53 protein-coding genes and 2 tRNA genes (2 of these 55 cut by a window edge) are annotated in these 55,614 nt (G+C 70.2%); 14 read left to right on the forward strand and 41 right to left on the reverse strand.

All coding sequences use genetic code 11. The annotated features are described in order from the left end of the window. Positions 1-488, forward strand: partial view of a winged helix-turn-helix domain-containing protein gene (locus ACFXP5_RS04830; protein WP_394543733.1) — the end only. 808 nt of this gene lie to the left of the window's left edge; the window shows 488 of its 1,296 coding nt (coding positions 809-1,296); its start codon lies beyond the left edge, outside the window; it ends in the stop codon at positions 486-488. A 7-nt stretch (positions 489-495) separates the two neighbouring features. Here the strand turns inward: ACFXP5_RS04830 and ACFXP5_RS04835 are convergent, their stop codons facing one another. From ACFXP5_RS04835 to ACFXP5_RS04845, 3 genes are all read right to left on the reverse strand, one after another. Beyond that, the gene (locus tag ACFXP5_RS04835) at positions 496-1,065 is read right to left on the reverse strand and encodes a LemA family protein (RefSeq protein ID WP_394527337.1); all 570 of its coding nucleotides are present in this window, start codon (positions 1,063-1,065) and stop codon (positions 496-498) included. A gap of 82 nt (positions 1,066-1,147) precedes the next feature. Next, positions 1,148-2,461: a D-arabinono-1,4-lactone oxidase gene (locus ACFXP5_RS04840; RefSeq protein ID WP_394543734.1), complete on the reverse strand. Its 1,314-nt coding sequence runs from the start codon at positions 2,459-2,461 to the stop codon at positions 1,148-1,150. Next, on the reverse strand, positions 2,458-3,678 hold the full coding sequence (locus ACFXP5_RS04845; RefSeq protein WP_394543736.1) for a type III PLP-dependent enzyme domain-containing protein: 1,221 nt from the start codon (positions 3,676-3,678) through the stop codon (positions 2,458-2,460). The genes ACFXP5_RS04840 and ACFXP5_RS04845 overlap by 4 nt, the downstream gene beginning before the upstream one ends. 258 nt (positions 3,679-3,936) lie before the next feature. Here ACFXP5_RS04845 and ACFXP5_RS04850 point away from each other — a divergent pair, with 258 nt between their 5' ends. Genes ACFXP5_RS04850 through ACFXP5_RS04860 form a run of 3 tightly spaced genes read left to right on the forward strand, consistent with a single transcriptional unit; the run spans position 3,937 to position 5,539 of the window. Continuing rightward, positions 3,937-4,530, forward strand: coding sequence for a molybdopterin-dependent oxidoreductase (locus ACFXP5_RS04850; RefSeq protein WP_394527342.1), 594 nt, complete (start codon positions 3,937-3,939; stop codon positions 4,528-4,530). After that, entirely contained in the window at positions 4,527-5,243 is a 717-nt protein-coding gene (locus tag ACFXP5_RS04855) for an FAD-binding oxidoreductase (protein WP_394543737.1), read from the forward strand. The genes ACFXP5_RS04850 and ACFXP5_RS04855 overlap by 4 nt, the downstream gene beginning before the upstream one ends. 2 nt (positions 5,244-5,245) lie before the next feature. Next, positions 5,246-5,539: a DUF6510 family protein gene (locus ACFXP5_RS04860; protein WP_394527345.1), complete on the forward strand. Its 294-nt coding sequence runs from the start codon at positions 5,246-5,248 to the stop codon at positions 5,537-5,539. A gap of 88 nt (positions 5,540-5,627) precedes the next feature. Here the strand turns inward: ACFXP5_RS04860 and ACFXP5_RS04865 are convergent. The 13 genes from ACFXP5_RS04865 to ACFXP5_RS04925 all read right to left on the reverse strand — a co-directional run bounded on the left by ACFXP5_RS04865 (position 5,628) and on the right by ACFXP5_RS04925 (position 16,054). Next, positions 5,628-5,700: transfer RNA gene (locus ACFXP5_RS04865), tRNA-Leu, on the reverse strand. Positions 5,701-5,726: 26 nt separating this feature from the next. Then, entirely contained in the window at positions 5,727-7,133 is a 1,407-nt protein-coding gene (locus ACFXP5_RS04870) for an NAD(P)/FAD-dependent oxidoreductase (protein WP_394543738.1), read from the reverse strand. Positions 7,134-7,147: 14 nt separating this feature from the next. Further along, entirely contained in the window at positions 7,148-8,431 is a 1,284-nt protein-coding gene (locus tag ACFXP5_RS04875; protein WP_394543739.1) for a S8 family serine peptidase, read from the reverse strand. Next, positions 8,428-8,946 carry a DUF501 domain-containing protein gene (locus ACFXP5_RS04880; RefSeq protein WP_394527350.1) on the reverse strand — a complete coding sequence of 173 codons (519 nt, stop codon included), beginning with the start codon at positions 8,944-8,946 and terminating at the stop codon, positions 8,428-8,430. Before ACFXP5_RS04880 ends, ACFXP5_RS04875 begins: the two co-directional genes overlap by 4 nt. Positions 8,947-9,005: 59 nt before the next feature. After that, the gene (locus ACFXP5_RS04885; RefSeq protein WP_394527351.1) at positions 9,006-9,500 is read right to left on the reverse strand and encodes an FtsB family cell division protein; all 495 of its coding nucleotides are present in this window, start codon (positions 9,498-9,500) and stop codon (positions 9,006-9,008) included. A gap of 33 nt (positions 9,501-9,533) precedes the next feature. Next, positions 9,534-10,814 carry a phosphopyruvate hydratase gene (eno, locus tag ACFXP5_RS04890; protein WP_394543740.1) on the reverse strand — a complete coding sequence of 427 codons (1,281 nt, stop codon included), beginning with the start codon at positions 10,812-10,814 and terminating at the stop codon, positions 9,534-9,536. Between the two features lie 103 nt (positions 10,815-10,917). Next, complete coding sequence (locus ACFXP5_RS04895; protein WP_394543741.1) at positions 10,918-11,901, reverse strand: DUF1648 domain-containing protein; 984 nt, start codon at positions 11,899-11,901, stop codon at positions 10,918-10,920. Then, positions 11,901-12,248 (reverse strand): GntR family transcriptional regulator, encoded by a 348-nt coding sequence (locus ACFXP5_RS04900; protein ID WP_394543742.1) that lies wholly within the window; start codon positions 12,246-12,248, stop codon positions 11,901-11,903. The genes ACFXP5_RS04895 and ACFXP5_RS04900 overlap by 1 nt, the downstream gene beginning before the upstream one ends. 31 nt (positions 12,249-12,279) lie before the next feature. Next, positions 12,280-13,086, reverse strand: a complete 807-nt coding sequence (locus ACFXP5_RS04905; protein ID WP_394543743.1) for an SGNH/GDSL hydrolase family protein — start codon at positions 13,084-13,086, stop codon at positions 12,280-12,282. 57 nt (positions 13,087-13,143) lie between these two features. Then, the gene (locus ACFXP5_RS04910; RefSeq protein ID WP_394527360.1) at positions 13,144-13,674 is read right to left on the reverse strand and encodes a hypothetical protein; all 531 of its coding nucleotides are present in this window, start codon (positions 13,672-13,674) and stop codon (positions 13,144-13,146) included. Continuing rightward, positions 13,671-13,925 carry a hypothetical protein gene (locus ACFXP5_RS04915; RefSeq protein WP_394543744.1) on the reverse strand — a complete coding sequence of 85 codons (255 nt, stop codon included), beginning with the start codon at positions 13,923-13,925 and terminating at the stop codon, positions 13,671-13,673. Before ACFXP5_RS04915 ends, ACFXP5_RS04910 begins: the two co-directional genes overlap by 4 nt. A gap of 49 nt (positions 13,926-13,974) precedes the next feature. Next, positions 13,975-15,231 (reverse strand): histidine--tRNA ligase, encoded by a 1,257-nt coding sequence (gene hisS / locus ACFXP5_RS04920; RefSeq protein WP_394544180.1) that lies wholly within the window; start codon positions 15,229-15,231, stop codon positions 13,975-13,977. A gap of 103 nt (positions 15,232-15,334) precedes the next feature. Next, positions 15,335-16,054, reverse strand: a complete 720-nt coding sequence (locus ACFXP5_RS04925) for a nucleoside triphosphate pyrophosphohydrolase (protein WP_394527363.1) — start codon at positions 16,052-16,054, stop codon at positions 15,335-15,337. A gap of 118 nt (positions 16,055-16,172) precedes the next feature. Here ACFXP5_RS04925 and ACFXP5_RS04930 point away from each other — a divergent pair, with 118 nt between their 5' ends. Further along, positions 16,173-18,842, forward strand: coding sequence for a phosphoenolpyruvate carboxylase (locus ACFXP5_RS04930; RefSeq protein ID WP_394543745.1), 2,670 nt, complete (start codon positions 16,173-16,175; stop codon positions 18,840-18,842). Between the two features lie 91 nt (positions 18,843-18,933). Here the strand turns inward: ACFXP5_RS04930 and mfd are convergent, their stop codons facing one another. Next, positions 18,934-22,530 (reverse strand): transcription-repair coupling factor, encoded by a 3,597-nt coding sequence (mfd, locus tag ACFXP5_RS04935; RefSeq protein WP_394543746.1) that lies wholly within the window; start codon positions 22,528-22,530, stop codon positions 18,934-18,936. A gap of 171 nt (positions 22,531-22,701) precedes the next feature. Here mfd and ACFXP5_RS04940 point away from each other — a divergent pair, with 171 nt between their 5' ends. Beyond that, positions 22,702-23,238 carry a hypothetical protein gene (locus ACFXP5_RS04940; protein ID WP_394543747.1) on the forward strand — a complete coding sequence of 179 codons (537 nt, stop codon included), beginning with the start codon at positions 22,702-22,704 and terminating at the stop codon, positions 23,236-23,238. A gap of 70 nt (positions 23,239-23,308) precedes the next feature. On the opposite strand, the gene pth is transcribed toward ACFXP5_RS04940, so the two are convergent. Both pth and ACFXP5_RS04950 read right to left on the reverse strand, forming a co-directional pair. Continuing rightward, positions 23,309-23,893 carry an aminoacyl-tRNA hydrolase gene (pth, locus tag ACFXP5_RS04945; protein WP_394543748.1) on the reverse strand — a complete coding sequence of 195 codons (585 nt, stop codon included), beginning with the start codon at positions 23,891-23,893 and terminating at the stop codon, positions 23,309-23,311. A 63-nt stretch (positions 23,894-23,956) separates the two neighbouring features. Next, positions 23,957-24,595, reverse strand: coding sequence for a 50S ribosomal protein L25/general stress protein Ctc (locus ACFXP5_RS04950; RefSeq protein WP_394527372.1), 639 nt, complete (start codon positions 24,593-24,595; stop codon positions 23,957-23,959). Between the two features lie 243 nt (positions 24,596-24,838). Here ACFXP5_RS04950 and ACFXP5_RS04955 point away from each other — a divergent pair, with 243 nt between their 5' ends. Further along, positions 24,839-24,964, forward strand: a complete 126-nt coding sequence (locus ACFXP5_RS04955; RefSeq protein WP_394527373.1) for a hypothetical protein — start codon at positions 24,839-24,841, stop codon at positions 24,962-24,964. 3 nt (positions 24,965-24,967) lie between these two features. On the opposite strand, the gene ACFXP5_RS04960 is transcribed toward ACFXP5_RS04955, so the two are convergent. Genes ACFXP5_RS04960 through ACFXP5_RS04975 form a run of 4 tightly spaced genes read right to left on the reverse strand, consistent with a single transcriptional unit; the run spans position 24,968 to position 29,749 of the window. Next, the gene (locus ACFXP5_RS04960; protein WP_394543749.1) at positions 24,968-26,506 is read right to left on the reverse strand and encodes a gluconokinase; all 1,539 of its coding nucleotides are present in this window, start codon (positions 26,504-26,506) and stop codon (positions 24,968-24,970) included. Positions 26,507-26,518: 12 nt separating this feature from the next. Beyond that, a complete protein-coding gene (locus tag ACFXP5_RS04965) occupies positions 26,519-27,544 on the reverse strand; it encodes an L-idonate 5-dehydrogenase (RefSeq protein WP_394543750.1) in 1,026 nt (341 codons plus the stop codon). A 32-nt stretch (positions 27,545-27,576) separates the two neighbouring features. Continuing rightward, a complete protein-coding gene (locus tag ACFXP5_RS04970; protein ID WP_394527378.1) occupies positions 27,577-28,344 on the reverse strand; it encodes an SDR family oxidoreductase in 768 nt (255 codons plus the stop codon). A 13-nt stretch (positions 28,345-28,357) separates the two neighbouring features. Beyond that, the gene (locus tag ACFXP5_RS04975) at positions 28,358-29,749 is read right to left on the reverse strand and encodes a GntP family permease (protein WP_394527380.1); all 1,392 of its coding nucleotides are present in this window, start codon (positions 29,747-29,749) and stop codon (positions 28,358-28,360) included. A 151-nt stretch (positions 29,750-29,900) separates the two neighbouring features. Between ACFXP5_RS04975 and ACFXP5_RS04980 the strand changes: the two genes are divergently transcribed. Together ACFXP5_RS04980 and gndA are read left to right on the forward strand one after the other, a co-directional pair. After that, the gene (locus tag ACFXP5_RS04980) at positions 29,901-30,605 is read left to right on the forward strand and encodes a FadR/GntR family transcriptional regulator (protein ID WP_394527381.1); all 705 of its coding nucleotides are present in this window, start codon (positions 29,901-29,903) and stop codon (positions 30,603-30,605) included. 234 nt (positions 30,606-30,839) lie between these two features. Then, on the forward strand, positions 30,840-32,273 hold the full coding sequence (gene gndA, locus ACFXP5_RS04985) for an NADP-dependent phosphogluconate dehydrogenase (RefSeq protein WP_394527583.1): 1,434 nt from the start codon (positions 30,840-30,842) through the stop codon (positions 32,271-32,273). A gap of 57 nt (positions 32,274-32,330) precedes the next feature. Here the strand turns inward: gndA and ACFXP5_RS04990 are convergent, their stop codons facing one another. The 3 genes from ACFXP5_RS04990 to ACFXP5_RS05000 form a co-directional block, all read right to left on the reverse strand. Continuing rightward, positions 32,331-33,650 carry an FAD-binding oxidoreductase gene (locus ACFXP5_RS04990; protein WP_394543751.1) on the reverse strand — a complete coding sequence of 440 codons (1,320 nt, stop codon included), beginning with the start codon at positions 33,648-33,650 and terminating at the stop codon, positions 32,331-32,333. 70 nt (positions 33,651-33,720) lie between these two features. Next, positions 33,721-34,449, reverse strand: a complete 729-nt coding sequence (locus ACFXP5_RS04995) for an ABC transporter ATP-binding protein (RefSeq protein ID WP_394543752.1) — start codon at positions 34,447-34,449, stop codon at positions 33,721-33,723. A gap of 41 nt (positions 34,450-34,490) precedes the next feature. Continuing rightward, positions 34,491-35,957 (reverse strand): ABC transporter permease, encoded by a 1,467-nt coding sequence (locus tag ACFXP5_RS05000; RefSeq protein WP_394543753.1) that lies wholly within the window; start codon positions 35,955-35,957, stop codon positions 34,491-34,493. A gap of 162 nt (positions 35,958-36,119) precedes the next feature. On the opposite strand from ACFXP5_RS05000, the gene ACFXP5_RS05005 reads away from it, so the two are divergent. Together ACFXP5_RS05005 and ACFXP5_RS05010 are read left to right on the forward strand one after the other, a co-directional pair. Continuing rightward, complete coding sequence (locus ACFXP5_RS05005; protein WP_394527388.1) at positions 36,120-36,854, forward strand: response regulator transcription factor; 735 nt, start codon at positions 36,120-36,122, stop codon at positions 36,852-36,854. Further along, complete coding sequence (locus tag ACFXP5_RS05010; RefSeq protein ID WP_394543754.1) at positions 36,851-38,311, forward strand: sensor histidine kinase; 1,461 nt, start codon at positions 36,851-36,853, stop codon at positions 38,309-38,311. The genes ACFXP5_RS05005 and ACFXP5_RS05010 overlap by 4 nt, the downstream gene beginning before the upstream one ends. Before the next feature lie 212 nt (positions 38,312-38,523). Here the strand turns inward: ACFXP5_RS05010 and ACFXP5_RS05015 are convergent, their stop codons facing one another. The 6 genes from ACFXP5_RS05015 to ACFXP5_RS05040 form a co-directional block, all read right to left on the reverse strand. Further along, positions 38,524-40,080, reverse strand: a complete 1,557-nt coding sequence (locus ACFXP5_RS05015; protein ID WP_394543755.1) for an FAD-dependent oxidoreductase — start codon at positions 40,078-40,080, stop codon at positions 38,524-38,526. Further along, entirely contained in the window at positions 40,077-40,940 is an 864-nt protein-coding gene (locus ACFXP5_RS05020) for an FAD:protein FMN transferase (RefSeq protein WP_394544181.1), read from the reverse strand. Before ACFXP5_RS05020 ends, ACFXP5_RS05015 begins: the two co-directional genes overlap by 4 nt. A gap of 20 nt (positions 40,941-40,960) precedes the next feature. Beyond that, positions 40,961-41,458 carry an FMN-binding protein gene (locus ACFXP5_RS05025; RefSeq protein WP_394527391.1) on the reverse strand — a complete coding sequence of 166 codons (498 nt, stop codon included), beginning with the start codon at positions 41,456-41,458 and terminating at the stop codon, positions 40,961-40,963. A 112-nt stretch (positions 41,459-41,570) separates the two neighbouring features. Next, complete coding sequence (locus ACFXP5_RS05030; RefSeq protein ID WP_394527392.1) at positions 41,571-42,605, reverse strand: ribose-phosphate diphosphokinase; 1,035 nt, start codon at positions 42,603-42,605, stop codon at positions 41,571-41,573. Next, entirely contained in the window at positions 42,589-44,043 is a 1,455-nt protein-coding gene (gene glmU / locus ACFXP5_RS05035; protein ID WP_394543756.1) for a bifunctional UDP-N-acetylglucosamine diphosphorylase/glucosamine-1-phosphate N-acetyltransferase GlmU, read from the reverse strand. The genes ACFXP5_RS05030 and glmU overlap by 17 nt, the downstream gene beginning before the upstream one ends. A 1-nt stretch (position 44,044) precedes the next feature. Beyond that, positions 44,045-44,116, reverse strand: a tRNA-Gln gene (locus tag ACFXP5_RS05040). Positions 44,117-44,321: 205 nt separating this feature from the next. Here ACFXP5_RS05040 and ACFXP5_RS05045 point away from each other — a divergent pair. Together ACFXP5_RS05045 and ACFXP5_RS05050 are read left to right on the forward strand one after the other, a co-directional pair. Further along, the gene (locus ACFXP5_RS05045; RefSeq protein WP_394527395.1) at positions 44,322-44,819 is read left to right on the forward strand and encodes a MarR family winged helix-turn-helix transcriptional regulator; all 498 of its coding nucleotides are present in this window, start codon (positions 44,322-44,324) and stop codon (positions 44,817-44,819) included. Beyond that, entirely contained in the window at positions 44,816-45,322 is a 507-nt protein-coding gene (locus ACFXP5_RS05050; protein WP_394543758.1) for a hypothetical protein, read from the forward strand. The genes ACFXP5_RS05045 and ACFXP5_RS05050 overlap by 4 nt, the downstream gene beginning before the upstream one ends. Positions 45,323-45,328: 6 nt before the next feature. On the opposite strand, the gene ACFXP5_RS05055 is transcribed toward ACFXP5_RS05050, so the two are convergent. The 8 genes from ACFXP5_RS05055 to mgrA all read right to left on the reverse strand — a co-directional run bounded on the left by ACFXP5_RS05055 (position 45,329) and on the right by mgrA (position 53,023). Further along, positions 45,329-47,131 carry an ABC-F family ATP-binding cassette domain-containing protein gene (locus tag ACFXP5_RS05055; protein ID WP_394543759.1) on the reverse strand — a complete coding sequence of 601 codons (1,803 nt, stop codon included), beginning with the start codon at positions 47,129-47,131 and terminating at the stop codon, positions 45,329-45,331. A gap of 222 nt (positions 47,132-47,353) precedes the next feature. After that, a complete protein-coding gene (locus tag ACFXP5_RS05060) occupies positions 47,354-48,271 on the reverse strand; it encodes an ABC transporter substrate-binding protein (protein ID WP_394527400.1) in 918 nt (305 codons plus the stop codon). Between the two features lie 49 nt (positions 48,272-48,320). Further along, positions 48,321-49,073, reverse strand: a complete 753-nt coding sequence (locus tag ACFXP5_RS05065; protein WP_394543760.1) for an ABC transporter permease — start codon at positions 49,071-49,073, stop codon at positions 48,321-48,323. Continuing rightward, positions 49,070-49,759 (reverse strand): ABC transporter permease, encoded by a 690-nt coding sequence (locus tag ACFXP5_RS05070; protein WP_394527403.1) that lies wholly within the window; start codon positions 49,757-49,759, stop codon positions 49,070-49,072. Before ACFXP5_RS05070 ends, ACFXP5_RS05065 begins: the two co-directional genes overlap by 4 nt. Then, entirely contained in the window at positions 49,756-50,580 is an 825-nt protein-coding gene (locus tag ACFXP5_RS05075; RefSeq protein WP_394527405.1) for an ABC transporter ATP-binding protein, read from the reverse strand. The genes ACFXP5_RS05070 and ACFXP5_RS05075 overlap by 4 nt, the downstream gene beginning before the upstream one ends. Positions 50,581-50,592: 12 nt before the next feature. Beyond that, positions 50,593-50,895, reverse strand: a complete 303-nt coding sequence (locus tag ACFXP5_RS05080) for a DUF427 domain-containing protein (RefSeq protein WP_394527407.1) — start codon at positions 50,893-50,895, stop codon at positions 50,593-50,595. A gap of 134 nt (positions 50,896-51,029) precedes the next feature. Then, on the reverse strand, positions 51,030-51,959 hold the full coding sequence (locus ACFXP5_RS05085; RefSeq protein WP_394527408.1) for a 4-(cytidine 5'-diphospho)-2-C-methyl-D-erythritol kinase: 930 nt from the start codon (positions 51,957-51,959) through the stop codon (positions 51,030-51,032). Further along, positions 51,956-53,023, reverse strand: coding sequence for an L-glyceraldehyde 3-phosphate reductase (gene mgrA / locus ACFXP5_RS05090; RefSeq protein WP_394527410.1), 1,068 nt, complete (start codon positions 53,021-53,023; stop codon positions 51,956-51,958). The genes ACFXP5_RS05085 and mgrA overlap by 4 nt, the downstream gene beginning before the upstream one ends. Positions 53,024-53,152: 129 nt before the next feature. On the opposite strand from mgrA, the gene ACFXP5_RS05095 reads away from it, so the two are divergent. Then, positions 53,153-54,742: a stealth conserved region 3 domain-containing protein gene (locus ACFXP5_RS05095; RefSeq protein WP_394543761.1), complete on the forward strand. Its 1,590-nt coding sequence runs from the start codon at positions 53,153-53,155 to the stop codon at positions 54,740-54,742. Here the strand turns inward: ACFXP5_RS05095 and ACFXP5_RS05100 are convergent. Beyond that, positions 54,693-55,614, reverse strand: the 3' portion of a protein-coding gene (locus tag ACFXP5_RS05100) for a phosphodiesterase (protein WP_394543762.1). Its footprint extends 11 nt past the window's final position; 922 of the gene's 933 nt are visible here — the last part of the coding sequence; its start codon lies off the right edge, out of view — the gene reads right to left on this strand; the stop codon is at positions 54,693-54,695. The genes ACFXP5_RS05095 and ACFXP5_RS05100 overlap by 50 nt on opposite strands.

Raw genomic sequence — 55,614 nt, forward strand, 5'->3', positions numbered from 1 at the left:
GGGCGTGGCTGCACCGCGACGCTGCCGTCCCCCGCCGGGTCGAGGCGGCCGCGGTGCTCACTCCGTTCGACCCGGTGGTGTGGTTCCGCGACCGCGCGGAGCGTCTGTTCGATTTCGAGTACCGCATCGAGATCTACACCCCGGCGATCCGGCGGCGCTTCGGGTACTACTCGCTGCCCGTGCTGGTCGGCGACGACATCGTGGGGCGGGTCGATCTCAAGGCCGACCGCGCCCGCAGCATCCTTCTCGTCCAGTCCGCCTGGTGGGAGCACGGCGCACCGGCCGACGCGGCGGAGCGCCTCGCGGGCGAACTGCGCCTCGCCGCGCGCTGGCAAGGGCTGGAAAGCGTGTCGATCTCACGCTGGGGTGATGCGACCGACGATCTGGCGCGCGTGATGCCCGACGCCGCGCGTCACGAGCGGGGCGCCTTCCTCGACGCCGTCGAGCTGGCACCCGAAGAACCGTCGACGGGCGCTGCGCTGCCCTAACGTCGCGTCAGAACTGCACGCGCGGCGGCTCGGAGATGGCCGCGCCGTCGACCACTTCGAAGAATTCGCGTTCGGAGAAGCCGAGGCGACGCGCGAAGAGGTTGTTCGGGAAGACCTTGATCTTCGTGTTCAGCTCGCGCACCCCACCGTTGTAGAACCGGCGCGAGGCCTGGATCTTGTCTTCGGTGTCGACGATCGACTGCTGCAACTGCAGGAAGTTCTGACTGGCCTGCAGCTGCGGGTACGCCTCGGCGACCGCGAAGATCGACTTCAACGCCTGCTGCATGTGACCTTCGGCGACGCCCGCCTCGGCGGGGCCGTCGGCCGAGAGGGTCTCTGCCCGGGCCCGGGTGACGTTCTCGAAGACCGCCTTCTCGTGGCTGGCATACCCCTTGACCGTCTCGATCAGATTCGGCAGCAGGTCGGCGCGCCGTTTGAGCTGCACCGTGATGTCGCTCCACGCTTCGTCGACACGGACGGCGAGGCCGACGAGCGAGTTATAGGTGGCCCAGAGGTAGATGCCGATGATCAGCAGCAGTGCCACCACGACCAGGACGGGGATCAGCCATTCCCACATTGACGTGTTCTCCGTTCATCGATTTTTCTCATCCTAGTCGGGCGTCCTGTCGCGGCCAGGGGGCCTTGCTCCTTCCCAGGCGTTACCCACCGAGCACGCGTGCGAGATACGGATTGATGAAGGAACGCCTCGGGTCGAAGCGCTCACGCACCGCCAGGAAATCGTCGAAACGGGGGTACAGCGCGCGGAGGTCCCGCTCGTCGAGGGAATGCTCCTTGCCCCAGTGGGGGCGACCGCCGAAGCCCCGGAGGATCTCCTCGACCGCACCGAAATACTCCGTCGGATCCTCCCGCCAGTAGCGGTGCACCGCGATGTACGCGCTGTCGCGGCCGGCGGCCGTGGACAGCCACAGATCATCCGACGCGGCGAAGCGCACCTCCAGGGGGAAGGAGATGCGCCAGCCGCTCGCGTCCACCAGCTCACGCACCGCTCGAAAGGCGGGCTCGAGTTCGATCGCCGGGATCGCGTACTCCATCTCGCGGAAGCGCACGGTGCGCGACTGCGTGAACACCCGGTGCGAGACGTCGGCGTAGGAGCGGTCGCCCATCAGGCGGCTGGCGATCCGCGACACCGGCGGCACGAGAGCGGGAACGACCGTTCCGGCCGCGCACGTGACGCGGAAGACACCGTTGGCCAGCAGGGTCTCATCGACCCACCGGCGGAGGGGAGGAAGCGGGGCGCGCGCCGCGGGCGTTCCACGCCGGCGGTTCGCCTTCGTCACGGCGTCGTCGGTGTGCGGGAACCAGTAGAACTCGAAGTGGTCGACCGCCGCCGCCCGGTCGTGCACGTCGGCGAGCACCTCCGCGAGCGGCTCGGGGCGTTCGACGGCCTCGAGCACGAAAGCGGGCTCGCATTGCAGCGTCACGTCCACGAGCACCCCGAGGGCGCCGAGGCCCAACGCGACCGCCGGGAGAAGTTCGGGCTCGTTGTGCTCGTCGATCGTGATGACCTCGCCGCCGCCGATCACGAGGGTGGCCGCCACGACCTGCGTCGAGATGCCGCCGTACGCCGCACCCGTGCCGTGGGTGCCGGTCGAGATCGCCCCGGCGATGGTCTGACGGTCGATGTCGCCGAGGTTCGTCATCGCGAGTCCGTACGGCGCCAGCAGGCCGGGGATCTCGTACAGCCGCGTGCCGGCGCGCAGTCGCACCCGGGAACGTTCGCGGTCGACCGAGACGAGTCCGCGCAGCTCCCGCAGGTCGAGCAGAACACCGGCCGCGACCGCGATCCCGGAGAAGCTATGCCCGGCGCCGACGGCCTTCACGGTGAGCGAGCGAGCGGATGCTGCCGCCACCGCGCGTCGCACCGCCTGCTCGTCCGCGGGGAACTCGACCTGGTACGGGCGCACCTTCTGCGACCGACCCCAGTTCTGCCACACTCCCCCGGGCCGGGTCACAGGAACGCCTGGCCCTCGCCGCGGTACGTCGGCGCTTCACCGACGACGCGCTCGCCCTCCACGAGCCGGTACGCCTCGACGTGCTCGGCCGCTTCGCCGCTCTTCGCGTGGCGGAACCACACGCGATCGCCGATGCTGAGGCGGCGCGCCGCCTCGCCCTGGAGTGGCGTCTGCACCTCTCCCGCGCCCTCGCGCGCCAGCATCCGCAGTCCTGCCGGCCACACCGGAAGCGGCTGGCGCGATGGCAGCGGTGGGCCGGACGCGATCCATCCCCCGCCGAGCACGGTGACGATGTCGGGGGTGGGCTTTCTGACGACCTCGAGAGCGAACGCCGTCGCGGGTGCCGGGTGGAAGGCCCGGTAGCCGTCGAAGAGATGGCCGGCGAACAGCCCGCTGCCGGCGGTGACCTCGGTGACGGCGGTGTCGGCGGCGGTCGTCTCGAGCGAACCGGTGCCGCCGCCGTTGACGAAGCGGAGCGGGGCGACGCTGCGCACTCCGCGCACGATCGCCGCGCGACGGTCGGCGAGCTCTGCCAGGGAGCGGCCCTGCATCCAGCGGATGAGCGCGTCGCCCGATCCGGTGCTGTCGCCCTGGCCGGCGATCTGAGCCTCGTACATCATGAGTCCGACCAGCGCGAAACCCCCGCGCGCCACGATCCGGTGCGCGAGGGTGATCGCCTGCGCGGGTTCGTGGACAGGCGAGCGACGGACGCCGATGTGCCCGAGCACTGCGGCCCGCCACGAAGCATCCGCGTCGATCGCGACGCGCAGGCGCGGGCGCCGCGACGGTGGCACGACCGCGTCGATGAGGTCCAGCTGCGCGAGATCGTCGACCATCAGGGTGACGCGGGAGGCTGCTTGCTCGTCGGCCGCGAGCCGGGCGATCGCCGCCCGATCGGCGGTCGGGTAACCGACGACTACGTCGTCGTGGTCGTGGGCGAGCCAGAGCGCCTCGGGGAGCGTGTACGCCAGGATGCCGCGATAACCCGGGAGACGCAGCACCGCATCGAGCACGGCGCGCACGCGCACCGACTTGCTCGCGACACGGATGGGCACCCCGCTCGCCCGCACCAGCAGGTCGGCCGCGTTGTAGCGGAGTCCTGGCAGGTGGATCGTCGCGAGCGGGCCGCTCCGTTCGGCCACCGCGCGGTCGAGTGCGGGCCAGAGCTGTGCGTCCGCGACGAGCGCCGCAGGTCCCTCGAGCAGGTCGATCGTCATTGTCCGGCACCCCGTTCCGCCATCGCCCCAGCCTAGGCCCGGGCACCTCTCCGCGCCCCGCAAGAAAGCCGCTCCCCTGTCACACCCTGCGGGTCGCACCCGCGTTTCGTGACAGGCGAGCAGCGTTGTGAGGGCTCGGGATCGGCCGCGCGATTCGACCACAGTCGGAAAAGCTCGGCGCCGCATGCACGCGGAGGCTGTCGGGCTCTACGCTGTTTCCGAGCGTGGCCGTCACGCCGTCGGATCGGGAGGAACCCCATGGCCGTCTTCTCCAGAGGCTTCGGATCGCACCGGCGGGAGTCGGACCCGCGACTGCCCCCCGGGCAGTACTTGACCGAGGACTTCCCCGTCCTCTCGGCCGGCCCCACGCCGCGCATCGACACCGCGGACTGGTCCTTCAGCATCCAGACCGAGAAGGGCGCCACCACGACCTGGTCGTGGGAGCAGTTCATGGCCCTGCCGATCGAGGACGTGCACACCGACATCCACTGCGTGACGCGCTGGTCCAAGCTCGACACCTCGTGGCGCGGTGTGTCGATCGACACCCTGTTCGCGAACATCGACACCGACGACGAGTACGTGATGGCCCACTCGTACGGCGGGTACACGACCAACGTGCCGATGGCCGACCTGCGCGGCGGCAAGGCGTGGGTCGCGTTCGAGTTCGGCGGTGAGCCGCTCGCTCCCGAGCACGGCGGACCCGCACGGCTGCTCGTGCCCCACCTGTACTTCTGGAAGAGCGCCAAGTGGGTGCGCGGTCTCACGATGCAGAAGCACGACGACGCGGGGTTCTGGGAGCAGAACGGCTACAACCTGCACGGTGACCCGTGGACCGAGGAACGCTATTGGTGACCGTCGGTTCCTGGCTCCCCGCGCGGATCGAGGCGGTCGAACCCTCGACCCCCACCGCGCGCGTGCTGCGATTGAATGCGCCCGGGTGGCCGGGCAACCTGCCGGGCCAGCACCTCGACCTCCGACTCACGGCCGAGGACGGCTACCAGGCCGTGCGCTCCTACTCGATCGCCTCTTACGGCCCGGGGGAACAGATCGAGTTGGGAGTCGACGAGGTTCCCGACGGCGAGGTGTCCCCCTACCTCGTCTCCGACGCCGCACCCGGCGATGCGCTCGAGGTCAAGGGTCCGCTCGGGGCGTATTTCGTCTGGCATGAAGACGCGCCAGGTCCGGTGCAGCTCATCGCCGGCGGCTCGGGCATCGTTCCCCTGGTCGCGATGGCCCGGGCGCGCGCGAAGTCGGCCTCCGCGGCGCCGTTCCGCCTGCTGTACTCGGTGCGACGGCCCGAGGATGCGATGTACCGGGACGAGATCGACGGCTTCGGCGCGAACGTCGACGTCACCTGGGCGTACACCCGCGAGGCGCCGTCGGGCTGGTCGGGCACCGTCGGGCGGGTCACCAGCGCGGTGCTCGCCTCCTCGACCTGGGCGCCCGAGGTCATGCCGGCCGTGTTCGTCTGCGGTCCGACCGGGTTCGTCGAAGCGGTCGCGACAGCGCTCGTCGGGTTGGGGCACGATCCCGCCCGCGTGCGCACGGAGAGGTTCGGAGGTTAGTCATGGTGCAGGTCACCCCCGGGGAGACGGTCGAAAGCGTGATCGTCGACGGCAATGCCGTCGCCGGCACGCTCGCGGAAGTGCTGCGCTCGGACGCCACCCTGCTGCAGCTCACCTGCGGACACTGCGGAACGCGCAGCGTGCTCGCCGAGACGGTCGTCGAGCGCGACGACGTCGGCGCCATCATCCGCTGCCGCAGCTGCACCCACACGATGCTCACGGTGCTGCGCCAGTCCGAGGGCGTCACCCTGCGGATCGGCCGCCTGGAGCTGACGTTCCCCGATACCGCGCAGTGACGCGCGGGAGGGCCCAGCATCCCTCCCCCTGGACGAGCAAGGCCCGCTGATCTGGGAGGATCAGCGGGCCTTCATGCTCAGGGTCGGGTACCCCCGGTGGGACTCGAACCCACACTTTGGCGATTTTAAGTCGCCTGCCTCTGCCATTGGGCTACGGGGGCGGGCGGTGCTTCCCCCACCGTAACGCTCAGCCGGCGGCGGCGACCTTCTCGGGCTCGGCCTTCTTCTCGGCCGGCTTGGCCGTGTCGACCGCGGCCTGCGGGGGCTTCGGGCGGGCGGCGAACTCCTCGAAGACCGCGCGCGGGTTCTGCACCGCCTCCAGGCCGACGATGTCGCGACCGAGGAAGAAGTTGTTGACCCATCCGGTGACGACGCGGACCTTGCGTTCCCACGACGGCATGGCCAGGCCGTGGTAGCCACGGTGCATGAACCAGGCGGGAAGCCCCTTGATCGCGAGCTTGCCGGACTGGAACACCCCGTCGTACAGGCCCAGGCCGGCGACGGCACCGAGGTTCTTGTGGAAGTAGTTCTTGGGGTCCTCCCCGCGCACCACGGCGAGGATGTTCTTGGCGAGCAGCTTGCCCTGACGCACGGCGTGCTGCGCGTTGGGAACGCAGAAGCCGCCGACGCCGCCACCCGAGAGGTCGGGAACGGCGGAGACGTCGCCAGCAGCCCAGGCGCCCTCGACGATCTCGTCGTCGGTGCCCACGCGCAGGTCGGGGCGGGTGCGGATGCGTCCGCGCTCCTCGACCGGCAGGTCACCGCCGCGGACGACGGTCGGGTTGGCCATGACGCCCGCGGTCCAGACGATGAGGTCGGCGGGGATGCTCTCCCCCGTCGACAACTGCACGATGCCGTCGACCGCGCTCTGCAGCTGCGTGTCGAGGTGCACGTACGCGCCGCGCTTGGCGAGGTCCTTGAGCACCCATTCACTCGTGGGCAGCGACACCTCGGGCATGATGCGGCCCATGGCCTCGACGAGGTGGAAGTGCGTCTCGTCGAAGGTGATCTGCGGGTAGTTCTTCACGAGGGCCGAAGCAAAGGAACGCAGTTCGGCGAAGACCTCGATGCCGGCAAACCCGCCGCCGACGACGACGACGGTGAGAAGGCGCTCGCGCTCCTCCCCGGGAGGCAGGACGGCTGCCCGGCCGAAGTTGTCGATCAGGCGGTCGCGGATCGCGACGGCTTCCTCGATGGTCTTGAGCCCGATCGCGTTGTCGGCGATTCCCGGGATGGGGAACGTGCGCGAGACGGCGCCGGCGGTGACGACGATCTGGTCGTACTCCTGCAGGTAGGGAACACCCTCGACGGGGGTGATGGTCGCGGTCTTGCTCGCGTGGTTGATGCCGGTCACCTTGGCGGCGACCACCTTCGTGCGCTTGAGGTGACGGCGGAGCGCGACGACCGCGTGCCGGGCCTCGATCGAGCCGGCCGCGACCTCGGGGAGGAAGGGCTGGTAGGTCATGTACGGCAGAGGGTCGACGACGGTGACGTCGACCTCGCCGCGGCGAGAGTGCTTCTCGAGGTGCCACGCGGTGTAGAAACCGGCGTATCCGCCACCGACGACGAGGATCCTGGGAACGGTGCTGGTCACAGTGGAACGAACTCCTAGATGGATTTCCGGCTCGGCTCGCGAGACGCGCGCGCTGATCTGATTCGCCGGGCAGCTGCGGTGACGCCGAGCGCAATCATTATAGCCGCGAGCGTAGCGGCCGTGAGCGGAACCGAGCCGTAGAGCAGGGTTTCGCGCGAGGGAAGCAGCGGCGAGGCGGCGGCGGTCGGCGGGTCGGCGTCGGGCAGCGGGGGCACGACGACGGGGGCGACAGTGGGCTCGGGGGCGGGGCCGGCCTCTGCGCGGCGGTTGATGCGGATCCACTCCGCGAGGCTGCCCATGGGGTTCTCATCGACCGTCGCCACGTCGGCCGTGACGGCGCCCGCCGCGTTGACCAGGCCATAGCCGTACAAGGGGTCGGGTTCGGCACCGGCGCCCGGGGGACGCGCGGTGCGGATGAGGCGGTTGATGACGTTGTTCGCGTCCATGTCCGGATGGGCCGAGCGCACCAGTGCCGCGATCCCGGCGACGATCGGCGCGGCACCGCTCGTACCGTTCCAGCTCACCATCTGCCCGTTGGCGGATACCCCGAGGAGCCGCTCGCTCGGGGCCGCCACCCCGATCACGATGCCCTGCGTGGACGCCTCCTGGCTCGCCACTCCCCCGGGGTCGACACCGCCGACGGTCAAGACGCCGGGGATCGTCGCGGGGGCGCCGACGCGGGTGGTGCCGCTGCCGCGGTTGCCTGCAGCCACGATCACGACCACGTCGTTCTGGAAGGCGTAGAGGAACGCGTCGTCCCAGCTCTGATCCCACTCGAGCGTGTTCGTGGTCAGCGAGAGGTTGATCACGTCGGCGCCGTTGTCGACCGACCAGCGCATCGCCTCGGCGATCTGCTCGGTGAACGGCACCGACGAGGTCGAACCGAACCCGAGCGAGACCGAGAGCAGCTCGGCTTCGGGGGCGACCCCGATCATTCCGCGGCCGTCCGCCGTTCCCCGGGCAGCGGCGAGAGACGCGACCCAGCTGCCGTGATTCGCATCGACCGCCCCCACGGGTGTGCGCCCGTCCGGACTGCCGACACCCGACAGGTCGGTGCCGCCGACGACGGCACCGTCGAAGGCCGCCGGTCCCTTGCCGATGCCCGTGTCGATGATGGCGATGCGGGTGCCCGCGCCGCGCGTGGTCTGCCACGCCTCGCGGATGCCGTACTGGTCGAGCCAGTACTCCTGGGCGCGGATCTGGTCGGTGGTCTCATCCGGCACCTGAGCGGGTGCCGCGGCCCCGAGGAGCGTGGCGGTCAGCATGATCGCGGCCCCCGCCGCGATCATGCGCTTCATCCGGCGCTCCCGGGGGTCGTGCATTCGCACCGCTGGGGCGACCAGCTCGATCGCTCGAGGGCTCGGTCGCCGATCGGGTTGACGCCCGGGCCCGCGGCCAGCGCGTGACCGGCCAGGGCGTGCAGGCATTTCACCCGTGTCGGCATGCCGCCGGCGGAGATACCGGCGATCTCCTCGGGCTCACCGAGCACGGCGCGGTCACGCAGGTAGGCCTCGTGCGCGCTCTGGTAGGCCGCGCGCACGTCTTCATCAGCATCCAGCTCGTCGGTGAATTCCCGCATGACATGGTCGGCTTCGAGCACCGACATCGCGGCGGTGGCCGCCGGGTGCGTCAGGTAGTACAGCGTGGGGAACGGCGAGCCGTCGTCGAGACGGGGAAGCGTGGCCACCACGGTGGGATTTCCGCAGATGCACCGGGCGGCGATACCGACCACACCGCGGGCGGGCCGTCCGAGCTGCTCGCGGAGAACGGCGAGTTCAGCATCGGTGACCGGCGGGTAGGGCGGGGTGCTCATTGGATCAAGGGTACCGTCCCGCCTCCCGGCGGTGCGGGAAGCGTCCGTCCCCGCCAGGTTCAGGGCGTCGGTGACGGGTCGGCCGGCACGGCGGTCTGGGCGAGCCCCGCGGTCGCGACCGACCGCACGAACTGCGACATCCAATCGGTGCGGGTCTGTTCGACCTCGTCGCTGACCGGTGCCGCCTCCTGCGGTACGGCGGAGTCGGGGAGGTCGTCGTCGATCAGATATACGACCTCGCCCGGCTTGCGGTAGTACAACCGCTCCCGCGCCTGCGTCGTGATGTAGGCCGGGTCGCTCCAGCGATCGCGTTGCGCCTCGAGGTCGGCGACATCGGACTCGCTCACGGCCACGGCATCCTGCAATGCCGCGATCTGCTGCCGCTGGTCGAGGTAGGTGCCGACGGTGGGCACGAGCACGAACACCGCGAGCACGACCAGTCCGAGCATGATCACCATGAAGCCGGAGAGGCGGATGCCGCCGAGCCACGCGCGGACGTCGACACGGGGGTCGCCGGTGCCGGACGTGCGAGAGGGGGGAGCTGTCCTGGACATGCTCCCCCCTCTCTCTCTCAGCGTTGCCGCGTGTCAGCCTTTGAAGCGCGGGAACGCGGATCGGCCGGCGAAAACGCCCGCGTCGCCGAGTTCCTCTTCGATGCGCAGAAGCTGATTGTATTTCGCGACGCGCTCGCTGCGAGCGGGCGCGCCGGTCTTGATCTGACCGCAGTTGACCGCGACCGCGAGGTCGGCGATGAACGTGTCCTCCGTCTCGCCGGACCGGTGCGACAGCATGGAGCGGTAGCCGTTCTGCGTGGCCACGGCCACGGCGTCGAGCGTCTCGGACAGCGTGCCGATCTGGTTCACCTTCACCAGGAGCGCGTTGGCGACACCGAGGTCGATGCCGCGCTGCAGGCGCTCGGGGTTGGTGACGAACAGGTCGTCGCCGACGAGCTGCACCTTCGAGCCGAGGCGGTCGGTGAGCACCTTCCACGCATCCCAGTCGTCTTCGGCGAGGCCGTCTTCGATCGTGACGATCGGGTAGTTCTCCACCAGGTCGGCGTAGTAGTCGATGAGCTGCTCGGCCGTCCACGACTTGCCTTCGACGGTGTAGACGCCGTCGTTGAAGAACTCCGTCGCGGCGACGTCGAGGCCCACCGCGATGTCGGTGCCGGGGGTGTAGCCCGCCTTCTCGATCGCCCGCATGAGGAAGTCGAGACCCTCGCGGTTGCTGGGCAGGTCGGGGGCGAATCCGCCCTCGTCGCCGAGGCCCGTGGCGAAGCCGGCGGCCTTCAGCTCGCCCTTCAGCACGTGGTAGACCTCGGTGCCCCAGCGCAGCGCCTCGGAGAAGGTCTCGGCGCCGATGGGGGCGAGGAAGAACTCCTGGAAGTCGATGCCGTTGTCGGCATGCGATCCACCGTTGATGACGTTGAACAGCGGCACGGGCAGAACGTGCGCGTTCGGGCCGCCGAGGTAGCGGAAGAGGGGAAGATCGACCGAGTCGGCGGCGGCCTTGGCGACGGCCAGGCTGACGCCGAGGATCGCGTTCGCGCCGCTGCGCGACTTGTTCTCGGTGCCGTCGGTCTCGACCAGGATCTCGTCGACGATGCGCTGCTCGCTGGCCTCGACGCCCTCGAGCGCGGGGCCGAGCTCGTCGATCACGGCGGCGACGGCCTTGAGCACGCCCTTGCCGGCGTAACGGCTCTTGTCGCCGTCGCGCAGTTCGTACGCTTCGAATGCGCCGGTGGATGCGCCGGAGGGGACGGCCGCGCGCTGGACGATGCCATCGTCCAGCAGCACCTCCACCTCCACGGTCGGGTTGCCGCGCGAATCAAGAATTTCGCGGGCGTTGACAGCCTCGATAAGTGCCACGAAGGACTCCCTGTGTTGTCTCGGGGTGAGGTGGTGCGGAGCGTCGTCGGTCCTCCTCGAGTCTAGTGACGCGGGCGAGGACGCACATGGCCCACCCCCGCGATCAGGCGCGGGTTCGCAACGCCTGGAGGAGCGAGGCCGCGGTGTCGGCGTCGTCGACGGTGACGACGAACGGCGAACGATCGCGTCGCGCTACCTCCAGCGCTTCGCCTCCGCGGAGCACGACCCCGAACCGCCCGCCGGCGCCCCAGCGCAGTCCCCACCCGCCGAACTGGGCGAGGGGGTCGACGGTGACGGATGCTGCGCCCGCGACGTCGTCGATCCCGACCCGGAATCGCGGCAGGCCGAGAAGCGAACGCACGGAGAGCCCGCGATCGTCGACCCGCACGCGGAACGCCGTCACTCCCAGGGCGAGGATCACGGTGCCCGCCGCGACCGCGAGGAGCAGGAGCGCAGCCCCCTGGTCGGCGGGGAGCACCGCGAGGGCGACGAGGATGAGCGCGAGCGGGATCACGAGGACGAGCGCGACGGCGCGCGGAGTCATCCGGGCCGTGCCCAGCCACACCGCCCTCTCGTGCGGGTCGAGCACGAGCTGCACCGCCGGGGTGAGCGCCTGGGTTCGCCGCGGCGCCCTCGGCTGCAGGAACCAGCCGACCGCGGCGAGGGGAACAGCCACGAGCAGACCACCGAGCAGTGCCAGGCCCGAGCCGGGAGCCTCCGCGGCGTCGGCGAGACCCGCCTGCATGACCGTGGACCACGTGACGGCGACGACGAGGAAGGGCACGAACCCTGCCACCATCGCACCGAGCGCGCGGTTCACGGTCGACCACTCCCCGCCTCGTGCACTCGTGAACGCGATGGCGGCGAAGAGCGCGGTGAGGCCGACGCCCACGCCCGCGATCAGAGCGGCGAGGGACCAGGGCGCTCCGAAGCCGTCGGGGCCGCTCGCCGACCAGTGGATGGCGACCGGATCCGGCAGTCGCGGCAGCACAAACACCTGCACGGCGACGCCGACCGCCGTGACGAGAAGCGGCAGCACCACGGCCACTCCGAGGTAGGCGCGGATCGGACGGGGTGAGTCGGTCATCAGGAGGCTTCCTTCACGAGGGCGGCGAGGGTGTCGGAGGAGATCCCGAGCGTGCGGGCGCGGGCCACGAGGGTGTGAATCTCCTCGCGCAGAGCGGCGAGGGCGGACGCGGACTCGGTGATGATCGCGCCGCGACCACGGCGGAGGTCGATGAGCCCCTCGTCGCGGAGATCCTGGTAGGCGTGCAGCACGGTGTGGAGGTTCACCTCGAGCGCGGCCGCCACTTCTCGAGCTGACGGCAGGCGGTCGCCGGGAGTGAGCCGGCCCGCCGCCACGTCGGCGCGCACGGACGCGGCGAGTTGCTCGAAGAGGGGGACTTCGCTGGTGGGGTCGACGCGGATCAGCACGCCTTTATTCTATAAGTACTAGAACAACCGGTCAATCAGTCTCGGAGTGCGGGGCGTGTGCGAGAGCCTTCTCCGCGACCGGCAGAAGAGCATCCGCGGTGCGTCGATAGCCGAGAGCGCTGGGATGGAAGCGGTCCATGGAGAACATCTCGGCGGGCTCCGACAAGAACATCGGGCCCACGGTCCGCCGGATCGAGAACACCGAGGCGCCGGCGGCGGTCGCCGCCTCCGCTTGAGCGTGTGCGAGTTGCCGGGAGAGCCGCGACGCGAGACTCCGCAGCGGTTGGGGCACCGCGCGGAGGGCGCGAAGGTCGGGGCACGTGACGACGACGACGGCGACACCCCCGGCTTTGAGCCGCGTCACGGTGTCGATCAAGTGGCCTACGGCCGTTCCGACCGGGATGCGGTGGGTGACGTCGTTGCCGCCGACGACGATGACCGCGAGATCGGGGAGGTAGCCGACCGGGAGGGCATCGAGCTGGGCGGCGAGGGCCGACGATTCCGAACCGACGACGGCGGCGGTGCGCAGGCGCACGGGCCGGTGCGTGCGACGCGCGAGCCCCTTCGCGAGGCGCGCGCCCAGCGTGTCTTTGCGCCGCTCCGCCCCGAGCCCCGCGGCGATGGAGTCACCGAGCAGCAGCAGCTCGATCGCCTCGCCCGCCAGCGAACGGCGCCAGACCCGATCGGCGTCGGGGGCGTTCTCGCCGAGGGGCTTGCCGATCCGCCGACGCGCGACGGCGGCCTGGCGCCGCAGCACTTCGCGGAAAGCGAGGGCGGACACCCCGACACCGGCGACGGAGGTCGCCGCCGTGAGAGCCCAGCGCGAGGAGCGAACCATGCACCGATTGCACACCGCCCGGGTGAACGGCTGCTGACTTCCGGCCCGGCCTCGCCCTCACGGCTGCTCGGGAGGTACCCCCCGGTCGCGAACGAGGTAGATCCAGGGGAAGGCCCGGCAACCGACCGCCCACCCGTCGGCGGACTCCGCAGCCAGAGAGGTGCGCCACAGGATACGCCGGTGCTCCCACTGCGTGTCCGTCAGTACGACGCGGTGCGAGAGCATCCCCGCCTCGACCGTGCGCCACCCGGCACGGCCCGCCAGTTCGAGCTCGGCCATCTCGGTGTAGGCCGTGACCGGGCCCAGCCACCGCTCTGCACCGCCGAGGCCGCCGTCGTCTTCGACAGCGCCGAACCTCTGCTGCGCCGCCTGCCGGCTCATGCCGAGTTCCTCGCCGATCCGAGCCCAGCTCGCGCCGCCCGCGCGTGCCGCAACGACCGAGCGCTGGAGGAGAGCGCGGGCCTCCGCCTCTGCGCGCGCGGAGGCCGCGACGAGGGCGAGGTGATCCGCCACCTGCAGAGGGTCGGATGCCTCGACCTCGGCGTCGTCGAGAACGGCACGCCCGATCGCGTCGGTCAGCCCGCTCATGCCCGGATGTCGTCGCTCGGCAGCCAGACGGTGCGACCGCCCGAACGACGCAGGCCGTTCGCGTATCCCCAGAAATAAGCCCCCACGATACCGACGGCGATGCCAGCGCCCATGACGGCGCCACCCCAGAAGCCTTCCCAGTCGAGCACGAGAGCGAGAAGCAGGAGTGACGCGCCCACCGCGATCGCGGCGACCGCGAAAGCGACCAGCCGGGTGAGAGCTCGGTCGGAACGAGGGGGTGAAGTCATCATGGAGTCAACCATCTCTTGACACACGGCCCATGTCAAGCGCAGATTGACATCACGCCAGCGCCTTGATCTCCAGCTCGTCGGGCGACATCCCCGTGCGTACCGCGGCGAAGCCCGTGTATCCGTCGGCGGCGGCGCGTTCGAGCAGTGCCTTCATGTTCTTCGGCCGCTGCTCCAACCGCACACGCGCTCCCCCGGCGACGAGCGCCGCCTTCGCCGCGAGCAGCTCCGCGACGGGAACCGCGGGGTCGTGCACGAGCACGATCGAGCGGGCGCCGGCGTCCGGGGCATCCTCGAGCAGGTCGACGATGCGTTCGAAGCCGATCGAGAATCCGACCGCGGGCACGTCGGTGCCGAGGAACCGGCCGATCATGCCGTCGTAGCGTCCCCCGCCGCCGAGCGAGTACTCCACGCTCGGGTGGGCCAGCTCGAAGATCGTGCCCGTGTAATACCCCATCCCTCGCACGAGGAAGGGGTCGAACACCACCGGGATCTCGCTGACCGCGCGCGCTGCTGCGACCGCCTCGCCGATGCCGACGAGGTGGGCCACGATGTCGTCCGGGATGCCGTCGGGCACCGCGCGCAGGATCTGGGTCGCACCGAAGGCCACCGCCTCGGAGGTGGCGGGGCGGCGGAGGAAGGTGCCGAAGGCCTCGACGGCGCTGGGCGTGGCACCGCGGGCGGTGAGTTCGCCGACGACGCCGTCGGGTCCGATCTTGTCGAGCTTGTCGATCGTGATCAGCACCCGGGGGCGTTCGGTCTCGGTGAAACCGAAGCTCCCCAGCATCCAATCGAGAACGCGCCGATCGTTGACGCGCACGACCCCGCCCTCGAGGCCGAGCGCATCGAGGGTGTCGAGCGTGGCCGCCATGAGTTCGGCCTCGGCCCGCGCGGACGCATCGCCGATGATGTCGATGTCGCACTGCACGAACTGGCGGTAGCGCCCCTTCTGCGGGCGCTCCGCGCGCCACACCGGTGCGATCTGGATCGAGCGGAAGACGCCCGGCAGCTCGCCGCGGTGGCTGGCGTAGAACCGCGCGAGCGGCACGGTGAGGTCGTAGCGCAGGCCGAGGTCGGTCAGGACGGCCGGATCCTCGGCGGCCGCGCGGATGGCTTCGGCGTCGAGGCCGCGCGAGAGCACGTTGAAGGCGAGCTTCTCGTTGTCGCCGCCGATGCCGGCGTGCAGGCGCGCGTACTCCTCCATCACGGGGGTCTCGATCTCGTCGAAACCGTGCGCCCGGTAGCGCTCGCGGATGACGGCGAGCACGCGCTCGCGGCGGGCCTTTTCGGCGGGGAGGAAGTCGCGCATGCCGCGCGGCGGGTTCACGGTTGCCACGCAGCCATTCTCCCAGGTCGAGCCGGCCCATCCGTCCTCTCCGCGCGGCCGCCCCAGAACAGGAAGATCGCCGAGATCAGGCCGATTCCGCCGACAACCGGCCTGGAGCGGGCTCGCTTCCTGTTCTCGGCGCAGCTTCCGCGGCACGGACGTCGGCACCCAGCATCCTCAATCTCTCCCGGAGCGCCCGTTCGGCATCCCACCCGTGCTCGCGCGCCTGGGCGACCAGGGCGAGCAGGGCGTCACCGAGGTCGGCCTCGGAAGCGGGCGCCGCGGTGGGCGCGGGCTCGACCCCGACCTGCGCTGCGCGCCCGAGCATCTTCTGGGCGAGGGCGAGCGAGGGCATGTGCTCGCTCACGCCCTCGAGCACGCTCGTACGCTGGCGCTTCTCCGCGGCCTTCGCCGCGTTCCAGTGCACGAGCACTTCCTCGGGCGTCGTGGCGACCGCGTCGGCGAACACGTGCGGGTGGCGGCGCACCATCTTCTCGGTGAGGGTGCGGGCGACGTCATCGATGTCGAAAGGATCCTCCGGGTCACGCGAGGCGATCTCGGCGTGGAACAGCACCTGCCAGAGCAGATCGCCCAACTCCTCGCGGAGCTCGGCCCGGGTGCCGGTCTCGACGGCGTCGATCACTTCGGCGCTCTCCTCGATCAGGTACGGCACGAGCGCGCGATGGTCGATCTGCTGCGACCAGACGCAGCGGTCCCTGACCGCCCGCATCGTCTCGGCGGCGCCGCGCAGTGCGTCGCTCTGCAGCAGCGGGTCAGCGGCGCGGGAGGGATCGGTGTCGGTCATGCGATGCTCCTCGACTCGGATGCTGCGGGCGGACGCGCGCTCACACGCTACGTCATGAGCGTCGCCGCGGGCGGGGCCGTGTGACATGCGCGTCATCCGGCGGCGCTAGCGTTGGGGAATGCGTGAATTGACCCACACCGAGGCCATCGACCTGGTCGGCCGTTTCGAGGCCGGGCAGGAGATCCCCGAGCAGATGCGCGCCGACGTGCGGATGCTGGGATCGCTCCTGGGGCGGGTGCTGCGCGAGAGCGGCTCCGAGGGCTTGTTCGACGACGTCGAGCACCTGCGCTCCGCGACCATCCAGGCTTACACCGACGAGACGCCGGAGGCCTTCGAGCGCGCCGCGGCGATCGCCGACGGGTTCACGATCGAGCGCGCCGACGAGGTCGCCCGCGCCTTCACCTGTTATTTCCACCTCGTCAACCTCGCCGAAGAGCACCAGCGGGTGCGGGCGCTGCGCGAACGCGAGGGACGCCGCGGCGACTCCCCCACCGACTCGATCGCCGGCGCTTACGCGCAGCTGTCCGCCGAGGTGGGCGCCGACACCGCCCTGGCGCGACTGCAGAACCTGCGCTTCCACCCGGTGTTCACCGCGCACCCGACCGAGGCGCGTCGGCGCGCTGTGTCGAGCAGCATCCGTCGTCTTGCCGGACTGCTCGATGATCGCGACGTCGCCGTCGCGGAAGGAGCGGACGCGCGCCGCAGCGAGCCGGCGATGGTCGAGGAGATCGACACGCTCTGGCGGACGGCCCCGCTGCGCGCGGAGAAGCCCTCCCCCACCGACGAGGTGCGCGCGGTGATGGCGATCTTCGACGAGACGCTCTACACCGCGATCCCCGACGTCTACCGGCGCATCGACGAGACCCTGCAGGGGGCGGATGCCGGATCCCACCCGCCGATCGTGCGTCCGTTCGTGCGTGTCGGATCGTGGGTCGGCGGCGACCGCGACGGCAACCCCTTCGTGACGGCTTCGGTGACGCGCAAGGCCGCGGGCATCGCGAGCGAGCACATCCTGCTCGGTCTCGAGCGCACCGCGCTGCGGATCGGCCGTGCGTTGACGCTGGATGCGACCACGACACCGCCGAGCCCGGCCCTCGACGCGCTGTGGCGCCGGCTGAAGGGCGCCGACGAGGACGCCGCGGTCGAGATCGCGAAGCGGTCGCCGAACGAGCCCCACCGCCGCATCCTGCTGCTCGTGGCCCGCAAGATCAGTGCGACCCGCACGCGCGATGCCGATCTCGCGTATCGCGAACCCGAGCAGCTGCTCGGGGATCTGCGCACCGTTCAGGATTCGCTCGTCGCCGCGGGCGCCGCCCGGCAGGCCTACGGCCAGTTGCAGCACCTGATCTGGCAGGTCGAGACCTACGGTTTCCACCTGGCGGAACTCGAAGTGCGTCAGCACTCCGCCGTCCACGCCTCGGTGCTGGCCGAGCTCGAGGCCGGCGGACCGCGCAGCGAGCAGACCGAAGAAGTGCTCGAGGTCTTCCGCTCGATCGCGTACGTGCAGGAGCGCTTCGGGTTGCGCGCCGCCGGCCGCTACATCGTGTCGTTCACGCGCTCGGCGGATGACCTCGCCGCCGTGCACCGCCTGGCGCGTTACGCGATGGGCGAGGGCGCGACCCTGCCGGTGCTCGACGTGGTGCCGCTGTTCGAGACGTTCGCCGACCTGCAGGCGGCCCCCGGGATCCTCGCCGAGGTCGTGCACCACCCCGAGGTCGCCGCGCGACTGGAAGCGACCGGTCGCCGCCTCGAGGTCATGCTCGGCTACTCCGATTCGTCGAAGGACGTCGGCCCGGTCGCCGCGAACCTCGCGCTCTACGAGGCGCAGGCCGAGATCGCCGCGTGGGCGCGGGACAACGAGATCGAACTCACGCTCTTCCACGGCCGCGGCGGCGCCCTCGGTCGTGGCGGGGGCCCCGCGAACTCCGCGATCCTCGCCCAGCCCCCGCACTCCGTCGACGGCCGGTTCAAGCTGACCGAGCAGGGAGAGGTCATCTTCGCCCGGTACGGGGATCCGGCGATCGCGATGCGTCACATCGACCAGGTGGCCGCGGCCGTGCTGATGGCGGGGGCGCCCTCGAACGAGGAGCGCAACCACATCGCGGCGGAGCGCTACGCCGACGTCGCCGCGCGGATGGACGAAGCATCCCGTGCTCGCTTCTACGAGCTCGTGCGCGCGCCCGGCTTCGCCCCCTGGTTCGCCACGGTCACGCCGATGGAGGAGCTCGGTCACCTCGCGCTCGGTTCGCGCCCCGCCCGACGCGGACTGTCGGTCGAGTCGCTCGAGGACCTCCGCGCGATCCCGTGGGTGTTCGCGTGGACGCAGGCCCGCATCAACCTCGCGGGCTGGTTCGGCCTCGGCACGGCGCTCGAAGCGGTCGGCGACGAGGACCGCCTCCGCCAGGCGTACACGGACTGGCCGCTGTTCCGCACCCTCGTGGACAACGTCGCGATGAGCCTCGCGAAAGCCGACGCGCGCATCGCCCGCCGCTACCTCGACCTCGGTGACCGCGACGACCTCGCCGCGATCGTGATGACCGAGATGCAGCTGACCCGGTCGTGGGTGATCCGCGTCACGGGCGGCAACGACCTGCTCGACAACAAGCCCGTGCTGCAGCGCGCCGTGAAGATGCGCAGCCCCTACGTCGACGCGCTCTCACTGCTGCAGTTGCGCGCGTTGCGGTCGCTCCGGGACGCGGATGCTGCCGCCCCCCGCGATCCGGAACAGGAGCGCCTCCTTCTGCTCTCCGTCAGCGGGGTTGCCGCCGGACTGCAGAACACCGGCTGAGCCCCAGGATCCGCTCGCCAGGGCTGCTCCCCTGTCGCAACCGGTGGGTCGCACCCGCAGGTGGTGACAGGGGAACAGCCCGACGGGGCTGTCAGGCGGGCTGACCGGCGCTCTCCGCCGCGGCAGGGGCGGGTTTCTCGAGCGGGAACAACTGGTCGAGCAGCTGACGCACCCACGAGATGAGCGCGGCGTCGTCGATCTCGCCCGGGAGCGGCACGACCATGGCGTCGCCGCCCGACACGAGCTTGGCCTTCGGGTACAGCCGCTGCAGCCGCACGCGCATCGAATCCGCCAGCTGGGCGGGAGCGACGCGCAGGTTCGGCCCCATGGCGACGACGTCGGAGAGGCCGGCTTGCGCGGCACGACGGCGCAGGCGCGCGACGGCGATGAGTCCGTCGACCTCGGCGGGCGGCTCGCCGTAGCGGTCGCGCAGTTCCTCGACGACGAGGTCGATCGCGTCGTCCTTCGCGGTCGCGGATGCTGCGGCCGACAGCTTCTGGTACGCCTCGAGCCGCAGGCGCTCACTGTCGATGTACGTCTCGGGCAGGCGCGCGTCGACCGGCAGCTCCAGCCGGAGTTCGGTCGAGCCCTCGGTCTCTTCGCCGCGGAAGGTGGCGACGGCCTCGCCCACCATCCGCAGGTACAGGTCGAAGCCGACGCCCGCGATGTGCCCGGCCTGCTCGCCGCCGAGCAGGTTGCCCGCGCCACGCAGTTCGAGGTCCTTCAGCGCGACCTGCATGCCGCTGCCGAGGTCGTTGTTGACCGCGATGGTCTCGAGCCGGTCGGCGGCCGTTTCGGACAACGGCTTCTGCTCGTCGTAGAGGAAGTAGGCGTACGCCCGCTCGCGAGCGCGACCGACGCGGCCGCGCAGCTGGTGCAGCTGGGAGAGCCCGTACTTGTCGGCACGGTCGATGATGATCGTGTTCGCGTTCGCGATGTCGAGGCCGGTCTCGATGATCGTGGTCGACACGAGCACGTCGGCGCGCCGCTCCCAGAAGTCGTCGACGACCTGCTCGAGCGCGTGCTCGCCCATCTGACCGTGCGCCACGACGACACGGGCCTCCGGCACGAGCTCGGCGAGATCGGCCGCGACGCGTTGGATCGACTGCACCCGGTTGTGGACGTAGAAGACCTGTCCCTCGCGCAGGAGTTCACGCCGGATCGCGGCGGCGATCTGCTTGTCGTTGCGGGGGCCGACGTACGACAGGATCGGATGCCGGTCCTCGGGCGGGGTCTGCAGGGTCGACATCTCGCGGATCCCGGTCACGGCCATCTCGAGCGTCCGCGGGATGGGGGTCGCGCTCATCGCGAGGATGTCGACGTTCGTCTTCATCTTCTTGAGCGAGTCCTTGTGCTCCACGCCGAAGCGCTGCTCCTCGTCGATGATCATCAGGCCGAGGTCTTTGAACTGCACTTTCTCGGTGAGGATGCGGTGCGTGCCGATGACCATGTCGAGCGTGCCGTCGGCGAGGCCCGCGACCACTTCGCGCGCCTCCTTGTCGGTCTGGAAGCGCGAGAGGGCCCGCACCTTCACGGGGAAGCCCGCGAACCGCTCGGTGAAAGTATCGGTGTGCTGCTTCACGAGCAGTGTCGTCGGAACCAGCATCGCGACCTGCTTGCCGTCCTGGATCGCTTTGAACGCCGCTCGCACCGCGACCTCGGTCTTGCCGAAGCCGACGTCGCCCGACAGCAGCCGGTCCATCGGGATCGGCTTCTCCATGTCGGCCTTGATCTCATCGATCGTCTGCAGCTGGTCGGGCGTCTCCGCGAACGGGAACGCCTCCTCGAGCTCGCGCTGCCACGGGGTGTCCGGCCCGAAGGCGTGGCCCTTCGCCGCCATCCGGGCGCTGTAGAGCTTCACGAGCTCCACCGCGATGTCGCGAACGGCCTTTCGGGCTCGCCCCTTCGCCTGAGCCCAGTCGCTGCCGCCCATCTTCGACAGGGTCGGCGACTCGCCGCCCACGTAACGCGAGAGCAGGTCGAGCTGGTCGGTCGGCACGTAGAGCTTGTCGCCGGGGTACCCGCGCTTCGAGGGCGCGTACTCGAGCACCAGATAGTCGCGGGTGCTCTTGACGGCGTTGCGACCGCCGCTGGAGACCTCGCGCTGGGACAGCTCGACGAACTTGCCGATCCCGTGGGTCGCGTGAACGACGAAGTCGCCGGTCTTCAGCTGCAGCGGATCGACCACGTTGCGTCGACGCGAGGCGAGCTTCTTCACCACCCGGCTGTCCGAGCCGATCGTGCGGCCGTAGAACTCCGTCTCGGTGATGACGGCGAGGCGCGCACCGGGCACCTCGAAGCCGCGCTCGAGCGGGGCGCAGACGACCAGCGCGACGCCCGCCTCGGGGGCGGCGTCCACCTCTTCCACGCGGCGCGCCGCGATCCCGCGCTCGGCGAGCACGTCGCGCGAGCGGTCGACGAGTCCGGTTCCGGAGGCGGCGACCACGACCCGCCACCCGGCCGCGAGCAGCTCGCCGACGTGGGCCGTCGCCCCATCGACGTTGCCCTGGAACGACGGCACGGTCTCGGCGCGCACGCGGATCGCGGCGTCGTCGTCGAACAGGCCCTCGTCGGCGGCGTCCGCCGCACCCGAATCGAAGGACGAGAACGACCACCACACGTCGCCGCGCTCGTGAGCCGCCTCGCGAAGGGCCGCGAGCGAGAGGAAGTCACCGGCCCCGAGGGCGATGGGAGTCGCCGCTCCCGCCGTGGCGGCCGACCAGGCGGCGTCGAGGAACTCGCGGTTGGTGTCGGCGAGCGTGGAGGCACGCGTCAGCGCCCGCTCCGGGTCGATGAGGGCGACGACCGAATTCTCGGGCAGGTACTCCACCAGCGGGACGACCCGATCGAGCAACGCCGGGGTGAGGGACTCCATGCCCTCGACGGGGATGCCCTCGGCCATCTTCTCGAGCATCCCGCGGAGGGCCGGCAGCTCTTCGCGCAGTTCGGCCGCGCGAGCGCGGACGGCCGCGGTGAGCAGGAGTTCGCGGCTGGGGACGAGGGAGACGGATGCGACCTCGCCCGGCAGCGAGCGCTGGTCCGCGACCGAGAACGCGCGGATCTGGTCGACCTCGTCGCCGAAGAACTCCACCCGCGAGGGGTGATCGGCGACCGGGGGGAACACGTCGAGGATGCCGCCGCGGACGGCGAACTCGCCCCGTCGCGACACCATGTCGACGCGGTGGTAGGCCCGCTCCACCAGCTGGGCGGCGACCGTGTCGAGCTCGTGGCCGCGCGATCCCGCGGCCAGCTCGATCGGTTCGACATCGGCAAGTCCGGAGGCGAGGGGCTGCAGGGCGCTGCGCACTGAGGCGGTCACGATCAGCGGTGACGCACCGTCCCACGTCGCGATCCGGCGCAGCACGTCGAGGCGGTGGCCGACCGTCTCGGGGCTCGGGCTGAGCCGTTCGTGCGGCAGGGTCTCCCACGCCGGGAAATGCAGCACGAGAGCACCGGGCAGGAGGGCCTCGAGGGCGGGGCCGAGCGCCTCGGCACGTCGCCCGGTGGGGGCGATGACGAGGGCGACTGCGGGCCGGCCGCCCGCACGCCGGCGCTCGAGCAGTCCGGCGATGGCCGGCGCCTGCAGCCCCTCGACGAGGGAGAAGTCCGCATCGACGGATGCTGCCGCCAACGCCTCCCGGAAAGATTCATCCTGCTCAAGGGCGCGCACGATCCCGGGAACTGTCACCGGTAGATCATACGGGCCGTACGAGGCGGCTCGGCCGGACGGGGATCATATCGGTGTCGTCGAGGCGGCGCGAGGGGGCCGTGGTCCCTCACCCTGGAGCACGCGCGCCCCTAGACTCGGGCCGACCGGGCGGCCTCGTTGCCGCCCTCTCGCCGACCACGAGGAGATGCCATGAGCACCAACCCGCCCACCCCGGAGCCCGCCTACCAGCCTCCCGCGCCGGGCGCCTCGACCCCGCCGCCGGCCGCGCCGCAGTACTCCGAGCCGGGGGCCTACGCCGCCGCGCCTCCCGCCGCTTACGGCACGCAGCCCGACGTGAAGCAGAAGGGATCGCGCACTCTCGGTCTCGTGGCCTTCGTCGTCGCGCTGGCGGCCGTCATCATCGGCTCGATCGTCGCGTACATGGGCGGCTCCGCGCTCGGCAGCCTCGTCGAGTACACCGGCACCTCGGGCACCGTCGACGCCGACACCCTGCCGGCCGAGGCTCAGGCGATCGCCGCCTCCGGCGCGGTCATCACCGCCGTCGGCTTCGCGATCTTCGGCATCCTCGCCCTCTGGGGATTCATCCAGGGCATCGTCGCCGCGGTCAAGAACCGCGGCCGCGGTTGGGGGATCGCCGCGATCATCATCGCCGTCATCGGTGGCGGAATCGTCGCCGCCATCTGGGGTGCCGGCTTCGCCGCGGGCGCCGGCCCGTACCTGACCTGACCTGACACACCGACGGCCCCGTCTCCTCCGGGAGGCGGGGCCGTCGTCGTTCGCGCGGTGGGGGCGGATGCTACGGCCGCGGCGCGTGGAAACGCTGCTGCGCCGCGACGAGGCCCTCGCCGATCACCTGTTCCACGGCGTCGGCGGCGTCGGCCACCAGGATGGGCAGCGTCGTGCGCTCGGTCGCGCCGAAAGCATCCAGCACCCAGTCCGCGGCGTCCTGACGCCCCGGCGGTCGGCCGATGCCCACCCGGACGCGGGAGAAATCGGGCGTGTCCAAGGCCTTCGCGACGTCACGCACGCCGTTGTGACCGCCGTGCCCTCCCCCGGTCTTGAGCTTGAGGGTGTCGAAGGGGATGTCGAGCTCGTCGTGCACGACGATCACCCGGTCGGGGGCGATGTCGTAGAACTTCGCGAGCGCCGACACCGGTCCGCCCGACACGTTCATGAAGCTGTTGGGTTTGGCGAGGATCAGCTTCGCTCCCCCGGGGCGCAGCCATGTCTCGGCCACCCGGGCGTTCGACTTGTGCGCCTTGAAGGTCTCGCCGCGACGGGCGGCGAGTTCGTCGATCACCATCTGCCCGACGTTGTGGCGCGTCGCCGCGTACCGCGGACCGGGGTTGCCGAGTCCGACCACGAGCCATGCGTCCGCCATGTACATCCCCTCCGAAACGAACGAGGGGGCGCACACGGCGCCCCCTCGTCATCGTACGAGTGCTTACTCGGAGTCTTCTTCCTTGGCCTCGGCCGACTCTTCGGACTGCTCCTCGGCGACGGCCGCATCGGCCTCGGCGATCTCTTCCTCGGCGGCGAGGGTCGATGCGGGCACCGACACGGCGACGATGAGGGCCTCGGGGTCGCCCGCGAGCGATGCGCCGCTGGGCAGCACGAGGTCGGCTGCGGTGACGTGCGTGCCGTCCTCGAGGTCGTCGACGTTGACCTCGATGTTCTCGGGGATGTCGGTGGCGAGCACTTCGAGCAGCACGGTGGCGCCCTCGAGGTTCGCGATGGTGCCCGGGGCCGGCTCGCCGATGACGTTGATGGGCACGTCGACGGAGATCTTCTCGCCCTTCTTCACCACGAGGAGGTCGATGTGCTCGATGATCTGGTGCACGGGGTCCTTCTGGACGTCCTTCACCAGGGTGAGCTCGGTGGCGCCTTCGACGTCGAGCTCGATGAGCGCGTTCGCACGACGGATGAGCAGCGAGACCTGGTGGCCGGGCAGCGCCACGTGCTTGGGGTCGGTGCCGTGGCCGTAGATCACGGCGGGGATCTTGCCTGCGGCGCGGAGGCGACGGGCGTAGCCCTTGCCGAAGTTCTCACGCAGCTCGGCGTGGACCTTGTTGTCTTCCGACATGTGATTCTCCTCGGGGCGCATGGCCCGCTGTCTTGGCGGGCGATATGCCCGGTGATGCCTGGTCTTGGATTCGACTCGAACGCGAGCGCGTGAGGAAAGCCGAGGCCTGCATCACCGCGTCGATCACGGATGTTGCGCACCCTTCACGGGTGGCGATCATCCCTCGCCGAAGTACGATCCACGAGTCTACCAGCGACGCCGCTACGATGAAGACGCCCCCTCGATCCCGCACGAAGGACCCCCATGGACACCGCGTACATCCTCTCCCACCTCATGCTGTGGATCGTCGGCGGCATCACCGTGCTCGGCGGCATCGGCATCGTCGGCGCCTTCTGGTCGATGGGCCGTCAGGGCTACCGCAAGAACTGACCCTCAGTCGGGCTCTACCAGGGCGATCGGCAGCAGCTGCGCCAGGCGTCGGAGGTTCGAGAACGTCGGTACGAGCTGGTCGTACAGCTCCGCGAACAGCGGCTGCATCCGCCGGTAGACGGCGGCGGCGACCGGGTTCGGTGACATCGAGTCCTGGATCGGGATCAGGTCGGCTGCGACATCGATGGATGCGATGAGCCCGAGCGCGTCCATTCCCAGCAGCGCCGCGCCGAAACTCGACCCCTCCTGCCCCTCGGCGAAGTCGACGCGCATGTCGAGTGCCGAAGCGAGCACCTCTCGCCACAGCGGGTTGCTGGTCGCGCCGCCCGTGGCTCGCACCTGGGTGATCTCGAGGCCCGCATCGCGCATCGACTGAAGCACGAGAGCGAGTTGCAGGCACACCCCCTCGAGGGCCGCCCGGATGAGGTGTTCGCGCGAGTGGGCGCGCGTCAAGCCGATGAAGGCGCCCTTCGGGAGGGCGCTCCAGTGCGGCGCGCGTTCGCTGAGCAGGTAGGGCAGCATGAGCAGTCCGCCCGACCCGGGTTGCGCGCGTGCCGCGAGTTCGAGCAGTTCGGTCTCGTCGCCGTCGCCGAGCTCAGGGGCGAGCAGGTGGCGTACCCACTCGAGCGTCGCGCCGCCGTTGTTGATCGCGCCGCCGATGACCCACCGGTCTTCGGTGAGCGCGTAGCAGAACACCCCGCCCTGCGGATCGACGGCGGGCTTGTCGACCGCGACCCGCAGCGCGGCGCTCGTGCCGATCGAACATGCCGCGACGCCGGGGCGCACCGCACCGATCCCGAGGTTCGCCAGCGGGCCGTCACCCGCGCCCACCACGACGCGCGTGTCGACGGGAAGGCCGGTCGCGAGGGCGGCCTCCTCGGTGAGGTTCGGCAGAATGTGCCGGGTGCGCACGAGTTCGGGCAGCTGCTCCGGCGACACCCCCGCGATCGAGAGGGCCTCGTCGTCCCAGTCCAGCGTGTGGATGTTCATCAGCCCGGTGGCCGAGGCCAGCGAGTGGTCGATGACGAGCGCGCCGCACATGCGCACGAGCACCCAGTCCTTGATCCCCGCCCAGAACGCGGCCGACTCGTGCAGTTTCGGCTCCACCTCCCGGTACCAGAGCAGTTTGGGCAGCGGCGACATGGGGTGCAGCGGCGTCCCTGTTCGGCGGTGCAGCTCGAGGCCGCCGACGCGGGCGCGCAGTCGTTCGGCCTGCACGTCGGCGCGGGTGTCCCCCCACGTGACGACGGGTGTCAGCGGGCGGTACAGCGCGTCGAGCGCCAGCAGGCTGTGCATCGCCGAGGAGAACGAGATGCCGGCGATCCGCTCGGCTCCCACCGCCGCGACGACGTCGGCGGTCGCGGCGAGGGCGGCGGCGAGGATGGCCTCCGGGTCCTGCACGGCATACCCCGGGTGGGGGGTGTCGAGGGAGTACCCGTGCGAGGCGGTCGCGACCTGCGTGCCGTCCACCGCGAAAGCCACGGCTTTGGTGCTGGTGGTTCCGAGATCGAGGCCGATGACCAGGGATGCTGCGTCGGACATGCGCCGATCCTCTCAGCTCAGGGGGTCATCGCCCGAGAGTGCGACGACGACCTTTCCACTCGTCGCGGAATCCTTGGCGAGGACGAACGCGGCTTCGACGTCGTCCACCGGGAGGACGTGGGTGATCACGGCCTCGATTCCTGGTTCGTCGACGAGCAGGCGAACGGCCTCGTCGATCTCGTCATGGAAGCGGAAGACGCCCACGAGCGAGACCTCCTTCGAGATGAGGGGGGCGAGGTTCACCGGCCGTGGCTCGCCGGGCACCATCCCGACCTGAACGACGGTGCCGCGGCGTCGCACGGCCACCAGGGCGGCCGAGATCGCCGCCGGCACACCCGAGCACTCGAAGACGACGTCGAACGCCGCCTCGGCTGCAGCATCCTGATCCACCCGGATCACCGCGTCCGCGCCCACCCCCCGAGCCCGCTCGAGCGGTGCGTCGAGCACGTCCGACACCGTGATGTGCGCGGCACCGTGAGCGCGGGCCGCAGCCACCGTGAGCAGCCCGATCGGCCCGGCTCCCGACACGAGCACGCGCGCCCCCGCGACGGAGCCGGCGCGGGCGACGGCGTGCAACGACACCGCGAGAGGTTCGGCCAGGACCGCGCGCCGGACGGGCAGAGCGGCGGGGAGAAGTCGGATCATGTCCGACTCCACCACGAGGTAGTCGCTCATCGCGCCCTGGGTGTGCGGGCGGGTCGAGGCGCTGCCGAGGTAGGAACCGCCCGGCCACAGGTGCGGCTCGCCCTCGATGCCGGCGACCGGCGACCCGAACCGTGCGGGGTGCACGGTCACCGGGGTGCCCGGGGCGAGCCGACCGCTCGGGTCGAGATCGACACGGCCCGACAGCTCGTGGCCGGGCGTCAGAGGTTCGGTGACGGTGAACGCCCCGTTGGCGCCCTCGAAGTAGTAGTGCAGGTCGGAGCCGCAGATGCCGACGAAGTCGACGCGCACCCGCACCTGCCCGGTCTGCGGATCGGGGACGTCGACCTCGACACGGTCGAGGTCGAGCTTGCCGTTGATGAAGACCGTGTGCACGATCGCTCCTTCCGAGAACGCGGCGGGTGCGCTCAGACGACCGAGGTCATCCCGCCGTCGACGAAGATGTTCTGCCCGTTGACGAAGTCGCTCGCCGCGGACGCGAGATACAGCAGGGTGCCGTGCAGCTCCTCCGGCTGGCCCCACCGTTGGGCCGGGGTGCGCTGCTGCACCCACGCGGTGAAGTCCGCGTCGGCCACGAGGGCGGCGTTCATCTCGGTCGCGAAGTACCCGGGCGACAGCGTGTTGACCTGGATGTTGTGCCGGGCGAGGTCCGCGGCCATCCCTCTGCTGAGCGAGGCGACACCGCTCTTGCTGGCGGAGTAGGGCGCGATCGTCTGGCGAGCGAGCTTGGACTGCACCGAGGCGATGTTGACGATCTTCCCCGAGCCGCGCTCGATCATCCCCGGAACGATGAAGCGCGAGACGTAGAAGACGCTCGAGAGGTTCGAGGCGATGACCGCGTCCCAATCCGAGATCGCGAACTCCGCGATCGGCGCGCGCCGCTGGATGCCCGCGTTGTTGACCAGGATGTCGGGAACGCCGTGCTCCGCGACCAGTTCGCCGAGCACGCGCTCGACCTCGCCGGCTTCCGTCACGTCGAACTGCACGGAGGCCGGACGTCGGCCGCTGATCTCGGCGACGAGGTCGGCGGATGCTGCCAACGCGGCCGCGTCGCGACCGTGCAGGGTCACCTCGACTCCAGCGCCCGCGAGCGCCAGAGCGAGGGACTGACCGAGTCCGCGCGAGGAACCGGTGATGAGGGCGGTCTTGCCCGACAGATCGAAGAGATTCTTCATGGGATCTCTCCGATCAGAAGAGCTGGGCGATGAGATAGACGACGAGCACGAGCACGAAGCCGATCACCGACTCGAGGGCTTGCTGCACGGTCCAGGTCTTCAGGGTGGTCTTCACGTCCATTCCGAAGAGGCGACCGACGAGCCAGAAGCCCGAGTCGTTGACGTGGCCGGCGAAGACCGAGCCGGCGGCCGCGGCGAGCGTGATCGCAGCGACCTCGACGGGGTTGAATCCTCCGCTCAGCACGGCCGGGGCCACCAGCCCCGCCGAGGTCACGAGCGCGACCGTCGCCGAACCCTGCGCGACGCGCAGGACGAGCGCGATGATGTAGGCGGCGAAGATGACGGGCAGACCGAGATCGTTCAGGGTGCCCGAGAGGGCGTCGCCGATGCCCGAGGCGCGAAGGACGCCACCGAACATCCCGCCCGCGCCGGTGATCAGGATGACCGAGCAGATCGGTCCGAGCGATCGTTCGACGATCTTCTCGAGCGCGCTGCCGTTCTCGCCGCGAGCGCGACCCAGCACGACGAGCGCCACGAGCACCGCGATCAACAGCGCGACCGGGCTGGTGCCGATGAGGGTCAGCGCCTGCACCCAGACGGCGTCGGGGTCGACGACCCCGAGGGAGCCCAGCGCGTCGAGGCCGGTGTTGAGGAAGATGAGCACGAGGGGCACCGCGATGACGCCGATGACCGTTCCGGCCTTCGGGGGGTTCGTGGGCTGGACGTCGTCTTCCGGGCGACCGAACAGCGCGAGCACCGGAAGCGGGATGCGCTTGTTGACGGACTTGGCCCAGAGGTATCCCGAGACGTACCAGGTCGGGAACGCGATGAGGATACCGATGAGCAGCACGAGACCGAGGTTGGCTTCGAAGTACTCCGTCGCGGTGACCGGACCCGGGTGCGGCGGCAGGAAGACGTGCATCACCGAGAAGGCGGCGGCCGAGGTGATGCCGTAGAGCAGCAGGTTCTTGCCGCCGATGCGGCGCGCGACGGCGAACACGATCGGCAGCATCACGATCAGGCCGGCGTCGAAGAAGATCGGGAAGCCGATGATGAGGGAGGCGATACCGAGGGCGAACGCCGCACGCTTCTCACCGAAGATGTCGACCATCTTGTCGGCGAGGACGCGGGCACCACCGCTCGATTCGACGAGGCTGCCGAGCATCGCGCCGAGCCCGACCAGGAGCGCGACCGTGCCGAGTGTGCCGCCGAAACTCGAGATGAGCACGCCCGAGATCTCGCCGGTGGGGATGCCGGTGGCCACCGCCGTGAGGAGGGATACCAGAACCAGCACGAGGAACGCGTGCAGCTTCACGACGATGACGAGGAACAGGATGACCGCGATCGCCGCTGCTGCGATACCGAGCAGCGGGAGGGCACCGAGTGTCTGAGTCCACTCTTCCATGGGGATTCTCCGTTGAATTCGAGGGGGTGCGCGCACGCCGTCTCCGGGCCTGGAGCGGCGGCGGGCTCGTAGTGTGGGACCGCCGAAGCGGGTCCGTCAGCGAACCGAGGCTAGGTTTTCAGATAAATAGTACTTTTGCAAGGGGAGTGCCATGGTCGGTCGAACGCATCAGGGTTCGCACAGCCACGTCGTGCAGCAGCTCGGCCGACGCATCACCGGCGAGGTGATCGCTCCCGGCACCGTGCTCACCCTGGCCGGCCTCGAGGAGGAGTTCACCGCCTCACGCACCGTGGTCCGCGAAGCGGTGCGCGTGTTGGAGAGTCACGGACTGCTGCAGTCCCGGCGGCGCGTCGGCGTGACGGTTCTCCCCCGCTCGCAGTGGAACAGCCTGAACGCCTCGGTGATCCAGTGGACTCTGGACGGCCCCCGCCGACGCCAGCAACTGATCGAGCTGATGGAGTTGCGGGCAGCGGTCGAGCCCGCGGCGGCGCGTCTCGCGGCGGAGCGGGCGACCACCGAACAGCGCGCCGAGCTGGTGCGCTGGGCGAACGAGCTGAGCGAGCGCGGCGGGCGGGGCGAGGGCGATTCGGAGGCTTATCTAGCGGCTGACGTGGCCTACCACTCGGCCCTCCTGGCGGCGAGCGGCAACGCGCTGTTGTCGCAGATGGCCCAACCCGTGCGCGAGATCCTCGAGGGGCGGTCATCACGGGGACTCACTCCCGCCGTGCCGCACGAGGGGACGTTGGAGGCGCACGTCGCCACGGCCACCGCCATCGCCGCCGGAGACGGGGAGGCGGCGGAAGCCGCCGCGCGCACCCACCTGATGCTCGTCGCGGGCGAGGTGCGCGGCGACTGATCCGACGCCCGAGGTGCGGCTGTCGCCCGATAGCCTGAAGACGCCCAAAGACGTCAAGGAGTACGCGTGTCCGCAGACAATCCCTCCGCCCAGATCCATCTTTCGCAGGACCCGGCCGACGGCCCCGACTCGTCGCCTGCCCACGAGTCGGCGCCCGGCGCCGAAGATGTCGCCCGCCCGGTCGGTGAAGCGGGAGCCGACGCCCCCGCCACCGCGGGAGACGCCAACATCGGTGTGGTGGGGCTCGCCGTGATGGGCTCCAACCTCGCCCGCAACCTCGCGAGCCGCGAGGGCAACGTCGTGGCCGTGCACAACCGCAGCCAGGACAAGACCGAGCACCTCGTGGCCGCTCACCCCGAGGCCGGCTTCGTGCCCTCGTACTCGTACGAGGAGTTCGCAGCCTCCCTGCAGCGTCCGCGCACCGCAATCATCATGGTCAAGGCCGGCACGGCGACCGACGCGGTCATCGACGATCTGATCCGCGTCTTCGAGCCGGGCGACATCATCGTCGACGGCGGCAACTCGCTGTTCACCGACACCATCCGTCGCGAGAAGGCGGTCCGCGAGACCGGCATCAACTTCGTCGGCATGGGGGTCTCCGGCGGCGAGGAGGGTGCGCTGCTCGGGCCCTCGCTGATGCCCGGTGGCTCCGACGAGTCGTGGACGACGCTGGGTCCGATCCTGCGCTCGATCGCCGCGGTCGCGGAGGGTGAGCCTTGCGTGACGCACGTCGGCCACGACGGCGCAGGCCACTTCGTGAAGATGGTGCACAACGGCATCGAGTACGCCGACATGCAGCTCATCGCCGAGGCCTACGACCTGATCCGGCGCGGCACCGGCAAGACGCCGGCCGAGATCGCCGACATCTTCGCCGAGTGGAATCGCGGCGAGCTCGAGTCGTACCTCATCGAGATCACCGCCGAGGTGCTCCGTCAGACGGATGCTGCGACCGGTCGCCCGCTCGTCGATGTGATCGTCGACCAGGCCGGTGCCAAGGGAACGGGCGCGTGGACGGTGCAGACAGCTCTCGCCCTCGGCGTGCCGGTGTCGGGCATCGCCGAAGCGACCTTCGCCCGCTCGCTCTCCTCGCACGCCGAACAGCGCGAGATCTCCCGAGACCTGCCCGGTCCGACCGCTGAGCAGGACGCCGACTTCGCCGTCGACGACGCCGACGCGTTCATCGAGAAGATCCGTCTCGCCCTCTACGCCTCGAAGATCGTCGCGTACTCGCAGGGGTTCGACGAGATCCGCGCGGGCGCGATCGAGTACGACTGGGACATCGACCTCGGCGCGATCGCGGGAATTTGGCGCGGCGGCTGCATCATCCGCGCGCAGTTCCTCAACCGCATGACCGAGGCCTACGCAGCGACCCCCGACCTCGCCGTGCTGTTGACCGCGCCGTACTTCGTCGAGGCGCTCACCCGCGCGCAGGACTCGTGGCGCGACGTCGTCGCCACGGCCGCTCGGGTCGGAATCCCCTCCCCCGCGTTCTCGTCCTCGCTCGCGTACTACGACGGCCTGCGTGCCGAGCGTCTCCCCGCGGCGCTCATCCAGGCGCAGCGCGACTTCTTCGGAGCGCACACGTACAAGCGCATCGACAAGCCGGGCACCTTCCACACGCTGTGGTCGGGCGACCGCACCGAGATCGAGGCCGAAGACACCCACTGACCCCGGCGGTCCACGCGCCGGCGCGTCATCCTTCGGGGTGACGCGCCGGCGGCGTCTTCACCCCGAGATGTTGTGGTTGAAGGAGAAGCGGTTCGCCGGGTCCCACGTGTGCTTCACGCCGAGGAGGCGTTGCCACGCAGCATCCGGGTACATCTTGTGCACCCAGGCACGATCGACGCTCGTGGTGAAGTTGCCGTAGGAGCCGGTGCCCAGGGCTTCGATCTGCGCCCAGTCGTGCTCGGCGGCGACCTCCGCGTCGGCGTCGAGCACGCCGGGGATGCGGAACGCCCCCGCCATGGCGAACCACTGGGCGCTGCGGAACGGGAACGCCGTGGCGTCGGCGGCGACATCGCCGTACGCCCCGCCCACCGAGCGCAGGAACAGGATCGACGCGGGGCGGGCCGCGCGGAATGCGGTCAGGGCGTGGATGGCCTCCTCGGTCAGGTCGAGCAGCAGCGTGTTGCCGCCGACGAAATCGGGAGCCGGCTGCTCGGGGTCGTACCCGGGCATGTCCAGGAGGATGGACGGGTAGGAGACCGCGGCGATCTCGGCGCCGACGAACGCCGGCGAATTCAGCACCGGGGCGAGCGTGGCCCGCGCCGACTCCAGGTCGGTGCCCGCCCAACAGGCGCTCACGGTCGCGCCGGGCGGGGCGTTCGGATCCATCGCCGGCACGTCCATGTAGGTCACGCTCAGCGCGCGCGGTGCCTCCCGCATCACGTCGCGCAGCTCGCGCAACGCGTGCTCGGGATCGACCACGCGCACAGTGGCGAAGACGATCCCGGGCAGGTCGTGCGCGACGAAATCGAAGCGGGTGACCACGCCGAAGTTGCCGCCGCCTCCCCGCAGCGCCCAGAACAGGTCGGGGTGCTCGGTAGCGGAGGCCTCGACGACGTCGCCCGTGGCGGTGACGACCTGGGCTCCGACGAGCTGGTCGAGCGCCAATCCCCACGCGCGCACCATCCAGCCGATGCCGCCACCGAGGGTGAGTCCACCGACGCCGACCGAGGCGGTGTCGCCCGAGCTGATGCCGAGACCGGCTGGGGTGAGCACCGCGGCCACCGCTCCCCAGGTGGCGCCCCCGCCGACCGAGACGCGGTGGTCGTCGATCGTCACCTCGCTCAGCGCGCTCAGGTCGATGAGCAGGCCGCCGGTGAGACTGCCCCACGCGCTGTGCCCGCCGCCGCGCACCCCGACGGGAAGGTCCTCGGCGGCGGCGTAGGTGACGGCGGCTCGGACGTCGGCGACGGAGGCCGCCCGCACGATGAGCGCGGGTTCTCCGATACCGGAGTGGAACAGTCGCGCCGCATCCCACTCGGGATCGCTCGGGGCGACGACGGTGCCGGCGACGCCGGCCTGCAGCTGCGCAGGTGTCATGGCGAACACGGTAGCGCGGCACGCCGACCCGCGGCAGTCCCCCACCCGCGGGCCGGCGGCCGCCCCCCGCTCAGCGCCGGGTGATGTCCCTCACGGTTCCCCGCTCGAGCCGCAGCCGCCGACGCGCTCGGGCAGCGACCGCCGAGTCGTGCGTCACGACGATCAGCGTGAGCCCCTCCGCGTTCAGCGCCTGCAGCACCCCGAGGATCTCGTCGCGCATCCGTTCGTCGAGGTTTCCGGTCGGCTCGTCCGCGAGGAGGACACGAGGATGCTTCGCGATCGCCCGAGCGATCGCCACGCGCTGCTGCTGCCCGCCCGACAACTCCCCCGGGCGATGGTCGGCTCGGTCGGCCAGCCCCACCTGGGCCAGGGCGTCCGCGACGCGCGCCGCCCGCTCCGCACGTTCCAGGCCCAGCGGCTCGAGCCCCATGTTCACGTTCTCCGCGGCCGTCAGCGTCGGGATGAGGTTGAACCCCTGGAAGACGAACCCGATCTCGGCCGCGCGGATCTCGCCGAGCTGCGCGTTCGACGCTGTGGCGATGTCGACCTCGCCGAGTCGCACCGAGCCGGCGGTGGGGCGATCGAGCGCGCCCAGCACCTGCAGCAGTGTCGATTTCCCACCCCCGGTCGGGCCCTGGATGGTGACGAAGTCGCCTTCCTCGATATCGAGGTCGATACCGGCGAGCGCGGTGACCACCCGATCGCGTTGGCGGTAGAGCCTGGTCACGTCTCGCAAGCGGTACAGCGGCGGTCGGTCCTCGATGATGACGGCGGATGCTGAGGGATCGGCGATGCTCATGTGCTCTCTCGTTTCTATGCTGGGGTGGAGGAAGGACGCGGTCATGCGACCGAGCGGAGGGCTTCGGCCGGGCTGAGTCGCGCGGCGCGCCAGCCACCGAACGCTCCGGCGACGAGGCCGCCCCCGACCGCGATGCCGACCGCGGCGACGAGCACCCAGATCGTGATCGGCGCGGTGAGCACGACGTCCGCTGCTTGAGCGGCGGCCTGGCCGAACCCGGCGCCACCGCCCATACCGGCACCGCCCGGGCCGCCGCCGAGCGGTCCGCCCGCCTCGGTCGCCGCGGGGGCGGAGGAGATGGTCGGCTGGATGATGTTGATCACTGCGATGCCGGCCAGGCCGAGGGCGAGGCCCACGACGCCGCCGAGCAGACCCTGCACGACCGACTCCCCGGCGACCTGGCCGACCACCCGGTTGTTGGACCAGCCGATCGCCTTGAGGGTGCCGAATTCGCGGGTGCGTCGGGAGACGCCCGAGATGGTGAAGAGCACGGCGAGCGCGAGCGCCACGACGAGCACGATGATCGACAGCCACGTCCCGAGGTTGGTGATCAGCGAGGACGCGCTGGACAGCGACCCCGAGACCGTCGAGGCGAGCTCGGACTGCGTGCTCACCGACGCGTCGGGAAGCGCTTCGCTGATCTCGGACTGCACCGCGGTGATGTCCGCGGCCGAGGCCGCCTGCACGTAGACGGTCGAGACGACATCACCCACGTCCGCCAGCTCCTGGGCGACGTCGAGCGGGAGGTAGACGTTCGCCGCGGTATCGGCGTCGGAGGATGCGGACGACACGATGCCCACGATCTCCATGTTCGTCCCGGCCACCTCGATCGTGCCCCCGACGGCGAGGTCGTTCGTGGCGGCGTAGGTGGCGTCCACCATCGCGACATCGGTGCCGGCATCCGCCGACTCCAGAACGCGTCCCTCGGTCACGGTGACGGACGACAGGGGTCCGATCGACGCGGACCCGGGGTCGATGCCCAGCACGGTGAAGGACGCGATGTCGAAGGAGCTGCCGCCGGCACCGTCGGCGCCGCCCGTGGGAGGTGCGCCCATCGACCCCGGCTCGCCACCGGCCGCCGAACGGTCGGGCATCTCTCCCGAGAAGGTGGTGTTGGTCAGGGACAGGGCACCGGATGCTGCCGCCACACCGTCGAGAGAGGCGACGTCGTCGACGCTCGAGGCCTCGAGGGTGCCCCGCATCATGTCGGCCATGAGGCGCGACTGATTCAGGGTGGTGGTGCCGTCGCTGGTCTCGCCGTCGGATCCCCCGAAGTCGAAGCCCGCTCCCCCGCGTCCCTCCCCCGGCTCTGTCGCCGCCCCGCTGACGGTCAGGTCGGTGCCGACGCCGTAGACCGACGACAGCGCTTCGGTCTGCGCGTCGCGCACACCCGCGGACAGCGCGTTGACGATGATGACGAGGGCGATGGCGATGGCGAGGCCTGCCGCCACGATGATCGTCTGTTTTCTTCGGCCGATGAGTTCGCGCCGCAGATACGTCCCGTACATGAGTCTCCTTCCGGCGCCCGGATGCCGCCGTCGACCCCGACGTTAGGAAGGCTCCTCATGCGGTCCCCCAGACCCGCTTATGCGGTTGCCCTGTATCGAACTCACAGCGGGGCCATAGCATCCGTCATAGGAACACCATAGGAACGAGCGCACAATTGACGCATGACCACGCCTGCCTCCTCCGCCGCCCTCACGCGCCCCGACGGATCCGCGCTGCGCGTTCTCGTCGTCGACGACGAGCAGATGCTCACCGACCTGCTGTCGATGGCGCTGCGCATGGAGGGCTGGGACGTGCAGGCGGCAGCCTCGGGCCTGCAGGCCCTCCAGGCAGCGCGTGATTTCGCCCCCGACGCGATGGTGCTGGACATCATGATGCCCGACCTCGACGGGATGGCCGTGCTGCAGCGGCTGCGCCACTCGGGCAACGACGTTCCCGTGCTGTTCCTCACGGCGAAAGACGCGGTCAGCGACCGCGTCGCGGGCCTGACGGCGGGCGGCGACGACTACGTGACGAAGCCGTTCAGCCTCGAGGAGGTCGTGGCGCGCCTCCGCGGGCTGATGCGCCGCGCGGGCACCGCGATGGCCGGCGCGGGCGAACCGATCCTGCACGTCGGCGACCTGTCCCTGAACGAGGACAGCCACGAGGTCATCCGCGGGCAGGACGAGATCGAATTGACCGCCACCGAATTCGAGTTGCTGCGTTACCTCATGCGCAACCAGCGCCGTGTGGTCTCCAAGGCGCAGATCCTCGACCGTGTGTGGAACTACGACTTCGGCGGACGCTCGAGCGTCGTGGAGTTGTACATCTCGTACCTCCGCAAGAAGATCGATTCGGGCCGCGAACCGCTCATCCACACCGTCCGCGGGGTGGGCTACATGATCAAAGCCCCGCAGTGACCACCACCGCTCCCGCCCCTCGCCGCACCGCGCGCGCCTGGAGCCTGCAGGCCCGGCTCATGTCGGCGATCATCGGCATGGTGGCGATCATCCTCGCGATCATCGCCCTCGCCACGAGCGCGATCCTCTCCTCCGTGCTGCAGTCGAACCTCCAGGCCGAGGTCACCTCGCAGGCCCAGGAGATCCGCTTCGCGCCCGACAGCACGGCACGTGAGGTGCTGACCTCCGGTGCGTTCGGCGACGGCTCGGTGCTCGTGATGCGGAACCTCGTCGGTGGAACGACGGGCGCCTATGTCGACGGTACCGACGTGCGTGAGCTCACCGACGAGCAGATCCGCGACATCGCGGACTCCCTGCGCGGAGCCACCGCGTCCGACGTGGTGGCCCTCCCCGACCTGGGCGAATACCGGGTGTCGGGCCGGCTCGACCCCTCCGGCTCGTACACCGAGCTCGTGCTGGGCCTTCCGTTGACGGAGGTCACCACCACGATCGCGCAGATCCTCACGACCATCGCGCTCGTGACCACGGGGGGACTGCTCGTGCTCGGCTCGATCATCGCGATCGTCATCCGCCTGGGCCTGCGACCACTGCGCGCCGTGGCCGACACCGCTAAGCGCGTCGCGTCGGTGCGGATGGATCAGGGCGAGGTGTCGATCACCGAGCGGGTGCCCACCGACGAGGCCGACGAGCGCACCGAGATCGGTCAGGTCGGAGCGGCGTTGAACACGCTGCTCGACCACGTGGACGCGGCACTGTCGGAGCGCCAGCGCAACGAAGAGCTCATGCGACGCTTCGTCGCCGACGCGAGCCACGAGCTGCGCACCCCGCTCGCCTCGATCCGCGGCTACTCCGAGCTGTCGCTGCGCGACCGTACACTCAGCGAGACGTCGCAGGAGGCCCTCACGCGCATCCAGGCGCAGTCGCTGCGCATGACGCGACTGGTGGAGGACCTGCTGCTGCTCGCCCGCCTCGACGAGGGACAGGAACTCGTCTACGGCTCGGTGGACCTCACCCAACTCGCCCTCGAGGCTGTCGGCGACGCCCGTCCCGCCGGTCCCGACCACGAGTGGGTCGTCGATGTCCCCGACGAGCCCGTGCAGCTGGCCGGCGACACCTCGCGCCTGCACCAGGTGGTCGCGAATCTTCTCGCCAATGCGCGCACCCACACGCCCGAGGGCACGACGGTGACCGTCTCGGTCGCGCGCGAGGGCGGCGAAGCGGTGCTGCGGGTGCACGACGACGGACCCGGTGTCGACCCGAGCGTGGCGGACGAGCTCTTCGAGCGGTTCTCTCGCGCCGACCGCTCCCGCGCCCGCAAGACCGGCGGCACCGGTCTCGGGCTCTCGATCGCCCGGGCCATCGTCGCCGCACACGGCGGAACGCTCACGGTGCACAGCATCCCCGGGGACACGAACTTCGAGGTGCGCCTGCCCGCTCGTCCCGCCGACCCGTCCTGACCCCGCTCCCCCTCCCTCGCCTCGCTCACCTTTCCCGCTTCTCGCTTCTCGCTTCTCGCTTCTCGCACGACGCCCAGAACGTACGTTCTCGACGAACACGCACGTCAGCGCGCACGAGAACGGGTGGTCTCGACGAGTACGCACGTTCTGGGCGAGGGGGCCAGGGGCGGTGGGGCCCGGGGCGAAGGAACCGCGAGGAGCGGATGCTGGGATCAGTACCCGGCGAAGGCGTCGGTCGTCAGCGTGCGGGCCCGGGAGAGGGCCGGAGCGAGAGACGCGATCAAGGTCGGCGGCCCGGAGATGAACGCGTGGCGCGCGGGCAGGTCGGGAACGGCGCGCAGCAGCCCCTCCGCGTCCAGACGCACGCCGATGCCCGCCCACGTCCAGTTCGCGGGCATCCCCGCGGGCTCGTCACGCGTAAAGACGATGACGGGAACCCCCGAGCGCGCGATGTCCTCCCGGAACGCCAGCTCGGAAGCATCCGATGCCACGTACACCAGCACGACGTCGCGATTCTCGCCGATCGCCTGCAGGTGCCGCAGCTGCGAGACGAACGGCGTCACCCCGATACCGGCGGCGACCATCAGCACCGGCGTCGCCGGGTTCGCGGGGAGGAGGAAATCGCCCCACACCCCCGTCACGGCGAGGGTCTCGCCGACGGGCACCTCGGCGAGGGCGCGCTTGTAGCTGCTCTGAGAGCCTTCCTTGAAGGCGATCCGCACCGTGGGGAGGTCTTCGGGGGCCGACGCGATCGAGAACTCCCGGCGCGTTCCCCGCGCGTCGGGGCGCTTGTGGGGCACGTCGAGTTCCAGGTACTGCCCCGGCTGGAAGGCGAACGCCCGCTGGGCGCGGAAGGTGAGTTCGCGCACCGTGGGCGTCAGTTCGTTGCGCCTCTCGACCACCAGCCGCACCGCCGCGCGGAGGGCGAACAGGAAGGCGAGGAGGTTGCCGACGAGCAGGGCGCGCTCCTGACCGAGCGTGATCGCACCGAGGGCGATCGGCCACCCGGCGAGCACCCCGACGAGGGCGGCCACGGAGAACTGCTGCCAGCGGCGCGGCGGCAGCGTGAGGGGCTCGGTCAGCATGAAGGCGCCGAGGAAGAGGAACGGCGAGGAGAACGCGACCTGCACGAACAGCTGTCCGGGATCCACGGGGAATCCCACTGCCTGATACTGCAGCGTCGTTCGCAGGAACGCGACCGCGGTCGCGATGACCCAGAACGCCGCGACCATGCCGAGCTTCTCGGTGCGCCACAGCACGGCGATCCCCAGCACGATGACGGGCGCCGCGAGAGCGGGAGTGCCGACCCACCACGCCGAGGAGCCGAGGGCGGGCACCGCGACGCTCACGAGCGTCAGGACGGTCGCGCCCACGGCGGCGGGGTTGAAGATGTGGCGGCCGCGCCAGACCAGCACGTACTTGGACAGGGATGCTGCGACGCCGGCGATCACGATGCCGAGGAGCGCGATCGGATCGAGCGAGGGACGCACGATGAACAGCAGGATCGCTGCGGTGATGAGCGACGACTCGTACCGGTGCGGCATGCGCAGCACGCTCTGGGCGGCGAAGTCGGTCGCCGCGCACACGAGGGCGAGCAGGAGTGCGGTCACGACGAGCTCGAGCGGACCCGGTCCCACCAGGCCGAAGAAGGACAGCACGAGCGAGAGCCCCGCGAGCGTGGCCAGCGACAGCATCACCAGCCGGTACATCGAGAGGCGACCGAGGAGTCCGAAGCCGCGGGTCCACGCCGCGGTGAGGGAGGCGATCACGAGAACAACTCTGCCGTACTCGCGGGCGACCACTCGACCCGACCGTCGGTGCGCATCCGCACCCACTGCACTCCCCACGCGGCCGCGAGCTCCGCGCCGCCGTCGAAGAACAGCGCGGTCGCGAGAGCATCGGCGTGCATCGCGTCGGCGGCGAGCGCCCACGTGGCGGCATACGCGGTCACCGGCACTCCGGTGCGGGCGTCGAGCACGTGGTGCAGGCCCTGCCCCCACGCGCGGCGCGTGATCGCCGAGGCGCAGAGGGCGCCGTCGGCGAGGTCGATAACGCCGATCGCGCGGGTCCGGTCGTACGGGTGCTCGAGCGCGATGCGCTCCGCGGCGCCGCGGGCGAGGAGGTCGCCGCTCGCGTCGACCACGAAGACGTCGACACCGGATGCGATCAGGTTCGCCGCGACGAGGTCGACGAGGCGCCCCTTGCCGAGGGCGCCCACGTCGATCGTGGCCGGAACGTCGAGTTCGAGCCGGTCTCCGCTCCACCGCAACCGACCTCGCCAGTCGACGGGGGCCGGCTCGGGCGCACCGCCCGCGAACGAATAGCGCGCGTCGTACCCCAGCCGGGCGAGCGAATCGCCGATCAGCGGATTCACCGCGCCCCGGGTCGCAGCATCCACCTCGTCGTATAGATCGAGCATGGCTGCCGCATCGGCGGGCAGCGGCACCGTCCCACCGTTCACGGCCAGGGCGGAGACGACCGAATCGTCGCGGAACCGCGACCACTCCCGCTCGAAGCCGGCGATGATCGCGTCGACCTCGGCTCGGGTGTGGTGCGGCAGGGGTGCGGGGGTCTCGATCGTCCAGGCGGTCCCGATCGCCTCGAACGACCAGACGGAGTGCGCCGACATCACGGTGGGCACCCCGCCGGTCAGGCCGCGGCCTCGGACTTGATGGCGTCTACCGCCTGGTTGAAGCCCCCGCTCGTGAGCGAGGAACCGGCGACCCGGCTGACCGACAGGTCGTCGATGCTCTTTCCGACGACCTCATCCGAGATGCCGCCGATGAACTGGGACTGGTAGCGCTGCGACTCCGCTGCCTGCGGGTCGCCGACCACCTCGACGGCGGTCACCACATCGTTCTCGAGCGTGAGGGTGACCTCGATCGTCTCGACGGACTCGGGTGTGGCGTACGTTCCCTCGCCGGTGTAGGTGCCGTCGGCATAGGCGCCGGTGGCGTCACCGGCCGCGGGAGCAGCCGACGCGTCGGGTGCCGACGACGCGGCGGGAGCGGCGTCGGACGAAGAGGTGTCCGACGGAGTAGTGGTGGTGGCGTCGGTCGCGCACCCCGCGAGGGTCACGATGCCGAGGACGCCGACGAAGGCGGCGGTGACACGAGCGGGGCGGGGAAGAACGGCGGGACGAATCATGGGTCCTCCTTGGGTCAGGCCTCGAGACAAGTGGAGTCCCACCCTGACGGCCGTACCTGTGCGGAACCTATGCAATGCGTCAGAAAGGGCCGGAGGGCCCCTCGATCGAGCGTCAGGCCTCGCCGTTGAACATGCTCGTGACCGAGCCGTCCTCGAATACTTCGTGGATCGCGCGGGCGAGCAGCGGAGCGATGGGCAGCACCGTGAGACCGGCGAAACGGCGCTCTTCGGGGATCGGCACCGTGTCGGTCACCACGACCGCGTCGATCGCCGGATCCTGCAGCCGCGTGGTCGCGGGGTCGCTGAAGATCGCGTGCGTCGCCGCCACGATGACCTTGCGCGCGCCGGCTTCCTTCAGCGCCTGCGCGGCCTTCTGGATGGTGCCACCGGTGTCGATCATGTCGTCCACGAGCAGACAGGTGCGTCCGGAGACGTCACCGACGATCTCGTGCACGGTGACCTGGTTGGCGACCTTGGGGTCGCGGCGTTTGTGGATGATCGCGAGAGGTGCGCCCAGGCTGTCCGACCAGGTGTCGGCGACGCGCACACGCCCCATGTCGGGCGAGACGACCGTGAGGGTGTCGCGGTCCTCGGGGCTGAGGTGCGCCTGGAAATACTCCAGCAGCACGGGCTTGGCGAAGAGGTGGTCGACGGGTCCGTCGAAGAACCCCTGGATCTGGGCGGCGTGCAGGTCGACGCTCATGACGCGGTCGGCACCGGCGGTCTTGAGCAGGTCGGCGACGAGTCGCGCGCTGATCGGCTCGCGGCCGCGGCCCTTCTTGTCCTGGCGGGAGTAGGGGAAGTAGGGGGCGACGACCGTGATGCGCTTGGCGGATGCACGCTTGAGCGCGTCGAGCATAATGAGCAGCTCCATGAGCCACTCGTTGACCGGCGGCCCGAAGGACTGGATGACGAACACGTCGCAGCCGCGGATCGACACCGCGAACCGCGTGTAGATCTCGCCGGAGGCGAAGGTGCGGTGCTCGGTCGGCGCGAGTTCCGTGCCGAGGTTCTCGGCGACCTCCCGCGCGAGTCCGACGTGCGAGCGCCCGGCGGCGATGACGAGCCGCTTCTTGGTCTTGGCGACGAGGCCCGGGGCGATACCGTTCTCGCGGTCGAGATCGACCGTCTTATTCTTGCGACCCATGGCCCGCTTCCTGTGCAGCCCGGGCACGAGCGGCGGCTTCGGCCGCTCTGGTACCGGATCGGTTTGTCTCGACCCACCCGTCGATGTTGCGCTGGGGGGCGACGCTGAGCGCGAGGGCCCCGGGAGGAACGTCCTTGCGGACGACGGCTCCCGCGCCGGTTTTCGCGCCGTCTCCGATTCTAACGGGCGCCACGAAGACGTTGTGCGAACCGGTGTGCACCTCGTCGCCGATCTCGGTGCGGTGCTTGACGAGATCGTCGTAGTTCGCCGTGATCGCACCGGCGCCCAGGTTCACCCGCTCGCCGATCGTGGTGTCGCCGATGTAGGACAGATGGGGCACCTTGCTGCCGTCGCCGATCGTGGAGTTCTTGGTCTCCACGAACGTGCCGATCTTGCCGCGGGTGCCGAGGTAGGTTCCGGGGCGGAGGTAGGAGAACGGCCCGACGGTGGCCTGGGCGCCGATAACCGACAGCGTCGCGTCGGTGCGGGTGACGGTGGCGTCCTCCCCCACCTCGCAGTCCACGAGGCTCGTGTCCGGGCCGATGACTGCTCCGGTGGCGACCGTCGTGGCGCGCAGGATGTGCGTGTTGGGGAGCACCGTGACGTCGGGGGCGAGGGTCGCGGTGACGTCGATCCAGGTGGTGGCCGGATCGAGCACGGTCACCCCGGCGAGCTGCCACCGCCGCACCGTGCGGGCGTTAAGGATGCGACCGGCCTCGGAGAGCTGCACCCGATCGTTCACGCCGAGGGCGGCGGAAGCATCCGGAGCCTCGGTCGCCGCGACACTCTCACGCGAGTCGCGGAGGAGGCCGATGACATCCGTGAGGTAGCGCTCGCCCTGGGCATTGGCGGTGCCGACGAGCTCGAGGTGCGTGCGCAGCGCTGGCGCCTGGAAGATGTATACGCCGACGTTGATCTCGGTGACGGATGCTTCCTCGGCCGACGCATCCTTCTGCTCGACGATGCGCTGCACGCTGCCGTCGCCGGCTCGGATGATGCGGCCGTAGCCGGTGGGGTCGGCGACGCGCGCGCTGAGCAGGGTGGCAGCGGCGCCGCCCGCCCGGTGCGCGGCGAGCAGGTCGGCGAGGGTCGCGGTCTCCAGCAGCGGCACGTCGGCGCTGAGCACCAGCACGTCGCCGGCGAAGTCGCCGAGCTCGGCGAGCGCCACCTGCACCGCGCGGCCCGTGCCGGGGATGTCGTCCTGGTCGACGATGCGTACGTCCGGGGCCATATCGAGCACGGCGCTGGAGACGAGGTCCCGCTCGTGGCGGACGACGACGACGATCCGCGCGGGATCGAGGCCCGCGGCGGTGTCGAGCACGTGCCCGACGAGCGGTTGACCGCCGACCGCGTGCAGCACTTTGGGCAGTCGGGAGCGCATGCGCGTGCCTTGACCTGCGGCGAGGATGACGATTGCGAGTTCGGTGGTTTCGCTCATGCTCCGCCGCCAGGATTCGAACCTAGACCTAACAGCTCCAAAGGCTGTCGTGCTGCCATTACACCACGGCGGACCACGTGCGATCCGGCCCTCGGGGCCCGACCGCAACGCCCGTCAAGTCTGCCATGCGCCGGGTACCGGAACCCCACTCCCCTTCCCCCGCCGTCCCTGCTCCCCTGTCACGAACTGCGGGTGGCACCCGCACGGTGTGACAGGGGAGCAGGGTTCGCGGGCGGTCATCGCGAAGGAATCGGCGAGCGGATCGGGATAATGGGCGGATGGAGCAGCACAACGACGAGGTCGACCGCATCGTCGATGCGTGGACGGGGCAGCGGCCCGACCTCGACTTCTCGCCGCTGGAGGTGCTCTCCCGCGTGGATCGGCTCTCCCGCCACCTCGACCGGGCGCGGCGGGAGGCGTTCCGCCGCAGCGACCTGGAGTCGTGGGAGTGGGACGTGCTGTCGGCGCTGCGCCGAGCGGGCGAACCGTTCCAGCTGAGCCCGAAGGCGCTGCTTCAGCAGACGCTCGTGTCGAGCGGCACGATGACGAACCGCATCGATCGCCTCGTCGGACGCCGGCTGGTGCGCCGGGAGGCGGACCCGGGCGACGGTCGCAGCATCCTCGTCACCCTCACCCCCGACGGAAGGACGAGAGTGGATGCTGCGATCACCCGCCTCGTCGATGCGGAGGCCCTGTTGCTGGAGTCCCTCTCCCGCGGGGACCGCGACCGCCTCGCGGGGCTGCTGCGCAAACTGAGTCTGGGTTTCGACGCATGAGCGAGCAGTCGATGCCGGAGCATCGGGGTTTCCGTCACTGGCTGGACGTGCGGTTCCGCAGCCCCGCGGCCATCTACGGCGTCATCGTCTTCGCCGCGTTCGTGACGATCTCCGCCGACCACGCCGAGAACGCGTGGGACATGCTGGGGTCATCGGTGGGCACGCTGATCGTGTTCTTCATCGCGCACGTCTTCGCCCACACCCTCACCGACCACGGTGAGCACGGTCTCGGTGAAGCGACCCGGCGCGCCGTGCAGCACTCCGCCGGCATGCTCTACGCCTCGATACCCGCGACCATCGTGCTCATCATCGGCGGCGTGCAGGGCACCCCGCCCGACGATCTCGACGACCTCTCCCTGTGGGCGACGATGGGCGTGCTGGCGGTGCTCGGCTACAACGCCTATGCGCGCCGCGGCGCGAACGTCACCATGCGCCTGCTCGGCGCGGCCGGCACCGCCGCCCTCGGTCTGTTCATCGTGCTGCTCGAGTACGCGATCCACTGACCGCGGTCAGCTCAGCAGATCCCCCAGCACGAACCAGCGCGCCTCGAGGGTCTCGCGCTCGGCCTCCAGGGCGCCGATGCGCGCCATCTCGGCCGCCAGCCCCTGGTAGTCGCCCTGATCGTGTTCGGCCAGCGCGGCCTTGGCCGCATTCACCTGCGTCTCGATCTTGGCGATCCGTCGCTCGGCCGCGGCGTACTCCTTCTGCGCCGTACGCAGCTCGGCTCCCGCGAGCTTCGGGATCGACGCCGCGGCGCCCGACGTCTTCGCCGTCGGCTCGCCCTGCGCCCGCAGGCGCAGGTACTCGTCGACACCACCGGGGAGGTGGCGGAGCTTGCCGCCCAGGATCCCGTACTGCTGGTCGGTGACGCGCTCGAGGAAGTACCGGTCGTGCGAGACGACCAACAGTGTGCCCGGCCACGAGTCGAGCAGGTCTTCCATCGCGGCGAGCATGTCGGTGTCGAGGTCGTTCGTCGGCTCGTCGAGGATGAGCACGTTGGGCTGGTCGAGCAGGATCAGCAACAGCTGCAGGCGTCGCTTCTGGCCGCCCGAGAGGTCCTTCACGGGGGTCGACAGCTGGGCGCTGGCGAATCCCAGGCGCTCGAGCAACTGGCCGGGCGACAGCTCCTGCGCCTTCGAACCCGCGCCGAAGGTGTACGAGGTGCGCAGGCGCGAGATCACGACGCGCACGGGGTCGTTGAGGTGCTGCTCGAGCTCGTCGAGGCGCTGGGTCAGCGTCGCGACGTGCACGGTCTTGCCCCGCTTGACCCGCCCCTCGGTGGGCTGGATCGAGCCGTCGACCAGGCCGAGCAGGGTGGACTTTCCGGCGCCGTTGACACCGAGGATGCCGGTGCGCTCACCCGGGGCGATCAGCCACGTGACGTCGTGGATGACATCCTTCGCCGGCCCTGAGCCGGTCGGAGGGTAACTCACGGCCACGTCGATCAGATCGACGACGTCCTTGCCGAGGCGCGAGGTGGCCAGCGACTGCAGTGCGATGCGATCGCGGATCTCCGGAACGTCGGCGATGAGTTCGTTGGCCGCGTCGATGCGGAACTTGGGCTTGGTCGAACGGGCCGGCGCTCCGCGTCGGAGCCAGGCCAGCTCCTTGCGCGCCAGGTTCTGACGGCGCGCCTCGACCACGGAGGACTGCCGGTCGCGCTCGACGCGCTGCAGGATGTAGGCCGCATAGCCGCCCTCGAAGGACTCCACGATGCGGTCGTGCACCTCCCACGTCACGGTGCTGACCTCGTCGAGGAACCACCGGTCGTGTGTGACGACGAGCAGGGCGCCGGAGTTCGCCGCCCAGCGGCGCTTCACGTGTGCGGCGAGCCAGGTGATCGCCTCGACGTCGAGGTGGTTCGTCGGCTCGTCGAGGAAGAGGATGTCCCAGTCTCCCGAGAGCAACCGGGCGAGGGCGACGCGCCGGCGCTGACCGCCCGAGAGCGTGCCGATGCTCGCATCCCACGGAACGTCCGAAAGCAGGCCCGCGATCACATCCCGGGTGCGCGCATCGCCCGCCCACTCGTGCTCGGCGCGACCGTCGACGACGGCGTTAGAGACGGTGTCGTCGTCGTCGAGCTCGTCGGCCTGGTGCAGCACGCCCACGGTCACACCGCTGCGCACGGTCACGCGGCCCGAGTCCGCCTCGCGCAGGCCCGCGAGCATGCCGAGGAGGCTGGACTTGCCGTCGCCGTTGCGGCCGACGATGCCGATGCGGTCTCCCTCGGAGACGCCGAGGGTCACGGAGTCGAAAACGACTTTGGTCGGGTATTCGAGATGCAGGGACTCGGCCCCGAGAAGATGCGCCATATCCCTCCCAGGCTACGCGGTGTCGTCTGGCAAAGCGTCGGCTCCGGCCTGGGGCGGCTCCGCCGTCCCCGGCTGGCGTCGGAGAATCGCACCGATGTCGGAGGTGTGCGCGTGGATCCTCCGACTTCGGTGCGATTCTCCGACGTTGGTGATGGCCGATGCCGCGGGGACGGCCAAGGGCCGCCCGGGTGTCCCGGACGGCCCTCGAACAACGGATGCTGGTTACAGCAGGTCGTTGTCCTCCAACCACTTCTTGGCGATGTCGGGGGTCGAGAGCTGATCGACCGTCGACTGCACGTTGAGGGCGACGAGGCCCTCCGGCGTCAGCGCTGCGCTCACGGCGTTGATGGTGTCCGAGACCTCGTCCGCGACGTCGCTGTTGACCACCGGGACGACGTTGGACGCCAGGAACAGACCCTCCGGGTCTTCGAGCACGACGAGGTCGTCGGTCTGGATCGACGGGTCGGCCGTGTAGACGTTGGCTACGTTCACGGTGCCGGCGACGAGGTCCTGCACCGTCGTGTCACCGGTGGCGGAGAACGCGACGTCCACGTTGTACGTGTCCTTGAGACCCTGGGGTCCGTACGGACGCTCGGCGAGCTCGGCCGGGCCCCCCAGGGTGAGCGGCACGTCGACATTCGCGAGGTCGGCGATGGAGGTCAGGTCGTACTGCTCGGCGAAGGCCGCCGTGACCGTATAGGAGTCCTGATCGGATGCCGACGACTGGTCGAGCACCTCGAGGCCGTCGGGCAGCGCGTCCGGCAGCGCGGCGTACACGTCGTCGGACGTGCGCGCTTCGGTGTCGGGCTCGAAGAACTGCAGCAGGTTGCCGGAGTACTCCGGGAACAGGCTGACCTCGCCGCTCTCGAGGAGCGGGATGTACGCGTCACGCTGACCGATGTTGAACTGGCGCTCCACCGTGACGCCTGCGCCCTCGAGCGCCTGCGCGTAGATCTCGGCGATGATCTCGTTCGAGTAGTAGGCCTGCGAGCCCACGACGACCGTGGAGCCTGCTTCACCGCTGGGGGCGGTGTCGCCGGAGTCGAGGGGGTTGCTGGATGAGCAGCCGGCGAGCGCGAGCGCTGCGACGGCGCCGAGCGCGAGGCCGGCGAGGCTCTTTCCGGTTCGTGCTGTGAACATGGATTTCCTCTTTCTTGGTGAGAGCGGGAGTCGTGGGGTGGGGGAAGGCTCAGGCGAAGTCTGCACTCTTCGGCTCGAGCGTGCGAGGCGCCGCGACACGCGGCTTCTTTTTGGCGCCGGCGCGACTGCCGGATGCTGCCGCACGAACGCCGCGCGGCACCACCGCGTGCTGCAACAGGGCGAACAGTCCATCGAGGGCGAGCGCGAGTACGGCGACGAGGATCGCCCCGCCGATGATGACGGGAAGCTGCTGCAGCGCGAGGCCGGTGATGATGTACTGGCCGAGGCCGCCGAGTCCGATGTAGGCGGCGATCGTCACGGTGGCCACGACCTGCAGGGTCGCGGCTCGGAAGCCGCCGACGAGCAGCGGCAGCCCCAGCGGCACCTCGACACGCCACAGCACCTGCCACTGCGTCATCCCCATCGACCGCGCGGCGTCGATGACACGCCGATCGATGGCTTCGAAGCCGGTGTAGGCGCCCGCGAGGATCGAGGGGATCGCCAGCACGACGAAGGTGATCGTCGCCGCCTGGGGCTTGAAGACGACCCCGATCACGAGGGTGAGCAGGATCAGCAGGCCGAAGGAGGGGATCGACCGCGCCGCGCCCGAGATCGCGATGGCGATGTCACGACCACGACCGGTGTGGCCGATGTACCACCCGAGGGGTACGGCGATGAGACCCGCGATGAGCACGGCGACGGCCGTGTACGCGAGTTGTTGCAGGATCGCGGTCGGGATCGAGGCGAGGCGGCCCTGGTCGCCGGAGAAGATCCAGGCGAAGGCTTCGGCGATCAGGTTCACGCGTTCGCTCCGACCGGGAGGGCGGGCGAGCGCACGGGGCGCGGCGTGTGCACCCGTCGGGTCCACGGCATCAGCATCCGTCCGGCGAGCACCAGCACCCCGTCGACGACCAAGGCGAGCACGACGACGGCGAGGACGCCCGCCAGCACCTCGGGGATGATGTTGCGCTGCAGTCCGTTCGTGAACAGATAGCCGAGGTTGGTGATGCCCACGAGCACACCGACGGTGGCGAGGGAGATCGTGCTCGCCGCGGTGACGCGCACCCCTGCGAGCACGACGGGACCGGCGAGGGGGAACTCCACCGCCCAGAATCGACGGAACGCCCCGTAGCCCATCGCCGTGGCGGCCTGGCGCACGTCGGGGTCGACGGAGTCGAGGCCGTCGGACACGGAGCGCACGAGGATCGCCACGGCGTAGATGGTGAGCGCGACGATCAGGTTCGTCTCGCTCACGAAGGAGTACCACCCGGTCAGGCTGGGCAGCAGGATCAGCAGCGCGAGCGAGGGGATCGTGTACAGCAGACCGGTGATGGTGATCACACTGCTGCGCACCAGCTGGTAGCGCCAGGCGATCCACCCGATCGGCACGGACAGCACGAACCCGATGATGAGCGCGACCACGCTCTGGCGCAGGTGCGTCAGTGTCAGTTCGCCGATCAGGGCGAAGTTGTTGACGACCCAGGTCACGGCGTCGGCGCCTCCACGAGCGCCCCCTGGGTGCGGCCTTCGCCGTCGACGACGATCGTGCCCCGCGCGGTCTGTTCGAGGTGCAGCGCCCGCTTTCCCTTGTCGGCGCCGATGAAGCTGGCGACGAAGTCGTTGGCGGGGTTCTCGGTGATCTCCGACGGCGTGCCGAGCTGAGCGATCTGCGCACCCTTCTCGAGGATGGCGACCTGGTCGCCGAGCAGGAACGCCTCGTCGATGTCGTGCGTGACGAAGACGATCGTCTTGCCGATGTCGCGCTGGAGGCGGAGCAGTTCTTCCTGCAGCTCGGCGCGCACGATCGGGTCGACGGCACCGAACGGTTCGTCCATCAACAGGATGTTCGGATCGGCGGCGAGCCCCCGGGCGACACCGACGCGCTGCTGCTGGCCACCGGACAGCTGGCTGGGATAGCGATCGGCCATCGAGCTGTCGAGACCCACGGTCTCCATCAAGGCGAGAGCTCGCGTGCGCGCGGCACGACGGGTCTCGCCCTCGAGCACCGGAACGGTCGCGATGTTGTCGGCGACGGTGAAGTGCGGCATCAGTCCGGAGTTCTGCATGACGTACCCGATGCTGCGGCGCAGCTTCACCGCGGGCCGCGAGGAGATATCTTCGTCATCGATCGTGATGACGCCGTCGGTGGGTTCCACCATGCGGTTGATCATGCGAAGGAGCGTGGTCTTGCCGCACCCGGAGGAGCCGACGAAGACCGTGGTGCGCCGCGAGGGGAGGACCAGGCTGAAGTCCGCGACCGCTTGCGTTCCGTCGGGGAAGACTTTCGAGACGTTCTGGAACTCGATCATTCGTCGCGCACCTCAGTCGACGACCGAGATCCGCGGGTCGAAGGCGACGTAGCCGGCGAAGTCGGTGCCGGCGCGCTGTGCGGCGCCCGGGCGAAGTTCGGGGTACGACCAGGCTCCGTCGACCAGGCCGACACCGTCGAGGTTGACGCTCCAGTACTGGGCTGCACCCTTCCACGGGCAGGTGTACGGCGTCGGGCTCTTCTCGAGGGCGCCTTCGCGGATGCTGCGGGGCGGGAAGTACCAGTTGCCTTCGATCGAGACCAGATCGTCCCGGTCGGCTTCAGCGATGATCACGCCGTCGAGTACAGCCTTCATGGTTCCTCCTCAGGGCATTCCCCGAGCGCGAAAGGCCCGGCCAGATCCGCCACGTTATAGGACGCTACCGACATGGCGGCGTGGTGGGGGCCGATTGCCGGTGCGGGGTCGTTGTGTTACGAGTGCGGCGGTGCTCAGACCACGCGCGCGCCCGGCACCGGACCGTGCACGTGCAGCGCGGTCAAGCCGGCGGCGCTGAGCGAGATCTGCAGATCGAGCGCCGAGGCGTCATCGGCGGCGAGGAAGGCGATCGTGGGACCGGAGCCCGACACGATCCCGGCGAGGGCCTCGGCCCTCTCCCCCGTCTCCAGGGCGCGGGCCAGATCCGGGCGCAGCTTGAGGGCCGGCGCCTGAAGGTCGTTGCGGAGGGCGGCCGCCAGCATCCCCGGGTCTCCTTGACGGAGGGCATGCAGAACGTCGGGGTCGACGCGCGGCTGACGTGGTGCCGGGCCGATGTCGACCAGGTGGCGGGCGCGGTGAGCGTCGAGCTCGCCGTACACGACGGGGGTCGACATCCCCTCCTCGCTCAACACGAGCACCCAATCGAAGCGGCCGTGCGCGAGCGCCGGGCTGAGCTCATCGCCGCGGCCCGTACCGATGGCCGTACCCCCGAGCAGGGAGAACGGCACATCCGCGCCGATACGGGCGCCGAGGCGGGCGAGTTCCGCCGTCGACAGCCCGGTACCCCACAGCGCGTCGCAGGCGACGAGGGCTGCCGCAGCATCCGCCGAGCCGCCTCCCATGCCCCCCGCCACCGGCACCGACTTGCGGATCTCCAGGTGCGCGCCCCGGTCGGTCCCGGTCGCCGCCGCGAGGAGAAGCGCCGCACGCACCGCAAGGTTGCGTTCGTCGACCGGCACGTCGCCGAGGGGGACGTCTCCGGAGACGTGCGCGGTGATCTCCTCCGCGTCGCTGGCCCACAGGTCCTCGTACAGCGACACCGCCTGATAGGCCGTCGCGACGTCGTGGTAACCGTCCTCCTGCACGTCCCCCACTTCGAGGAAGACGTTGATCTTTCCCGGCGCGCGCACGTGGACGCGGCCGGCGGAGGCGGCAGTACTCACCGTCGAGCCGAATCCGCCCAGAGGTCGACGTCGATCGCGTCCGAGACGGCATCGATGCGCTCGAGCTCCTCGGTGTCGAACGCGGGTCCGCTGAGAGCGGCGAGGTTGTCGTCGAGCTGCTCGGTGCGCGAAGCCCCGATGAGCGCGGAGGCGACGGTGGGATCGCGCAGCACCCATTGGATGGCCATCTGCGCGAGACTCTGCCCGCGCTCCTTGGCGATGAGGTTCAGCGAGCGCAGCGCCGCGATCGACCGGTGCGAGAGGGCGTTGTCGGGCAGCGAGGAGCGCTTCTGCGCGCGCTGGGCGCGACCGTCGCCGAGGTACTTGTCGGTCAGCAGCCCCTGGGCGAGGGGCGTGAACGCGATGGCGCCCATCCCCTCCTGGCGCAGCGTCTCGATCAGCCCGTCCTCGACCCAGCGGTTGAGGATCGAGTACGAGGGCTGGTGGATGACTAGCGGCGTGCCGAGCGAGGCGGCGACCGCGGCGGCGACGGCGGTGCGCTCGGCGCTGTAGGAGGAGATGCCGACGTACAGGGCCTTCCCCTGGCGCACGAGCGTGTCGAGGGCTCCGATGGTCTCCTCGATCGGGGTGACCGGATCGACGCGGTGGGAGTAGAAGATGTCGACGTAGTCGAGACCGAGACGCTGGAGCGACGCGTCTGCACTCGCCTGCAGGTACTTGCGGGAGCCGAAGTTGCCGTAGGGCCCCGGCCACATGTCATAGCCCGCCTTGGACGAGACGATCAGCTCGTCACGGTACGGCCGGAAGTCCTCGCGCATCATGCGCCCGAAGTTCGTCTCGGCGGAGCCGTAGGGCGGGCCGTAGTTGTTCGCGAGGTCGAAGTGCGTGATCCCCCGGTCGAACGCGTGCCGCAAGAGCGCGCGCTGGTCATCGAACGCGATGTTGTCGCCGAAGTTCCACCACAACCCGAGCGAGATCGGGGGCAGGAACAACCCGCTCGTGCCGACCTGACGGTAGGCGACACCGGCATAACGTTCAGGTGCAGCGGCGTAGGGTCGGTGCAGGTCGCGCACATCCGCGCCGAATCGCTCGAGGTCGCTCACCCTCCGACCCTAGCGCTCGCACGCATCACCGCTGGAGGCGGTGCGGAAATACGACCGTAACCCCGAACGTTTACCTTGAGTACACTTCCGCGTCAGCGGACAGCTCCCCGAGTTCCGAGAGGAGCCGCGATGCCGCGGATCACCCGTCTGCCCTCCGAGACCGACCCTTGGCGCACCATCCTCGCTCGCGAGGACGTGCGCCTGACCGATGGCGTCCTGAACATCTTCGGCGCCCCGGTTTCGCCGAACGAGGCGATGGAGGCGGATCTGCTCTTCGTCGCCGCTGCGATCGAGGGCGCCGGGATCGCGGTCCTGCTCGTTCGCGACGCGAACCGCCGACCGAAGCTGGTCGTCGATGTGAAGGATGCCGGCGCTGCCCGCGCGGCGCTGCGCCAAGCCGCCGCCGACGAGCCGTTGTACCTGAAGGCGGCCGGTGACGATGCGGTGCTCGTGCACGCGCGCGGTCCGAAGACGGAGACGGTCTCCTCCCTCGCGGTGTTCCGGCCCCGCTCCTCCGACGACGGCGCCTACCGCTACGGCGCTTCGCTCGCGCCGCGGCTCGAGTTCTGGCGCTTCGGCGCCGAGACCGTCGAAGCTCCGCGCCCGACCGCGCTCACCCGCCGGATCATCGCCGCCGACGACCTGACCGTCGTGGAGACCGAGCGCTACGGGCGCACCTGGCGCACCGTGCAGGGCATGTTCGATCCGCACCCGAACGAGTTCACCGGAGACGTCGACATGGTCTTCTCCTGGGTCGACGGAACCGACTCGGAGTTCCAGCGTCAGCGCGCAGCGCAGATGCAGGGGTACGTCGTGGGTGAAGGCGATGACGCCGCCGCGCGCTTCCGGCAGATCGATGAATTGCGCTACGCGCTGCGCAGCGTGCACATGTACGCGCCCTGGGTGCGCCGCATCTTCATCGCGACCGACTCGCCCAAGCCGGCCTGGCTCGCCGATCACCCGCGGGTCACCGTGGTTCCGAGCGTGGAGTTCTTCGCCGATCCCTCCACCCTCCCCACCCACAACTCTCACGCCGTCGAGGCGCAGTTGCACCGCATCGACGGCCTCGCCGAGCACTTCCTCTACAGCAACGACGACATGTTCTTCGGTCGCCCGGTCGGTCCGGAGCTGTTCTTCAGCAGTGCAGGGGTCAGCCGGTTCGTGGAGAGCGGTGTGCGCATCGGCGCCGGCGCCCCCGACGCCGCCCGCTCGGGCCACGACAACGCCCTGCGCATCAACCGGGCGCTCCTGCAGGAGCGTTTCGGGCGCGTCATCACGCACGACCTCGAGCACAGCGCCGTTCCGATGCGTCGCTCGATCGCGGCGGAGCTCGAGCAGACGTTCGCGGCCGACTACGCGCGCACGGCCGGCAGCCGCTTCCGCTCGGCCACCGACGTCTCGGTCACCAACAGCCTCTACCACTACTACTCGCTGTTCACCGGACGGGCGGTCGTGACGACCGAGCCGCGCGTGCGCTACATCCAGACCACACGCCTGGACTCGCTGCGCCGGATGGAGCGCCTGCTCGATCGGCGTGACACCGACCTGTTCTGCCTGAACGACGGCAGCGAACCCGAGATCCCGGAAGAGGTGCGGGTGCGCGCCCTGCGCTCGTGCCTGGAGCGCTACTTCCCCGTCCAGGCCCCCTGGGAGAACGAAACGATCGCGATCAGCGACGGAGCGGGATCGGGGCGGTCGGCGGCGGCGACGACCGCGTGAGCTGACGCGCAGCGGGAATCTCGATCCCGGCGTCCTTCAGCCGGGCGCGAGACTCCTCGGCGTCGACGAACTGCAGCGGGGACGCAGCATCCAGCGGCACCACCGAGTGCACGATCGTGTCGTCGTAGACGTGCACCAGGTTGAATCCCTGCGCGCCGTCGTGGGGGCGGGTGCCGCCGACCGGCACCGTCAGATCCTGCGTGTAGCAGGTGGCCGAGGCGACCGAGACGGGGATGCCGGCGAACGTGGCGAACGTCGAGTAGTGCAGGTGTCCGCCGATGATCGCCCGGACGTCCGTGCCGCGCAGCACCTCGGCGAGGCGCCGCTGCCCGCGCAGCTCGACCGACACGGCCAGATCGAGCACGCTGGGCACCGGCGGGTGGTGAAGGGCGAGGATCGTTCCCAGCGGAGCGGGTGTGGCAAGCTCCGCGGCGAGCCACTGCAACTGCTCGTCGGTGACTTCGCCGTGGTGATGGCCGGGGACCGTGGTGTCGAGGGTGATCACGCGCAGCCCGTCGAGCTCGTCGACACGGTCGACGGTGCGGGCGTCGGCCGCCTCGCCGGGCAGCAGCCGCGCCCGGAAGGCCGCCCGGTCGTCGTGGTTGCCCATGACCCAGATGACCCGCGCGCCGAGCCGGTCGGCGAGCGGCTGCACCAGATCGGCGATGCGCGCGTAGGCCTCGTCCTCGCCGTGGTCGGCGAGATCACCGGTGAAGATCAGTGCGTCGGGGTGCACGCCGGATGCTTCGATCGCGGCGAGCGCCCGCTTCAGATAGGCCTCGGAATCGACCGAACCGTACAGCCGCGAGCCGTGCGCGAGCAGGTGGGTGTCGCTGAGATGGAGCAGCACGCGTTCGGGCTGGGGGTACTCG

This window comes from Microbacterium hanjuni (genome assembly GCF_043556395.1).
Taxonomy (GTDB): Bacteria; Actinomycetota; Actinomycetes; order Actinomycetales; family Microbacteriaceae; genus Microbacterium.

Excerpts from the sequence above, each read along its gene's own strand:
- ACFXP5_RS04960 (WP_394543749.1), bottom strand. The coding sequence starts at position 26,506 with ATGTCCGACGCAGCATCCCTGGTCATCGGCCTCGATCTCGGAACCACC.
- ACFXP5_RS05060 (WP_394527400.1), bottom strand. The coding sequence starts at position 48,271 with ATGTTCACAGCACGAACCGGAAAGAGCCTCGCCGGCCTCGCGCTCGGC.
- ACFXP5_RS05030 (WP_394527392.1), bottom strand. The coding sequence starts at position 42,605 with ATGGGTCGCAAGAATAAGACGGTCGATCTCGACCGCGAGAACGGTATC.
- ACFXP5_RS04980 (WP_394527381.1), top strand. The coding sequence starts at position 29,901 with ATGGTCGGTCGAACGCATCAGGGTTCGCACAGCCACGTCGTGCAGCAG.
- ACFXP5_RS04975 (WP_394527380.1), bottom strand. The coding sequence starts at position 29,749 with ATGGAAGAGTGGACTCAGACACTCGGTGCCCTCCCGCTGCTCGGTATC.
- ACFXP5_RS05095 (WP_394543761.1), top strand. The coding sequence starts at position 53,153 with ATGCCGCGGATCACCCGTCTGCCCTCCGAGACCGACCCTTGGCGCACC.
- ACFXP5_RS05050 (WP_394543758.1), top strand. The coding sequence starts at position 44,816 with ATGAGCGAGCAGTCGATGCCGGAGCATCGGGGTTTCCGTCACTGGCTG.
- ACFXP5_RS04905 (WP_394543743.1), bottom strand. The coding sequence starts at position 13,086 with ATGGTTCGCTCCTCGCGCTGGGCTCTCACGGCGGCGACCTCCGTCGCC.
- ACFXP5_RS04990 (WP_394543751.1), bottom strand. The coding sequence starts at position 33,650 with ATGACACCTGCGCAGCTGCAGGCCGGCGTCGCCGGCACCGTCGTCGCC.
- ACFXP5_RS04925 (WP_394527363.1), bottom strand. The coding sequence starts at position 16,054 with ATGACCGACACCGATCCCTCCCGCGCCGCTGACCCGCTGCTGCAGAGC.
- ACFXP5_RS04970 (WP_394527378.1), bottom strand. The coding sequence starts at position 28,344 with ATGAAGAATCTCTTCGATCTGTCGGGCAAGACCGCCCTCATCACCGGT.
- ACFXP5_RS04950 (WP_394527372.1), bottom strand. The coding sequence starts at position 24,595 with ATGTCGGAAGACAACAAGGTCCACGCCGAGCTGCGTGAGAACTTCGGC.
- glmU (WP_394543756.1), bottom strand. The coding sequence starts at position 44,043 with ATGAGCGAAACCACCGAACTCGCAATCGTCATCCTCGCCGCAGGTCAA.
- ACFXP5_RS05045 (WP_394527395.1), top strand. The coding sequence starts at position 44,322 with ATGGAGCAGCACAACGACGAGGTCGACCGCATCGTCGATGCGTGGACG.
- ACFXP5_RS05075 (WP_394527405.1), bottom strand. The coding sequence starts at position 50,580 with ATGATCGAGTTCCAGAACGTCTCGAAAGTCTTCCCCGACGGAACGCAA.
- pth (WP_394543748.1), bottom strand. The coding sequence starts at position 23,893 with ATGGCGGACGCATGGCTCGTGGTCGGACTCGGCAACCCCGGTCCGCGG.
- ACFXP5_RS04875 (WP_394543739.1), bottom strand. The coding sequence starts at position 8,431 with ATGAAGCGCATGATCGCGGCGGGGGCCGCGATCATGCTGACCGCCACG.
- ACFXP5_RS05020 (WP_394544181.1), bottom strand. The coding sequence starts at position 40,940 with ATGTCGGCGCACTCCGTCTGGTCGTTCGAGGCGATCGGGACCGCCTGG.
- ACFXP5_RS04895 (WP_394543741.1), bottom strand. The coding sequence starts at position 11,901 with ATGACCGACTCACCCCGTCCGATCCGCGCCTACCTCGGAGTGGCCGTG.
- ACFXP5_RS04880 (WP_394527350.1), bottom strand. The coding sequence starts at position 8,946 with ATGAGCACCCCGCCCTACCCGCCGGTCACCGATGCTGAACTCGCCGTT.
- ACFXP5_RS04930 (WP_394543745.1), top strand. The coding sequence starts at position 16,173 with ATGCGTGAATTGACCCACACCGAGGCCATCGACCTGGTCGGCCGTTTC.
- ACFXP5_RS05080 (WP_394527407.1), bottom strand. The coding sequence starts at position 50,895 with ATGAAGGCTGTACTCGACGGCGTGATCATCGCTGAAGCCGACCGGGAC.
- hisS (WP_394544180.1), bottom strand. The coding sequence starts at position 15,231 with ATGCGCGACTTCCTCCCCGCCGAAAAGGCCCGCCGCGAGCGCGTGCTC.
- ACFXP5_RS05005 (WP_394527388.1), top strand. The coding sequence starts at position 36,120 with ATGACCACGCCTGCCTCCTCCGCCGCCCTCACGCGCCCCGACGGATCC.
- ACFXP5_RS04860 (WP_394527345.1), top strand. The coding sequence starts at position 5,246 with ATGGTGCAGGTCACCCCCGGGGAGACGGTCGAAAGCGTGATCGTCGAC.
- ACFXP5_RS05000 (WP_394543753.1), bottom strand. The coding sequence starts at position 35,957 with ATGTACGGGACGTATCTGCGGCGCGAACTCATCGGCCGAAGAAAACAG.
- ACFXP5_RS05055 (WP_394543759.1), bottom strand. The coding sequence starts at position 47,131 with ATGGCGCATCTTCTCGGGGCCGAGTCCCTGCATCTCGAATACCCGACC.
- ACFXP5_RS04845 (WP_394543736.1), bottom strand. The coding sequence starts at position 3,678 with ATGACGATCGACCTGCTCGAGGGACCTGCGGCGCTCGTCGCGGACGCA.
- ACFXP5_RS04850 (WP_394527342.1), top strand. The coding sequence starts at position 3,937 with ATGGCCGTCTTCTCCAGAGGCTTCGGATCGCACCGGCGGGAGTCGGAC.
- ACFXP5_RS04915 (WP_394543744.1), bottom strand. The coding sequence starts at position 13,925 with ATGATGACTTCACCCCCTCGTTCCGACCGAGCTCTCACCCGGCTGGTC.
- ACFXP5_RS04885 (WP_394527351.1), bottom strand. The coding sequence starts at position 9,500 with ATGTCCAGGACAGCTCCCCCCTCTCGCACGTCCGGCACCGGCGACCCC.
- ACFXP5_RS04940 (WP_394543747.1), top strand. The coding sequence starts at position 22,702 with ATGAGCACCAACCCGCCCACCCCGGAGCCCGCCTACCAGCCTCCCGCG.
- ACFXP5_RS04995 (WP_394543752.1), bottom strand. The coding sequence starts at position 34,449 with ATGAGCATCGCCGATCCCTCAGCATCCGCCGTCATCATCGAGGACCGA.
- ACFXP5_RS04910 (WP_394527360.1), bottom strand. The coding sequence starts at position 13,674 with ATGAGCGGGCTGACCGACGCGATCGGGCGTGCCGTTCTCGACGACGCC.
- ACFXP5_RS05025 (WP_394527391.1), bottom strand. The coding sequence starts at position 41,458 with ATGATTCGTCCCGCCGTTCTTCCCCGCCCCGCTCGTGTCACCGCCGCC.
- ACFXP5_RS04835 (WP_394527337.1), bottom strand. The coding sequence starts at position 1,065 with ATGTGGGAATGGCTGATCCCCGTCCTGGTCGTGGTGGCACTGCTGCTG.
- ACFXP5_RS04955 (WP_394527373.1), top strand. The coding sequence starts at position 24,839 with ATGGACACCGCGTACATCCTCTCCCACCTCATGCTGTGGATCGTCGGC.